General features: G+C 70.3%; 50 protein-coding genes (2 of these 50 only partly in view). 27 read left to right on the top strand and 23 right to left on the bottom strand.

All coding sequences use genetic code 11. The features are described 5' to 3' along the window. The 3 genes in view from O7621_RS22420 to O7621_RS22410 are tightly spaced (each overlapping or abutting the next) and all read left to right on the top strand, a layout consistent with a single transcriptional unit that may run on beyond the window. Positions 1-312: the 3' portion of an oligosaccharide flippase family protein gene (locus O7621_RS22420; protein WP_348775256.1), read on the top strand. Its footprint begins 1,194 nt before the window's first position; only the last 312 of its 1,506 coding nucleotides appear in the window; its start codon lies beyond the left edge, outside the window; it ends in the stop codon at positions 310-312. Then, entirely contained in the window at positions 293-1,600 is a 1,308-nt protein-coding gene (locus tag O7621_RS22415) for a glycosyltransferase (protein WP_282231085.1), read from the top strand. Before O7621_RS22420 ends, O7621_RS22415 begins: the two co-directional genes overlap by 20 nt. Beyond that, positions 1,554-2,810: a glycosyltransferase family 4 protein gene (locus O7621_RS22410; RefSeq protein ID WP_282231084.1), complete on the top strand. Its 1,257-nt coding sequence runs from the start codon at positions 1,554-1,556 to the stop codon at positions 2,808-2,810. The genes O7621_RS22415 and O7621_RS22410 overlap by 47 nt, the downstream gene beginning before the upstream one ends. A 3-nt stretch (positions 2,811-2,813) precedes the next feature. Here the strand turns inward: O7621_RS22410 and O7621_RS22405 are convergent, their stop codons facing one another. From O7621_RS22405 to O7621_RS22395, 3 genes are all read right to left on the bottom strand, one after another. Then, positions 2,814-4,274 carry an O-antigen ligase family protein gene (locus O7621_RS22405; protein ID WP_282231083.1) on the bottom strand — a complete coding sequence of 487 codons (1,461 nt, stop codon included), beginning with the start codon at positions 4,272-4,274 and terminating at the stop codon, positions 2,814-2,816. A 77-nt stretch (positions 4,275-4,351) separates the two neighbouring features. Continuing rightward, positions 4,352-5,338: an SDR family oxidoreductase gene (locus tag O7621_RS22400; RefSeq protein WP_282231082.1), complete on the bottom strand. Its 987-nt coding sequence runs from the start codon at positions 5,336-5,338 to the stop codon at positions 4,352-4,354. Then, positions 5,335-6,378 carry a polysaccharide biosynthesis protein gene (locus O7621_RS22395; RefSeq protein ID WP_282231081.1) on the bottom strand — a complete coding sequence of 348 codons (1,044 nt, stop codon included), beginning with the start codon at positions 6,376-6,378 and terminating at the stop codon, positions 5,335-5,337. Before O7621_RS22395 ends, O7621_RS22400 begins: the two co-directional genes overlap by 4 nt. Before the next feature lie 210 nt (positions 6,379-6,588). Here O7621_RS22395 and O7621_RS22390 point away from each other — a divergent pair, with 210 nt between their 5' ends. Then, positions 6,589-7,851, top strand: a complete 1,263-nt coding sequence (locus O7621_RS22390) for a glycosyltransferase family 4 protein (RefSeq protein WP_282231080.1) — start codon at positions 6,589-6,591, stop codon at positions 7,849-7,851. Between the two features lie 310 nt (positions 7,852-8,161). Here O7621_RS22390 and O7621_RS22385 read toward each other — a convergent pair whose 3' ends face one another. The 3 genes from O7621_RS22385 to O7621_RS22375 form a co-directional block, all read right to left on the bottom strand. Then, positions 8,162-9,769: a peptide chain release factor 3 gene (locus O7621_RS22385; protein WP_282231079.1), complete on the bottom strand. Its 1,608-nt coding sequence runs from the start codon at positions 9,767-9,769 to the stop codon at positions 8,162-8,164. Positions 9,770-9,992: 223 nt separating this feature from the next. Continuing rightward, entirely contained in the window at positions 9,993-10,847 is an 855-nt protein-coding gene (locus O7621_RS22380) for a transglycosylase SLT domain-containing protein (protein WP_282231078.1), read from the bottom strand. Between the two features lie 73 nt (positions 10,848-10,920). After that, the gene (locus O7621_RS22375) at positions 10,921-11,676 is read right to left on the bottom strand and encodes a hypothetical protein (protein WP_282231077.1); all 756 of its coding nucleotides are present in this window, start codon (positions 11,674-11,676) and stop codon (positions 10,921-10,923) included. A 325-nt stretch (positions 11,677-12,001) separates the two neighbouring features. On the opposite strand from O7621_RS22375, the gene O7621_RS22370 reads away from it, so the two are divergent. Next, on the top strand, positions 12,002-12,940 hold the full coding sequence (locus tag O7621_RS22370) for a DUF2690 domain-containing protein (protein ID WP_282231076.1): 939 nt from the start codon (positions 12,002-12,004) through the stop codon (positions 12,938-12,940). On the opposite strand, the gene O7621_RS22365 is transcribed toward O7621_RS22370, so the two are convergent. Next, positions 12,922-13,674, bottom strand: coding sequence for a spermidine synthase (locus O7621_RS22365; protein WP_282231075.1), 753 nt, complete (start codon positions 13,672-13,674; stop codon positions 12,922-12,924). The two genes, O7621_RS22370 and O7621_RS22365, sit on opposite strands and share 19 nt — an antisense overlap. Positions 13,675-13,983: 309 nt before the next feature. Between O7621_RS22365 and O7621_RS22360 the strand changes: the two genes are divergently transcribed. The 6 genes from O7621_RS22360 to O7621_RS22335 all read left to right on the top strand — a co-directional run bounded on the left by O7621_RS22360 (position 13,984) and on the right by O7621_RS22335 (position 21,618). Beyond that, positions 13,984-16,974 (top strand): family 16 glycoside hydrolase, encoded by a 2,991-nt coding sequence (locus tag O7621_RS22360; RefSeq protein WP_282231074.1) that lies wholly within the window; start codon positions 13,984-13,986, stop codon positions 16,972-16,974. 246 nt (positions 16,975-17,220) lie between these two features. Next, a complete protein-coding gene (locus O7621_RS22355) occupies positions 17,221-18,195 on the top strand; it encodes an ABC transporter substrate-binding protein (RefSeq protein ID WP_282231073.1) in 975 nt (324 codons plus the stop codon). 80 nt (positions 18,196-18,275) lie between these two features. Beyond that, positions 18,276-19,061 (top strand): ABC transporter permease subunit, encoded by a 786-nt coding sequence (locus tag O7621_RS22350; RefSeq protein ID WP_282231072.1) that lies wholly within the window; start codon positions 18,276-18,278, stop codon positions 19,059-19,061. Further along, entirely contained in the window at positions 19,058-19,906 is an 849-nt protein-coding gene (locus O7621_RS22345; protein ID WP_282231071.1) for an ABC transporter permease, read from the top strand. The genes O7621_RS22350 and O7621_RS22345 overlap by 4 nt, the downstream gene beginning before the upstream one ends. Beyond that, a complete protein-coding gene (locus O7621_RS22340) occupies positions 19,899-20,699 on the top strand; it encodes an ABC transporter ATP-binding protein (RefSeq protein ID WP_282231070.1) in 801 nt (266 codons plus the stop codon). The genes O7621_RS22345 and O7621_RS22340 overlap by 8 nt, the downstream gene beginning before the upstream one ends. A gap of 28 nt (positions 20,700-20,727) precedes the next feature. Continuing rightward, positions 20,728-21,618 carry a PaaX family transcriptional regulator C-terminal domain-containing protein gene (locus O7621_RS22335; RefSeq protein ID WP_282231069.1) on the top strand — a complete coding sequence of 297 codons (891 nt, stop codon included), beginning with the start codon at positions 20,728-20,730 and terminating at the stop codon, positions 21,616-21,618. Here the strand turns inward: O7621_RS22335 and O7621_RS22330 are convergent. From O7621_RS22330 to O7621_RS22315, 4 genes are all read right to left on the bottom strand, one after another. Next, on the bottom strand, positions 21,542-23,062 hold the full coding sequence (locus tag O7621_RS22330; protein WP_282231068.1) for a long-chain fatty acid--CoA ligase: 1,521 nt from the start codon (positions 23,060-23,062) through the stop codon (positions 21,542-21,544). The genes O7621_RS22335 and O7621_RS22330 overlap by 77 nt on opposite strands. A 71-nt stretch (positions 23,063-23,133) precedes the next feature. Next, positions 23,134-23,586, bottom strand: coding sequence for a MaoC family dehydratase (locus tag O7621_RS22325; protein WP_282231067.1), 453 nt, complete (start codon positions 23,584-23,586; stop codon positions 23,134-23,136). Positions 23,587-23,605: 19 nt separating this feature from the next. Beyond that, the gene (locus tag O7621_RS22320) at positions 23,606-24,487 is read right to left on the bottom strand and encodes an amidohydrolase family protein (protein ID WP_282231066.1); all 882 of its coding nucleotides are present in this window, start codon (positions 24,485-24,487) and stop codon (positions 23,606-23,608) included. Positions 24,488-24,514: 27 nt separating this feature from the next. Continuing rightward, positions 24,515-25,441 carry an SDR family NAD(P)-dependent oxidoreductase gene (locus O7621_RS22315; RefSeq protein ID WP_282231065.1) on the bottom strand — a complete coding sequence of 309 codons (927 nt, stop codon included), beginning with the start codon at positions 25,439-25,441 and terminating at the stop codon, positions 24,515-24,517. Between the two features lie 84 nt (positions 25,442-25,525). Here O7621_RS22315 and O7621_RS22310 point away from each other — a divergent pair, with 84 nt between their 5' ends. After that, on the top strand, positions 25,526-25,993 hold the full coding sequence (locus O7621_RS22310) for a MarR family winged helix-turn-helix transcriptional regulator (RefSeq protein ID WP_282231064.1): 468 nt from the start codon (positions 25,526-25,528) through the stop codon (positions 25,991-25,993). 22 nt (positions 25,994-26,015) lie between these two features. Here the strand turns inward: O7621_RS22310 and O7621_RS22305 are convergent, their stop codons facing one another. The 8 genes from O7621_RS22305 to O7621_RS22270 form a co-directional block, all read right to left on the bottom strand. Further along, the gene (locus tag O7621_RS22305; RefSeq protein WP_282231063.1) at positions 26,016-26,771 is read right to left on the bottom strand and encodes an IclR family transcriptional regulator; all 756 of its coding nucleotides are present in this window, start codon (positions 26,769-26,771) and stop codon (positions 26,016-26,018) included. A 24-nt stretch (positions 26,772-26,795) separates the two neighbouring features. Then, the gene (locus tag O7621_RS22300; RefSeq protein WP_282231062.1) at positions 26,796-27,812 is read right to left on the bottom strand and encodes a PDR/VanB family oxidoreductase; all 1,017 of its coding nucleotides are present in this window, start codon (positions 27,810-27,812) and stop codon (positions 26,796-26,798) included. After that, the gene (locus O7621_RS22295) at positions 27,809-28,045 is read right to left on the bottom strand and encodes a hypothetical protein (protein WP_282231061.1); all 237 of its coding nucleotides are present in this window, start codon (positions 28,043-28,045) and stop codon (positions 27,809-27,811) included. The genes O7621_RS22300 and O7621_RS22295 overlap by 4 nt, the downstream gene beginning before the upstream one ends. Next, positions 28,042-29,082, bottom strand: coding sequence for an aromatic ring-hydroxylating dioxygenase subunit alpha (locus tag O7621_RS22290; RefSeq protein ID WP_282231060.1), 1,041 nt, complete (start codon positions 29,080-29,082; stop codon positions 28,042-28,044). The genes O7621_RS22295 and O7621_RS22290 overlap by 4 nt, the downstream gene beginning before the upstream one ends. 116 nt (positions 29,083-29,198) lie before the next feature. Then, positions 29,199-31,541 carry a glycoside hydrolase family 3 N-terminal domain-containing protein gene (locus O7621_RS22285; protein ID WP_282231059.1) on the bottom strand — a complete coding sequence of 781 codons (2,343 nt, stop codon included), beginning with the start codon at positions 31,539-31,541 and terminating at the stop codon, positions 29,199-29,201. 69 nt (positions 31,542-31,610) lie between these two features. Continuing rightward, positions 31,611-32,468 carry a carbohydrate ABC transporter permease gene (locus O7621_RS22280; protein ID WP_282231058.1) on the bottom strand — a complete coding sequence of 286 codons (858 nt, stop codon included), beginning with the start codon at positions 32,466-32,468 and terminating at the stop codon, positions 31,611-31,613. Positions 32,469-32,470: 2 nt separating this feature from the next. Further along, the gene (locus O7621_RS22275) at positions 32,471-33,469 is read right to left on the bottom strand and encodes a sugar ABC transporter permease (RefSeq protein ID WP_278169518.1); all 999 of its coding nucleotides are present in this window, start codon (positions 33,467-33,469) and stop codon (positions 32,471-32,473) included. Next, positions 33,466-34,773, bottom strand: a complete 1,308-nt coding sequence (locus tag O7621_RS22270; protein ID WP_282231057.1) for an extracellular solute-binding protein — start codon at positions 34,771-34,773, stop codon at positions 33,466-33,468. Before O7621_RS22270 ends, O7621_RS22275 begins: the two co-directional genes overlap by 4 nt. 138 nt (positions 34,774-34,911) lie before the next feature. On the opposite strand from O7621_RS22270, the gene O7621_RS22265 reads away from it, so the two are divergent. The 3 genes from O7621_RS22265 (at position 34,912) to O7621_RS22255 (ending at position 42,401) form a co-directional block, all read left to right on the top strand. Continuing rightward, positions 34,912-36,057 (top strand): LacI family DNA-binding transcriptional regulator, encoded by a 1,146-nt coding sequence (locus O7621_RS22265; RefSeq protein WP_282231056.1) that lies wholly within the window; start codon positions 34,912-34,914, stop codon positions 36,055-36,057. A 169-nt stretch (positions 36,058-36,226) separates the two neighbouring features. Then, positions 36,227-41,698 carry a carboxyl transferase domain-containing protein gene (locus O7621_RS22260; RefSeq protein ID WP_282231055.1) on the top strand — a complete coding sequence of 1,824 codons (5,472 nt, stop codon included), beginning with the start codon at positions 36,227-36,229 and terminating at the stop codon, positions 41,696-41,698. Positions 41,699-41,765: 67 nt separating this feature from the next. Next, positions 41,766-42,401 (top strand): TetR/AcrR family transcriptional regulator, encoded by a 636-nt coding sequence (locus tag O7621_RS22255; RefSeq protein ID WP_282231054.1) that lies wholly within the window; start codon positions 41,766-41,768, stop codon positions 42,399-42,401. 15 nt (positions 42,402-42,416) lie between these two features. Here O7621_RS22255 and O7621_RS22250 read toward each other — a convergent pair whose 3' ends face one another. Beyond that, positions 42,417-43,565 (bottom strand): acyl-CoA dehydrogenase family protein, encoded by a 1,149-nt coding sequence (locus tag O7621_RS22250; RefSeq protein ID WP_282234686.1) that lies wholly within the window; start codon positions 43,563-43,565, stop codon positions 42,417-42,419. Between the two features lie 96 nt (positions 43,566-43,661). Here O7621_RS22250 and O7621_RS22245 point away from each other — a divergent pair, with 96 nt between their 5' ends. Further along, positions 43,662-44,147, top strand: a complete 486-nt coding sequence (locus O7621_RS22245) for a MaoC family dehydratase (protein WP_282231053.1) — start codon at positions 43,662-43,664, stop codon at positions 44,145-44,147. A gap of 65 nt (positions 44,148-44,212) precedes the next feature. Here O7621_RS22245 and O7621_RS22240 read toward each other — a convergent pair whose 3' ends face one another. The 3 genes from O7621_RS22240 to O7621_RS22230 are packed head-to-tail and all read right to left on the bottom strand — an operon-like array spanning position 44,213 to position 46,279. Then, positions 44,213-44,728 (bottom strand): flavin reductase family protein, encoded by a 516-nt coding sequence (locus tag O7621_RS22240; protein WP_282231052.1) that lies wholly within the window; start codon positions 44,726-44,728, stop codon positions 44,213-44,215. Positions 44,729-44,735: 7 nt separating this feature from the next. Beyond that, positions 44,736-45,545, bottom strand: a complete 810-nt coding sequence (locus O7621_RS22235; protein WP_282231051.1) for a VOC family protein — start codon at positions 45,543-45,545, stop codon at positions 44,736-44,738. Further along, positions 45,542-46,279 (bottom strand): enoyl-CoA hydratase/isomerase family protein, encoded by a 738-nt coding sequence (locus tag O7621_RS22230; protein WP_282231050.1) that lies wholly within the window; start codon positions 46,277-46,279, stop codon positions 45,542-45,544. Before O7621_RS22230 ends, O7621_RS22235 begins: the two co-directional genes overlap by 4 nt. A gap of 192 nt (positions 46,280-46,471) precedes the next feature. Between O7621_RS22230 and O7621_RS22225 the strand changes: the two genes are divergently transcribed. The 11 genes in view from O7621_RS22225 to O7621_RS22175 are tightly spaced (at most 22 nt apart) and all read left to right on the top strand, a layout consistent with a single transcriptional unit that may run on beyond the window. Next, a complete protein-coding gene (locus O7621_RS22225; RefSeq protein ID WP_282231049.1) occupies positions 46,472-47,995 on the top strand; it encodes an ABC transporter substrate-binding protein in 1,524 nt (507 codons plus the stop codon). A gap of 2 nt (positions 47,996-47,997) precedes the next feature. Continuing rightward, complete coding sequence (locus O7621_RS22220; protein ID WP_282231048.1) at positions 47,998-48,843, top strand: ABC transporter ATP-binding protein; 846 nt, start codon at positions 47,998-48,000, stop codon at positions 48,841-48,843. After that, positions 48,840-49,763, top strand: coding sequence for an ABC transporter permease (locus O7621_RS22215; RefSeq protein ID WP_282231047.1), 924 nt, complete (start codon positions 48,840-48,842; stop codon positions 49,761-49,763). The genes O7621_RS22220 and O7621_RS22215 overlap by 4 nt, the downstream gene beginning before the upstream one ends. Before the next feature lie 5 nt (positions 49,764-49,768). Next, the gene (locus O7621_RS22210; protein ID WP_282231046.1) at positions 49,769-50,659 is read left to right on the top strand and encodes an ABC transporter permease; all 891 of its coding nucleotides are present in this window, start codon (positions 49,769-49,771) and stop codon (positions 50,657-50,659) included. Then, the gene (locus O7621_RS22205) at positions 50,656-51,447 is read left to right on the top strand and encodes an ABC transporter ATP-binding protein (protein ID WP_282231045.1); all 792 of its coding nucleotides are present in this window, start codon (positions 50,656-50,658) and stop codon (positions 51,445-51,447) included. The genes O7621_RS22210 and O7621_RS22205 overlap by 4 nt, the downstream gene beginning before the upstream one ends. A gap of 16 nt (positions 51,448-51,463) precedes the next feature. Beyond that, entirely contained in the window at positions 51,464-52,864 is a 1,401-nt protein-coding gene (locus tag O7621_RS22200; protein WP_282231044.1) for a hypothetical protein, read from the top strand. Then, on the top strand, positions 52,854-54,038 hold the full coding sequence (locus O7621_RS22195) for an acetyl-CoA acetyltransferase (RefSeq protein ID WP_282231043.1): 1,185 nt from the start codon (positions 52,854-52,856) through the stop codon (positions 54,036-54,038). The genes O7621_RS22200 and O7621_RS22195 overlap by 11 nt, the downstream gene beginning before the upstream one ends. Beyond that, positions 54,035-54,955 (top strand): SDR family NAD(P)-dependent oxidoreductase, encoded by a 921-nt coding sequence (locus tag O7621_RS22190; RefSeq protein WP_282231042.1) that lies wholly within the window; start codon positions 54,035-54,037, stop codon positions 54,953-54,955. The genes O7621_RS22195 and O7621_RS22190 overlap by 4 nt, the downstream gene beginning before the upstream one ends. 22 nt (positions 54,956-54,977) lie before the next feature. After that, a complete protein-coding gene (locus O7621_RS22185; RefSeq protein ID WP_278169501.1) occupies positions 54,978-55,472 on the top strand; it encodes a VOC family protein in 495 nt (164 codons plus the stop codon). Beyond that, positions 55,472-56,995: an AMP-binding protein gene (locus O7621_RS22180; RefSeq protein WP_282231041.1), complete on the top strand. Its 1,524-nt coding sequence runs from the start codon at positions 55,472-55,474 to the stop codon at positions 56,993-56,995. The genes O7621_RS22185 and O7621_RS22180 overlap by 1 nt, the downstream gene beginning before the upstream one ends. After that, a protein-coding gene (locus tag O7621_RS22175) for an AMP-binding protein (protein WP_282231040.1) crosses the window boundary here: on the top strand, positions 56,992-57,671 show its beginning. Its footprint extends 892 nt past the window's final position; the window shows 680 of its 1,572 coding nt (coding positions 1-680); its start codon is at positions 56,992-56,994; its stop codon lies beyond the right edge, outside the window. The genes O7621_RS22180 and O7621_RS22175 overlap by 4 nt, the downstream gene beginning before the upstream one ends.

Raw genomic sequence — 57,671 nt, 5'->3', positions numbered from 1 at the left:
AGCGCCGGTCTGCTCCGGCCGCAGGCGGTCGGCTGGGCCGCGTTCCTGGTCCTGGCGACCGGCCTGAAGATCTGGGGGCTGCATCAGCTCGGTCTGGTGGCCGTGCCGCTGGCGGCCTGCATGGCGTACCTGCTCACCATCTGGCCCGCTGCGGTGATCGGCTACCGGCGGGCAGTGGACCGGGCCGGCCGACGCGCCGGCCCGTCGCCTGCAGCGCCCGACCTTGCAGCGCCCGACCCGCGCACTGGCGGTGGCACGGCGCTCCGGCCGACAGCCGACGAAAGGGGGACCGGTGTCCGAGTTGGTGGTTGACCAGGGCGACGTCCGTGACCATCCGGACCCGCCCGGCAATAGGGCGGCGGCCCCGCCGATGGCCGCCCCACCGCCGGGCGTGGCCCGCCGCCGCGTCCTGCGGGTGGTGGGCGAACTGAACTTCGGCGGCACCGAAACGCGTACCGCGGAACTACTGCCACGGCTCGTCCGTGGCGGAACCGAGATGCACCTGGTCACGCTCAGCCACCGCGTCGGGCCGGGGCCGTTGGCCGGGACGGTCGAGCGGTACGGCGGCTCGGTGACCGCCGTACCGCTCGGTACGTGGTTCCCGGTCCGGTTCCACCGTCTGCTACGCCAGCTACGGCCCGACGTGGTGCACGCCGACTGCGCCAACTTCTCCGGCGTGCTGCTCGCCCTCGCTGCGGTCGCCGGGGTGCCCGGACGGGTCGCGCACTTTCGAGGGGACGACAACGCGCCGAGGAGCCTGCGCCGCCGGATCCTCCGGTGGCTCGGTGGGCGGCTGCTGCGGACCTTCGCTACCGACGTCCTGGGCGTGTCGCCCGGCTCGCTCACCTTCGGCTTCCATCGGGCCTGGCCGGACGATCCACGCTGCCAGGTGGTGCTCAACGGGCTCGACCTGGACCGCCTGCGTCAACCGTCGATCGACGACCTGCGGGCGATGATCGGAGCGGGCGTCGCCGATGTCGTCTGCGTCAGCGTGGGACGGGCCTCGGCGGAGAAGCGCCGCTGGCTGCTGCCGCCGATCCTGGCCGCGTTGCGTGACCGGGGGGTCTCCGCGCACGCCGTACTCGTCGGGCCGGGTGATCCTGCCGACGACGCCCGGGTGCGGGCCGCGGCGGACGCCGCCGGGGTGACCGACCGGGTGCATCTGCTCGGGCCTCGGGACGACGTGGGCGGCCTGCTGACACAGGCCGACCTGGTCATCCATCCGTCCAGCCTGGAAGGGTTGCCCGGCGGGGTGCTGGAGCCGGTCGCGCTGGGTATCGGCACGGTGGCCTGTGACCTGCCCGGCGTGCGGTTCATCGACGAGCGGCTACCCGGCGTCGTGATCGTCGATCCCGGGGCGTCGGCGGCGGACTGGGCGGAGGCGGCACTCGTCGCGGTCGCGTACACCGCCGCGACCACGCCTGCGGCCGCTGGCGAGCGCTTCGCCCACAGCGCGTTCGCGATCGACGCTGCGGCTGAAACCCATCTGGCGATCTACCGACGGCGTCCGGCCCGCGTCCGGCCCGCGTCCGGCCCTGCACGGAAGGAGTCCGATGACCGAGCAGACCACGACGGTCGAGCACGGACCACGACCCGGTGACCGGCCGGCAGGTCGGCGACGTCGGCCACGACCGCTGCTGATCGGCGCGTACGCGTTCCCGTACGGCGACGCCACCTCGAACCGGCTGCTGCAACTTGCCCGCTGCGCCGCCGGCGCCGCCGGGCCGACACTGGTGGTCAACGACTGGCCTTGCGAACTGCCGTTCCCCCCGGACGGGCCGCGGGCCAGCGGCGTCGAACTGATCACCTTGTGGACCAGGGGAGCCAACCACTTCAGCCGGATGTGGGCCCGGCTGGCCCGTCCGGTCCGCGTGCTGCGGGCGTTGCGCCGCCGTGGCGTCGGCCGTGGCGACGTCTCCGTGGTCCTGCTGCCGATGGCCATGATGACGCTCGGCAACTGGGCGGTGCTGCGTCTCGGGCTGCGCTGCCCGATCGTGGTCGACGCCAGCGAACGCCACGACCGGCGACAGTTTCGGCGCGGCTGGTCTGATCCCTACTTCGTGCGCCACCGGTGGTCGACGTTCCTGGCAGCCAGGCTCGTCGACCGGTTCACCGCGGTCTCCACCACCTTGGCCCGGCACTTCGAGCGGCGGGGCGGGGCCGTGCTGGTGGTGCCACCGCAGGTGGACTGCGACGAGTTCGCGCCACCACGGCCGCCGTCGCTCGACGCCGGCCTGCGTCTGCTGTACGCGGGTACGCCGGGCCGCAAGGACATGCTCCACGTGATCGTCGCGGGGATCGGCCGACTGGCACCGCAGGACCAGCGGCGGGTCCGGCTGACAATTGCCGGGATCACCCGCGACGACGCGGCGAACCTGTCCGACCTGGACCCGGCGGTGCTTGATGCGGTCCACGCCGAGGTGGTGTTCCTCGGCCGGGTACCCCGGGCGACAGTGTTGAACCTGCTGGCCGAGTCGCACTTCGCCATGCTGGTGCGGCCCACCGGCGGCTACGCGGCGAACGGCTTCCCGTCCAAGGTGCCGGAGAGTCTCGCTGCGGGGTGCCCGGTGTTGCTCAACCACACCAGTGACCTGGCCGACTACGTGCGTGACGGCGCCGAAGGGCTGGTGCTCGACGGCAACGGTCCGGACGACGTCCGGCTGGCGGTGCAGCGCGCGTTGCGGCTGCGTGACGAGCAGTGGGCGGCGATGAGCCAGGCGGCCCGGTCGCGGGCCCGCAGTTCGTTCGACCATCGGGCCTGGTCGGAGCGGGTCAGTGAGTTCGTCGTCCCGATCGAGGGCCGGGACTGACCACTACCGCAGGACCGGGGTCCGCCCCCGGTGGGGAGACCTGTCCGGTTCAGCCGACGGTGCTGGCCGCGGCGACGGGCCAGGCCGGTGCCACGGCGGTGGGGCGTCCGCCGCCGCCCGGTGGTTTCCGGCCCGTCGCCGGGCCGGCAGGTGCAGCAGGACGGCGACCACGGCGAGCCAGAACACGTACGGGTACGTCTGACCGGTACCGAACATCGCCGATTCGGTGACCTGGATCAGCAGGCCGGTGACGATGAGCCAGACCAGACCCGAGTTCGCCCGGTTCACCGGAGCCCGGACGGCGGCCCACCCGGCGGCGAGCACGGTGAGCAGTAGCGGCACTGCGGCCACCAGCCCGAGCTCCAGCATCATCTGCAGGTAGCTGTTGTGCACCAGCCCGACGTTGAAGCCGCGCAGTTCGTCGTAGCTGGCCAGCTCGTAGAGATGGTTGCGCGACGCGTACCCGAAACCGAGCGCCGGATGGTTCTCCCACCACAGGTCGACCGTCATGTGCCACAGCCGGATCCGGCCGTTGGACAGGTCGCTCTGAGTGAACCGGCTGACGAACTGCTGCATCCAGGACGCGGCGAAGACGGACGGCAACAGTCCGGACAGGTACCCGGCCAGCAGGGCCGCTGTCGCGCCGACGGCGACCCGGGCCAGGGTACCGATCCCATGCCGTAGCACCACCCAGAGCGCGCCGACGAGTACGGCGACCAGTCCGGTGCGGGACTGGGACAACACGAGAGCGCCGGCCGCGGGCAGGATGCCGAGCAGTTCGGCACGTCGCCCGGTTTCCCGGTAGACCGCCCAGCCGAGCGGCACGGCCAACGCGCAGACCATGCCGAGCATGTTGGGATTGCTGAACAGCCCCTGGAACCGGGAACTGCCGGACAACGCGGTGGCCAGTGTGCCGTCGGTCGCTCCATAGCCGATGCTGACCACGACGGACACGGCCAGTACCAGGTAGACCACCCGCAGGTCGGCCATCATGACCGTCCGGTCCGGCCACCGCCGCTGAGCCAGCAGGTGGACCAGCCCGGCCAGCAGCAGCAGGGCCAGGCCACGCTGGAAGGACTCGAACGGTGCGATCGACCAGACCGCACTGAGCGTGGCGAGACCGGCGAGTACCCACAGCGATCCGACAAGGACAGCGGTCCACGGCTTCGTCGGTCCGGCAGCGGCGGATCGGCGGAGGCACAGCGTCCAGACGACCAGGCCGCCGACGGCCACGTACCGCGGATAGAAGCTGGCGTCAGCCAATGCCTCTACATTCGATGACGCACCGACCAGCAGCGCCAACGTCAGTGTCAGCAGCCACCGCCAGCCATCCATCCGGAACGCGCAGATGAGCAAGACGAGCAGCGCGACGGCGGCCGAGGCGACCAGCGGATTCCGTACCGCGAGGATGGTCGTGCCCCCCAGCAGGACTGCCGCGCCGACCAGCACGGTCAGTCGGCTCATTCGGTCTACCACGTGTCGTCCTTCGGCTTGCGGTCGGCCGGGGTCACCCCTAGCGGTCTGGCTGTCGGCCCGGCGCGTCAGACCACGAGGCGCTGCCGGTCCGCCTCGGTCAGGGCAGCTGCCCAGCGGGCGCGGGCGGCGTGCATCGACCGGACCATGTCCGGCCAGGCGGGCGGGCGGTATCCGGTGACGTCGGCCAGCCGGTCGGCGCGCATCGACCGGTCACAGGCGAACCCGTCGTCCGGCACGATGTCACCCGGCCACCGGTACACCTCCGCGATCAACCGGAGCAGGTCGTACTTTGTAACCGGCTCGGCGGCCAGGTGGTACAGCCCGGTGAGATCGGTCCGGGGCAGCACCACGGTCCGCAGCAGCCGGGCGAACTCGACGGTCGTCACGCCGGTGTAGATCGCCCCGGTCCAGCCTCGGACGCCACCGGGGCGCGACAGAAACCAGTCCACCAACGACCGGTTGCTGGTCAGCTCGTGACCGATGATCGAGGTACGCAGCGTGAGCGCTCCCTCGCCGGTGACCTCGCCCAGCAGCTTGGACCGTCCGTAGAGGTCCGGAGGGTCGGGCAGGTCGTCCTCGACGTAGCCGCCCTGGCGTCCGGAAAAGACACAGTCGGTACTGACGTGGATGAACCGGCTGCCGAACTGGCCGCAGGTCTGCGCCAACAGATGCGGGAAGAGAGCGTTCAGGGTGACGGTGTGCGTGGCGTCCCGTACGTCGGGGCGTTGCTTGATCACCCCGACGCAGTTCACGACCACGTCCGGCCGGAGCTCGTCGATGATCCGGCGGACCTGGTCAAACCGGGTGGCGTCGATGTCGCTGGCGATCCGCTCGAGCAGTGGTGCCGGGAAGTGGGGTGCGCGGTCGGCCAGGTCGCGCGCGGTGCCGTGAACGTCGAGCTCCGGATCGGCGCCGAGCTCCCGCAACAGGGCGTGGCCGAGCATCCCGGTGGCGCCAACGATGAGGACCCGCCGTCGAGCGGGGACCGGCCCGTCGGTCCGCCGCCGTGGCACCCGCTCCAGGCGCCCGCCATCGCCGGCATGGGCGCTCATGCCGCGCCGACCGGAGTAGCGGCGGCATCGAGGTGCGCCCGCACCTCCGGCAGGGTGAGCAGCAGCGACTCGACCTCCGGCACGGTCAGCCGTCGGGCGTTGTGCGAATTGAAGTCGGTGAGCCCGCCGCTGGCGATGTCGCCCTCGTCGACGTAGAGGGCGTAGTTGAGATCGCGGCTGTCCACCGGGACCCGGAGGAACTCACCCAGGTCTTCGGCGTGGGACAGCTCCTCGCGGCTGGCCAACGTCTCGTACATCTTCTCGCCGTGCCGGATGCCGAGCACGTCGAACTTGGCAGGTACGCCGAACAGGTTGCACAATGCGGTGGCCAGGTCGCCGATGGTGCAGGCGTCGGCCTTGCGGATGTAGACATCGCCCTGCCGGCCGCTGCGGAACGCGTGTTCCACCAGGTCGACCGACTGGGCCAGGGACATCAGGAACCGGGTCATCGACGGCTCGGTGACGGTCGGCAGGCCACCGTGGCGGATCTGGTCGATGAACAGCGGGATGACCGAGCCGCGCGAGTACATGACGTTGCCGTACCGCACACAGCAGACTCGGGTCCGGGCCGTCAGGTTGTCCCGGGCGTGTGCCTGTGCCACCTTCTCCATCAGCGCCTTGGTCATGCCCATCGCGTTGACCGGATAGACGGCCTTGTCGGTGCTGAGCAGCACCAGTGCCTCGACCCCGACCCGTTCGCACGCGTCCACCAGGTGCGCGCTGCCAAGGACGTTGGTCCGGACCGCTTCGAGTGGGAAGAACTCACACGACGGCACCTGCTTGAGCGCGGCGGCGTGGAAGACGAACTCCATGCCCCGTACGGCTTTGAGCACACTGTCGTAGTCTCGGATGTCACCCACGTAGTAGCGGACGCGTTCGTCGGCGAGTCGGTGCCGCATGGCGTCCTGTTTGGATTCGTCGCGGCTGAAGACCCGGACCTCCTCGGCGCCGGCGTCCAGCAACCGGGCAACCATCGTCTGACCGAAGGACCCGGTGCCACCGGTGACCAGGAAGCGTCGGTCCGATAGCGAGGAAACCACATCTGCCCCTGTCTTGCTTCTCCCGTCGGGCCACCCTGAGGGACGGTGGAGGTCGTCGCACGTGACGATATAGCTACATAACTGGCGTAGAGGTTATTTCCGGCAAGGTGAGGAAGGCTCGGATGCTCCTGGCGACCCGCGATCGGGGGCCGGGTCATCATAAACTGCAAAAAGAGCAAAACACTCCTCAATGGCTGGTAGTTGTATTGCATGCTGATCGGTCTGCTCACCCAGTGGTTCGATCCCGAGCCGGGGCCGGCCGCGCTGCCTGGCCGGCTCGCTCACGCCCTCGCTCGACGGGGACACGAGGTACGGGTGGTCACCGGCTTTCCGAACTATCCGACCGGCCGGCTCACACCCGGCTACCGGATGGCGCGTCGGGTCGACGAGATGGATGGCGACGTGCGGATCCGTCGGGTGGCGCTCTATCCCAGCCATGACCGGTCCGCCGCACGGCGACTGGTCAACTACGGCTCGTTCGCTGGCTCGGCGCTGATCTCCGGCGCCGACGCGCTGCGCGGACTCGACGCACTCTGGGTCGGCAACTCGCCGATCTCGGTGGCGATGCCGATGTGGTACGCCCGGTACATGCACCGGGTACCGGTCCTGCTGCACGTTCTGGACATCTGGCCGGACAGCGCGGTGGCCAGCGGATTCCTCGGTGGCGGACCGTTGTCACGGAGCCTCGCACGGGGGATGGCCGGTTGGTGCGAAGCGATGTACCGCAGCGCGGATCGGGTGGCCTACGTCTCGCCCGGCGCGGGCGGGCTGCTCGCCGGGCGGGGCGTACCGCCGGAGAAGCTGGTCTACATCCCGATGTGGGCCGACGAGGCGACGCCGGTTCGCCATCGGGATCTGCGCGCCGAGCTCGGGATCCGTCCCGACCAGGTGGTGCTGTCGTACGCCGGGGCGCTCGGTGAAGCACAGGGTCTCGACCCGCTGATCGACGCGTGTGCCCGGGTCGAGGATCCGAGGCTGGTCTGTCTCATCGCCGGGTCGGGCACCACCGAGGACCGGCTGCGTGCCCGGGCGGCGCGGGCAGGTGCCTCCAACGTCCGGTTTCTCGGCCGGCTGCCCCGCGACCGGATGCCCGCACTGATGGCCGCCGGCGACGTGCACTACGTGAGCCTGCGACCCGGTGGGATGTCGGCGTACACGATGCCGAGCAAGGTGCAGGCGATCCTTGCGGCAGGCCGGGCACTGCTCGTCGCGGCCGAGGGCGACGCCGCGACGGCCGCCCAGGACAGTGGCGCCGGCTTCGTCGCCCGGGCGGGGGATCCGGACTCGATCGGAACCGCCCTGCGCGAAGTGTGCGACCTGGGCCGTGAGAAGCTCGAGCTGCTCGGGCAGGCCGGTCGGTCCTACTACGACAAAGTCTTCTCGGTCACGGTCGGCGCTGAGCGGGTCGAGCAGACGCTGCGAGCGATGGTGGACGGTTGTCGGACGCGGCCGCGCCGAGGAGGAGCCCGATGACAATCGGCCGGTGCAATGCCCGACCTGCTGCCGGTCGTGGCGGACTTCGTCGGCCGCCACGTGGAGCCGGAGCGGCTGCGCGGTCTGCTGGACTGTCAGGCGGGAGCTACCGTCATCATGTCGGAGACCGCCGGCGTCGGCAAGACCACCCTTGTGGTGCACAGGGGACGAACCGCCGAGGGCCGAATCTCTCACCTTCAGCAGGGGGAGATGTCGACCCCGCGCCCCTCGTCTACCCCGAGGTTCGCACCTATCTGATCACCGCGCGGCGGTCGCCGGCCCGGCCTGCCGCATGACGTGGTGCGCAAGGTCAGCTCCCGGCGTCGGCGAGCAACGGTTCCAGCACCAGGTCGGGGTCGCGGTTGCGGACAGTGGACAGCCGCCACTTGTCGGGGAACAGGGCGAGTAGTTCGCCGTCACGCACCCGGGTCATCACCTCGACCCCGGGGGCGGCGTTCAACCCGGCCACGCTCGCCGCTTCGGTGCGCCGGGCGAGGGTGTACGGCAGATGGTCGACTGCGGTTGGTACCCCGAACTCGGTCGCCAGCCGGTGGGTGGCGACCTCGAACTGCATCGGCCCGACCGCGGCGAGCACCGGGGACTGCTCGCCCCGACGGTCCGATCGCAGCACCTGGACCACTCCTTCACCGTCGAGTTGTTCGATGCCGCGGCGGAACCGTTTGAACTTCGACGCGTCGGTGGCCCGGATGGCGACGAAGTGTTCGGGGGCGAACGACGGCAGCGGTGGAAATGTCACCGCCGGCCCAGGCGCGTAGAGGCTGTCGCCGATGCTCAGCGCGGTGGCGTTGACCAGTCCGACCACGTCGCCCGGGTACGCCTCGTCGATGGTGTCCCGGTCGCGGCCGAAGACCTGTTGGGCGTACTTGGTGGCGAACGGGCGGCCGGTGCCGGCGTGGGTGACGACCATGCCGCGTTCGAACCGGCCGGAGCAGACCCGGACGAACGCTACCTGGTCACGGTGGGCGGGGTTCATGTTGGCTTGGGTCTTGAAGACGAATCCGGCGAACGGCGCGTCCAGTGCGCGGGGAGTGCCGGTGGTGTCCGGTCGGGCCGTCGGCGCGGGGGCGGTGTCCACCAGCACGTCGAGGAGCTGGCGTACGCCGGCGTTGGTGACCGCGGCGCCGAACAGCACGGGCGTGGTGGTCGCGGCGACGAACGCGGCCCGGTCGTGTTCGGCGCCGGTGGCGGCGAGCAGGTCCAGTTCTTCGACCGCCTGGGTCCAGTCGGCGCCGTACCGTCGGCTGGCCTCGTCGGCGGTGAAGGTTTCCTCGATGACGGCGCTCGCCCCGCCCGGGGTGCGGGTGAACGCGACCATCCGGCCGGTGCGCCGGTCGGCCACCCCGTGGAACTGCCCCGCGACACCGACCGGCCAGGTCAGCGGGGTGCAGCGCAACCCGATCCGTTGCTCGATCTCGTCGAGCAGCTCGAGTGGCTCCAGCCCGGGTCGGTCCCACTTGTTGATGAAGGTGATCACCGGTACCCGGCGGTGGCGGCACACCTCGAACAGCTTCAGTGTCTGCGGCTCCAGTCCCTTGGCGGCGTCGAGCAGCATCACCGCGCAGTCGACTGCGGTCAGCACCCGGTAGGTGTCCTCGGAGAAGTCCGCGTGCCCGGGCGTGTCGAGCAGGTTCACCACCGTGTCGCGGTAGGTGAACTGCAGCGCCGCAGAGGTGATCGAGATGCCGCGCTGCTGCTCCAGGGCCATCCAGTCGGAAACCACGCCACGGCGGTCGCCCTTGCCGTGTACGGCGCCGGCGGAGTTGATCGCCCGAGCGTGCAACGCGAGGGCCTCGGTGATGGTGGACTTGCCGGCGTCCGGGTGGGAGATCACCGCGAAGGTACGCCGCCGCGCCGCCTCTGCCGTGACCGGTCGTAGGGCTTCCGCTGTTCCCGACACCTGACGTCCTTCTCCTTTCGTCGCCCGTGTGTGGTGGCAGGTCGACGACCGGACTCTAACGTAAGGGGCCGAAAAGTCGGTCGGCGCGGGTTCAGTCCGCTGCCGCGCGGCGACCTGCTCCGGCCGGCTGCCTTCGGTCTCACGGCAGCCGGCCGTGTTGTCCCGTGCCGCTGGCGGCAGGGGACAACACGGCCGGCTCACCGGTGCCGTCCGACGTGACGGATCAGCAGGACGGCACCATGCTCTTGACGTCGTGGGTGGTGTTGATCCAGGTGTCCGCTGCGAACCCGGTGGCACCGGTGGCCGGATCGGTGATCCGGTCCCACGTCGATGACGGCCAGTACCCGCCGCCGACGTACTCACCGAAGGTGTAGCAGGAGATGGTCACCGTACTGCCGTAGTAGGTGTATCCGACGACGGCGGACGTGGTGCTGGGACCGGCCCGGACGTTGAGCCACGGGCTGGCCAGGATCGTCCCGGTCACGCCGCCCGGCGTGCCGCCGCCGAGCCGGTTCACCGCTGCCTGCGCGGCGGACAGGTGGTTGGCGTACACGCCGCTGTTGTAGGTCGACCACGGCTGCCAGTTGCTGCCGCCGCTGGAGATGTTGTACGCGGCGTTCGCGTTGCACTGGGCGTCGTAGGCGCAGGTGTCGGTCACGGTGGGGTGGTAGCAGTTGTTGATCTGCCAGAGTCCGCGGTCCAATGATCCGTTGGGACATCCGGCGGTGGGGCCGTTGCTGCCGACCGCCGACGGGTTGCACGAGGACTCCGCCATGGCCACCGCGACCGCAGTGACCAGTGGGCTGCCCCGGAACCCGGCGGCGTACCCCACCTGGGCGCACAGGTCGATACCGACGGCGTTGACGCTGACGGTGTCCGGTGCCGGCGTGGCGGCCGGCTCGCCGACGCTGGCCGGGACGGTTCCGTCGACGGCACCGCTGACCGGTGTGGCGCTGGCCGTGCCGGGCACCGCGAGAGCGACCGCGCCGACGACGGAGAGCAGGGCGAGGCCCAGCGCCGGCCGAGGACGGCGCCGCCGGCCGCCGGCGGAGGCGGGCGGGAGACGATCGGGATCCATCATGTTCCTTTCCTGCAACGACGAGCAGTGACTGAGTTCCGACGGGTGACGCGGTGGTCGGGTGACGCGGTGGTCAACGTCCCGGCCACTCCGGGTCCGCGTACGACCAGCCGAGGTACGGCGCGCCGGGCCAGCTGAGCGAGACCTGCCGGATGGTGGGGGCGGTGGTGATGTAACTGCCGTTGCCCTCGGAGAGCATCACGTGACCGGCGTAGCCGTTGATCTGCGCTCCGGCAAAGAAGACCAGGGCGCCGGGCGGCGGTGTGCCGGTGGTGTGGATGAGGCCGCGCTGGTACAACGCGTTGTAGTGGACCAGTGCGGTGGCGTAGCCACTGGCGGCCCGTCCGTACGCGTGCCCGACGAAGTTGTCGCACCAGCCGTCCCATGGATGGTTGCTGTCGCCGAGGTCGCCGTTGGTGTGCGTGTGTCCGAGGACCGACCGGGCCCAGGCGAGGGCACGCTGCTCCCGGGTGCCGGTCGGCGGTGGGGTGCCGGAGCCGCACTCCGGCTCGCCCGGCAGGTACTGGTTGAAGCCGGGCGTGGTGGTGTAGTAGTCGCTGATCCAGCCGTTCACCGGCGCGCTGATCTGGTGCCAGACGTTGTTGCCGTAGATGTTGCGGCCGCGTACCGCGCACTCGGCGGTGAAGTACGTGCCGTCGGCGAGGACGGTGACCGCCGGTGCCGAGGCATCGTGCGGATTGGTCCGCACGATCAGCCCGGCGCCACCGGTGCCGGTGATCCGGTAGCCGGTGATCCCGGCGATCGCCGGTGCGGTGGCTCCGACCAGCACCATCACCAGCGCGGCGAGGGACGCCAGGACGCCCCGCACGAGCCGGTGGATAGTCCTGGACACCGGTCGGTGGGCGGGTTCGGATTCCTTGAGGTGGTGCACGCGGTCCTCCTGTCGTAGAGCGGACTGCCCGTCCACCCGGTACCGCGTCCATGCCGGACGACGTTGCGGGCGGCTCTCGTCGCCCGGATGCGCCGACCGGTCAGGATGCGGACGCGTACGTGGTCCAGTACGGACTGTGAGACGCTGTTCACTGGCGTCTATCCAACGGGCAGCTGCGTCGAGGCTGATACTGGCGTGGACCGGCTCGTAAAGCACTGGCTTGACCGCTGTTGACACCAGGTTTACGCGTTCAGGAGAGGCCATGACGGATCAAAATGGACACGCCGGCGCTCGTGGTTCCGCCGCCGGCCCGCTCGGTGCCTTCATCACCGATCTCGAACAGCTCCGACGCGATGCCGGGCAGCCCTCGTTGCGCAAGATGGCGGAGCGGGCCCACTACTCGCACACCGCGCTGTCCAGCGTGTTGTCCGGAACCCGGCTGCCCTCGCTGGAGCTGACCTTGGCGTTCGTCCGTGCCTGTGACGGCGACGAGGACACCTGGCGGCAGCGGTGGGGACAGGTCGACGCACTCGTCAACGGTGCCGCGCAACCGGCCGACCGGCCCGCCGTACGCGAGCCGCACGTCTCCCGCCGGGCGCTGACGGCGACCGGCGGGTTCGCTGCTGTCGTCGCCGCGGTGATCCTGGTGCCGACGTCGGTAATCGACCGGCTCGGCGGGGCGGTGCAGGAACCCGTGGCGACCTCGGCCGTCGTGTCACCGGCGGCGGACGGCGCGGACCCGCAGCAGGAACAGTGCCACCTCGACGCGGTGAGCACGCACACCGTGCAGGTCCCCGACCGGGACCCGACCCAGCCGCCCTACGGCAGCCTCACCCTGCGTTACTCCCAGCGATGCCAGGCGGCCTGGCCACTGTTCGTCTCCACCGAGCGGGTGCCGACCGGGGTCACCATCCGGCTGTCCATCAGCCGTCCGTCCGACGGGGCCGTCAGTCGGTTCGACTATCCCTATCTGGTGCCGAGCCAGGTGTACAGCGTGTACGGCAATGTCCTGCGGACCACCGAGGGGTGCGTCGAGGTCGCGGTCGAGATCAGCAGCGCGGACGACCGCGCCGCGTTGGCCACTGCGGCGACCCCGTGCGTCCGTCCCGACCCGGTCGGCACACCGACCGCGCTGCAGGTCCGCGACCTGCGCGTTGCGGTGGCGGCTCCGTCGATCGCCGCTCAGCCGGGCGTTGGCTGACCCGGTTCGTCTGGCGGCCCTGCCTGGGTCTGCGCCAGGTACACGGTGTTGGCCGAGTCGGTGCCGAGCAGCGGGTTGCGAAATGTGACCACTTCGGTGCGGACCTGCGGGAACACCCGGCCGAGCGCTGCGGTGAACCCGGCTTCCGGTGGGTCGTCGGACCACAGCGCGAACACGCCGCCGGGCCGTAGGTGGCCAGCCAGGTGCCGCAGACCGTCCGGCTGGTAGAAGGCGGCATGCGACTGGTGCAGGACATGCCCGGGGGAGTGGTCGATGTCGACGAGGACGGCGTCGAACCGTCGCCCAGGTGCGGCCGGGTCGGGGCCGGCCGCCGCAGTCAGGGCGAAGAAGTCGCCGGCCACCAACCGGCACCGGGGATCCCCGACGAGTGCTTCTCCGCCCGGCACCAGACCGCGTTGGTGCCACCCGATGACGTCGGCCAGCGCCTCGACGACGATCAACGACCGGACCCGTGGGTCCCGCAGTACGGCGTGGGCGGTGTAGCCGAGGCCGAGCCCACCGACGACGACATCGAGTTCTTCGCCGGCCAGGTCCGCCAGGGCGAGCCGGGCCAGCTCGACCTCGGCGACGGTGAACAGGCTCGACATCAGGTACTCGTCGCCCAGTTTGACCTCGTACACGTCGCGGTCGACGACGGGGTCCCGCCGCCGCCGCAGGCTGATCTCACCGATCGGGGTCTGCCGCCAGTCAAGTTCCTCGAAACGCGCGGCCATCGGCACTCCTTCTGATGGGCGCAGGTCGGCCCGCCGACTCTACCGTCTCGTGCCGGTGTGCCGGGTGGACGCATATTCCGCCGACCGCCCTGACGGCCGGTCCTTCGACGGACGTCACGGCCCCTGCGGGATCTTTTGTCTTTCAAGAGCAAAAGTTTGATCCGATTGCTCAGAAGATCTTGCCACTTCAGCGAATGTAACCCATGATGTGCCGCAGCCGTGCTTCGAGATCATCTCGTCCACCGGGCAGGCAACCCCTCGGCGATGGTTGCGATCGCGGCGCTCATCAGCACCCTTGAAGGGGGAGGAATGTCTCCACGCCCGCCAGGAACACGTGGCCCGGCAATACTCGTTGTCACCGCCCTGCTCGCTTCACTGGCCGCCGTCAGTTCGTCACCGGCCGCTGCCCAGGTCGCCGACCTGCCGCCGCAGGAGCCGGGTGTCACCCTGCGTACGTATGACATCGGCGTACCGCTGACCGAGATCTGCACCCTCAAACCCGGGCAGACCCCGAACGTCGACAAGTTGATGCCGATCGTCGACTGGTCAACGGCGGACGACTTCGGGCAGGAGGACAACTTCGTCACGCACGCCCTCGCGAACCTGCACGTCGCCGCCGCAGGCACGTACACGTTCCGGCTGGTCAGCGACGACGGCTCCCGTCTCTACATCGACGACGCGGTGGTCATCGACCACGACGGGCTGCACGGGGCGACCCCGATGGACGGCGCGGTGGCCCTGACCGAGGGTTACCACGCGTTGCGGGTCGAGTACTTCGAGGCCGGCGGTGGGCAGGAGCTCACCCTGTCCTGGCAACCGCCGGGCGCCGAGGAGTTCGCCGTCGTGCCCAACTCCGTACTGAGTACCGACGCCGGCGTGGTCCGGGTGACCGCGCCCGGCCGCAAGGCATGCCAGGGGGTCACCGACACCCCCGGCGACGGGCTTCCGCTGGACGCGGTACACCCCGACTACACCCTGACCGACCTGCGGCCGGACGGGTTCGAACCGCAGGTCTCGGGCATGGACTGGACCGAGGACGGTCGACTGGTCATCGCCACCTGGGGCGGCAGTGAGGAAGTTCTCGGCGAGGTCTACATCGTCGAGAACGTCACCGGGCCGACCAGCGCCGAGCAGGTCACGTACAAGAAGGTCGCCAGCGGCCTGCGGGAGCCGATGGGCCTGGCGGTGGTCGACGGCACCATCTACGTCTCGCAGAAGCACGAGCTCACCGAGCTGCGTGACACCGACGGTGACGAGGTCGCCGACGAGTACCGGACGGTGGCCAGGTGGCCGTACGGGGGCAACTTCCACGAGTTCGCCTTTGGCCTGCTCTACCGGGGCGGACACTTCTACCTCAACCTTTCGGTGGCGATCGACTACGGCGGCGCCACCACCGACCCGCAGCCGATCGGCAACCGGGGCACCAGCATCAAGGTGAACCGGCGCACCGGCGAGGTCAGCTACATCGCCGGTGGTCTGCGCACCCCGAACGGCATCGGTTGGGGCCGGGACCAGGAGCTCTTCGTCACCGACAACCAGGGTGGCTGGCTGCCCGCCTCCAAGCTGGTGCACATCGAGCAGGACCGGTTCTTCAACCACTACACCAACCCGGACGGGCCGTTCGACGCCAACCCGGTCAGTAAGCCGGCGCTCTGGCTGCCGCAGAACGAGATCGCCAACTCGCCGAGCACCCCGGTGCGGATCAAAAAGGGCCCGTACCGGGACCAGTTCCTGATCGGTGACGTCACCTACGGTGGGCTGCAGCGCGCGTACCTGGAGGAGGTGCACGGCGAATACCAGGGCGCGGTGTTCCGGCACACCCAGGGACTCGAGGCCGGCGTCAACGAGGTCTCCATCGGCCCGGACGGGGCGATCTACGTCGGTGGGCTCGGTGCCGACGGCAACTGGGGCCAGGCCGGCAAGCTGCGGTACGGGCTGCAGAAGCTGACCCCGAACGGCAACCGGACGTTCGACATGAAGTCGATGAGCGCCACCCCGAACGGCTTCAAGATCGAATACACCCGGCCGCTGTCCACCGAGACGATCCAGGACATCGCCGGTCGTTACCAGATCAAGCAGTGGCGCTACGCGCCGACCCCCACGTACGGCGGACCGAAGGTCGACGAGGAGACGCTGACCGTCCGCGAGGTCATCGTCTCCAACGACCGTCGGACGGTCCGGGTGATGGTCGACGGCCTGCAGCAGGGCCGGGTGGTGCACCTGCGCTCGCCGCGCTCGTTCACCGCCTCCAACGGCGAGGAGTTGTGGAGCACCGAGGCCTGGTACACGCTGAACGCCATCCCGGGTGCCCAGCCGGACCGTGTCTTCTACGAGGCCGAGGAGGGCTACCAGCAGGGCAGTGCCCGGTACGACACCGAGCACGCCGGCCACTCGGGCGTCGGCTTCGTGGCCGGGTTCGGCGAGTTGAACGCCGCCAACACCGTGCACGTCGAGGTCAAGCGCAACGGCGAGTACGAGGTGGGGCTGCGTTACAGCAACGGCCCGAACCCGTTCCAGGGCGACAAGACAGTCAGCATCTACGTGAACGGCGAGAAGGTACGGCAGACCGTCCTGCCGACCACCGTCACCTGGAAGGAGTGGGCCACCAAGACGGAACTGCTCACCCTGCGTCGGGGCATCAACGCGATCCAGTACCGGGTGGACGCGACCGACACCGGTCACGTCAACCTGGATCTGATCACCGTCCGTAAGCCGGGTGAACGGATCGTGTTGTTCGACGGCGGCAACCTGTCGGAGTGGCAGCACACCGACGGGCGCTCGGCGAGCTGGCCGCTGGTCGGTGACGGGGCGATGGAGGTCTGCTGCGGCGATCTGCGCACCCGGCAGGCGTTCGGCGACTTCCGGCTGCACGTCGAGTTCAAAGTGCCGCAACTGCCGCCGGACGTCACCGGGCAGAACCGCGGTAACAGCGGCGTCTACCTGCAGGAGCGCTACGAGATCCAGATCCTCGACTCGTACGGGGACCCGACCCTGGACAACAACGAGGCGGGTGCCATCTACCTGCAGAAGCCGCCGGACGTCAACGCCGCGAGGCCGCCGGAGACGTGGCAGACGTACGACATCACCTACCGTGCGGCCCGCTACGACAGCGCCGGTGAGAAGACCTCCGACGCCCGGGTCACCCTGGTCTGGAACGGTGTGACCGTGCACGACGACGTCGCCATCACCGGCCCGACCGGCGGCAACATCCCCGAGGGACCGGCGACCGGGTCCATCCGGCTGCAGGACCACCAGAACGCCGTGCAGTACCGCAACATCTGGATCGAGCCGATTAGCTGACCCAGGTACGACAGCCGCGCCGGACCGGGGATCCCGGTCCGGCGCGGCCGCGTGCGCGACCGGTCAGACAGCGATATTCAACTTTTCCGTGACGGTCGTCAGAATTTGTTGACATCTGACGGCCTCGTAGCCGAGCATGGCCACCACGGCAGGGTGACTCCGCTCACATCGATACGTATCTGCGCGGGGTGGGCCTACTGCCGGGATTGACGCACCCCACGACCTCCGCCCCGGAAGGCCTCGTCAGTGAAGAAGACACTTACCTTCGGGCTGATCGCCACCATGGTGTTCGCCCTTACCGCTTGTACCGACTCGGACGCGACCTCGACCGACGACCAGACGGACGGCGAGCTGCGTCAGGTCCGGGTCGCGGCGCTGCCGATCACGGAAACCGCCGCACTGTGGGGCGGCATCGAAGCCGGCATCTTCGCCGAGCGGGGGATCGAGGTGGAGGTGCTGCCCGCACAGGGTGGCGCCCAGGCCATCCCCGCCCTGATCAACGGGGACATCGACTTCGCCATCGGTCAGCCGTTCGGCCCGTTCCGCGCCGACGTGCAGGACCTCGGCGTCGTGCTCATCGGCAACTACGCCTCCTCTTACGCGGAGGGCGACGACATCAACGCCGTGGTGGCGTCCGCGGCGTCCGGCATCACCCGTCCCGCCGAACTCGCCGGGCGTCGGGTCGCGGTGAACAGCCTCGGCGCGGCCGGCGACGTGACGATCATGGCGGCGGTGGAGCAGGACGGGGGAGACCCGACGACGATCGAGTTCGTCGAGGTCGCCTTCCCCGACGTCCCGGCCCAGCTCGAAGCCGGCAACATCGAGGCGGCGTGGGTGCCGGAGCCGTTCGTCACCCAGCTGCGCGACCGCGGCGACGCCGTCGTCGTCGAGCCCTACCAGGCGGTCATCCCCGGGCTGGCGACCCTGACCACGATCACCCTCGCGGACAGCCTCGAGTCCGACGCCGAGCTGATCGGCGACTTCTCGGCGGCGATGCAGGAAACGCTCGAGTGGGCGCAGGACCCCGCTAACGAGACGGACGTCCGACAGGCGATCAAGGACAACCTCGAGCTCCCCGAGGCGGTCGCCGATTCGGTCCGGCTGCCGGAGTTCGGCTGGGAGCTGGACCGGGCGAGCCTGGAGACGCTCGCGACGCTTGCCGGCGAGTACGGCGTACTGGACGAGCAGCCGGACTTCGACCGCCTCATCCAGCAGCAGTAGCCGTACGGTCCCGCCCGCTCCGGCACCCACCGCGAGCGGGCGGGACCGCCCACCACGGGAGCGACATGCACGTGTTGTCCATGCGGCGTCCCCGTTCGCCGCGCAAGGTTCTGCTGGGCGGCGCCGGCCTGCTCGGGTTCCTCCTCATCTGGCAGCTGGTCCCGACCCTGGGACTGGTCAACTCGCAGTACCTGCCCTACGTCACCGACGTGCTCGTGCGGCTCGTCGAGGAGTTCCGTGACCTCGCCTTCTGGCGTCGGCTCGGGCTCACCATGACGTCGTGGGGGATCGGTCTGTCGGTGGCGACGGCTGCGGCGGTCGCGTTGGGCGCGGTCGTCGGTCTGGTGCCCTTTCTGCGCCGCGCCACCCACACGATGGTCGAGTTCCTGCGCCCGATTCCCTCGGTGGCACTCATCCCGCTCGCCGTCCTGATGTTCGGCATCCAGATGCGGGCCGCCCTCGTCATCATCATCTACGCGTCGTTCTGGCAGGTATTCGTTCAGATGATCTACGGCGTCGCCGACGTCGACGCGGTCGCCCGGGACACCGCCCGCAGCTTCGACCTGACCCGTTGGGAACGTCTGTGGTACCTGGTCCTGCCGACCGCGCTGCCGTACCTCATGACCGGCGTCCGGCTGGCCGCCGCGGTCGCGCTCATCCTCGCGATCACCGCTGAGATGGTGATCGGAAACCCGGGCCTGGGCCAGATGATCGAACTGTCCCGGTCCGCCGGCGACGCCACCGGGCTGTACGCCTTCGTCGTGGTCACCGGGCTGCTCGGGCTCGGCGTCAACCTGGTTTTCCGGTACATCGAGCGCCGATCGTTGTCGTGGCACCAGTCGGTGCGAGGGGAGCAGGTCCAGTGAGCACCCGGACCGTCGCCGTGACCGCCCGGACCATCCCGGGGACCGGACGACCGCACCGACGACGCGGCGTCGGGCGCCGCGTCGTCGGCGGGTTCCTCTACTCCCTCGGTCTGCCGTTCCTGCTGCTGGTGCTCTGGGGTGTGCTGTCCACCTCGTCGACGAACAGGTTCTTCCCCGGACCGGTCGCGATCGCCGAGTCCTTCATCGACACCTGGGTCGGCGCGGCGTTCGTCGAGGACGTACTGCCGAGCCTGTACCGGCTGGCCCTGGGGATCCTCGCCTCGATCGTGCTCGGTGTCGCCGCCGGCACCCTCATCGGTCTGTTCGGCTGGCTGCGTGAGCTGCTCGAACCACTGCTGGAGTTCTTCCGGTCCATCCCGCCGCCGGTGCTGATCCCCGTCGTGATGCTGCTGCTCGGGATCACCGACACCATGAAGGTGGTGGTGATCGTCTCCGGCGCGCTGTGGCCCGTCCTGCTGAACACGATCGACGGGGTCCGGGCGATTGACAGTGTCATGTCGGAAACCGCGGAATCGTTCCAGGTCACCTGGTGGGAGCGGCTCTGGTTCCTGGTACTGCCCGCGGCGAGCCCGCGCATCATGGCCGGCGTGCGGCAGAGCCTGTCGGTGGCGCTCATCCTGATGGTCATCTCGGAGATGTTCGCCTCGTCCGCTGGTCTCGGTTACCGGATCGCCTACTTCCAACGGAACTACCTCATCGCCGAGATGTGGAGCGGCATCCTGCTGCTCGGTCTCGTCGGTGTCCTGCTCGCCGTGACGTTCGGTGTCGTTGAGCGGCGGGTGTTGCGCTGGTACCACGGAATCAGGGAGGTCAACCGTGCCTGACCGCGATGTCCTGTTGCAGGTGGAGCACCTGTGCAAGGTCTACGAATCGGCCACCGGCGATGTCGAGGCGATCGGCGACGTCAGTTTCACCATGGACGCCGGTGAGCTGCTCTGCGTCGTGGGGCCGTCGGGTTGTGGCAAGACGACCCTGCTGAAGTGTCTCGCCGGTCTGCTACGGCCGACGAGCGGCCGGGTCGAGATGCACGGGGCCCCGGTGACCGGCCCGAGCCCGGCGATGGCCGTCGTCTTTCAGGAGTACGGCCGCAGCCTCTACCCGTGGCTGACGGTCCGCGGCAACGTCGAGCTGCCGCTGCGCCACAAGCGGTTGTCCAGCGCGGCACGGGGAAAGCTGGTGGCCGACGCCCTCGACGCGGTGGGTCTGGGCCACGCCGCCCGTAGCCACCCGTGGCAGCTGTCCGGTGGGATGCAGCAGCGGGTGGCGATCGCCCGCGCCGTCGCGTACCAACCGGAGGTGCTGATCATGGACGAGCCGTTCGCCGCAGTCGACGCCCAGACCCGGGCTGACCTGGAGGATCTCGTACGTGAGCTGCACACCTCGCGCAACATGTCGATCGTCTTCGTCACCCACGACATCGACGAGTCGATCTACCTCGGCGAACGGGTCCTCGTACTGTCCAGCTCACCAACCTGGGTGCAGGAGGATCTGACCGTCGACCTGCCACCCGGCCGTGACCAGATCAACACCCGGGCACTGCCCCGCTTCACGCAACTGCGCACGCACGTGTACGACCAGATCCAACGGGCCAAACGGGGGCAGGCCGTGGCGCCATGATCGTACCGTCGATCGATCCGTCCGGGGGATGACCGTGCGCAGCCGTCAACCGAAGCAGTTGCTGCTCGCCTTCTTCGGTGAGTACGTCGTCGACGACGATCCGGGTCCGATCCGGGCCAGCGCGTTGATCGGGGTGCTCGAAGGAGCCGGCGTCGCCGCCCCAGCGACCCGGGCCACCCTGGACCGGCTCGTACACAGCGGCATCCTCGCGCGGAGCAGAAGCGGTCGGGAGATCTCCTTCGCCCTGACCGGACACGGGTCAGCGGTCCTGCGCGAGGCGACGGACCGGGTCCGCGGCCCGCACCCGTTCGATCCGCAGGGCACCGGATGGACGCTGGTCACCTTCACCATCCCGGAGGGCCAGCGTACGTTCCGTCACCGGCTGCGGTCGACCCTCACCTGGGAGGGCTTCGCGCCGCTTCGCGACGGGTTGTGGCTGGCGCCCGGCGAGGTCGACCTCGCCGGCTCCCTGGAACCGCTGCGCCAGGATCTGCCGCCGAACACGGTGATCGCCTTCCACGCGCGGGAGTTCGCGGATTTCCCGATCGCCGACAGTGTCCGCTCGGCGTGGGACATCGAGGCGATCCGGCGCGAACACCTGGCGTTCATCGAGGTCTGGGACGACCCGGGTGCGGTGACACAGGCGCCGAGCGCCTTGACGGTGCGGATGATGCTCGTCGCGGACTGGCTCGCGTTGCTGCGTGTCGACCCGAGACTGCCCCGCGAGTTCATGGACGAGGACTGGCCGGCGACGAGATCGACGCAGGTGTACCGGCAGGTACACGAGCGGCTGGCCGCCGCGTCCGACGCGGAGTTCGCCGCGCTCGCCACCCGCCCCGGGCCTAGCCGCCGAACCGGGCCCGCAGGTCGGCCTTCCGCACCTTCCCCGACGCGGTCCGGGGCAGCTCGGTCACGATGACGACGTTCTTGGGCAGCTTGTAGCGGGCGATCTTGCCGTCCAAGTGGGCGCGTACCACGTCGAGGTCGACGACGGTGCCTTCCCGGACTGTCATGATCGCCCACGGCACCTCGCCCCACTGTGGGTCGGGCACCCCGATGACCGCGACCCCGGTCACCCCGTCCACTTCACCGAGCAGGAGTTCGATCTCGGGCGGGTAGATGTTCTCGCCCCCGGAGATGATCATGTCCTTGAGCCGGCCGACTATGTAGAGGTATCCGTCGGCGTCCAGGTAGCCGAGGTCGCCGCTGCGGAACCAGCCGTCCGCAGTGAACGACCGGGCCGTCTCCTCGGGCAGCCGGTGATAGCCGGCGAAGACGTTCGGGCCGGTGATCTCGATCTCGCCGACGGTTCCCGCCGCAGCCAACTCGCCGCGTTCGTCGGTGACCCGGACATCGGTGAAGAAGTGGGGCAGGCCGACGCTGCCCTGCTTCGCCCGGGTCATCGCCGCTGACAGCGCGGTGGCGCCCGGTGACGTCTCGGTCATCCCGTACCCCTGTGAGAAGGACAGGCCGCGTTCCTCGTAGGCGTTGAGAATGCGGGTCGGGACGGCCGACCCGCCACAGGTGAGCTTGGTCAGGGTCGACAGGTCGGTCGACGGCCACTGCGGGTGGTCGGCCATCATCTGGTAGGTGGTCGGCACCCCACTGAGCATGGTCACCCGGTGCCGCTCGATCTGGGCGAGCGCCCGCCCCGGATCGAACCGTTTCTCCAGCACCAGCGTGGCGCCCTTGAGCACGACCGGTAGCGCGCCCATGCCCAGCGACGCGACGTGGAACAGCGGCGAGATCATCAGCGCGACGTCGGTGGAGACGACGTCGTAGTCGACGATGGTATTGATCGCAACCCAGGTCAGGTTGCCGTGGGTCAGCACCGCGCCCTTGGCCCGGCCGGTCGTGCCCGAGGTGTAGATGATCGCGGCGGGGTCGTCCGGGGTGACGTCTGCGGTGTCTCCGGGCGCGGCATCACCCGGCAGCGAGTCGAGGCCGGGACGCTGCGCGGTGCCGGCCCCGGTGACGACGACATGCCGGGTCGGTACGGTGCCGACTACCGGGGCGAGCCGGGGCGCGAACTCGGGATCGTGCAGGAGAACCGCGGCACCGCTGTCGGTGAGGACGTGAGCGATCTCGGGCGGCGCGAGCCGGGTGTTGACGGGTACGAACACGGCGCCCAGTTGGGCGGTGCCGAACATCGTCTGCAGGAACTCGGGACTGTTCTCGCCGAGGTAGGCGACGGAGTCTCCCTTGCCGACGCCGAGGTTCCGCAGCACTGCCGCGATCCGGTCCGCTCCGTCAGCGAACTGCCGGTAGGTGATGGTCGACTGTTCGCCGTGCACGAGGGCGATCCGGTCCGGGGCGGTCCGGCGGCGCCTGGACAGCCAGGCGCCGATTCCGTGCTGATGCATCGGCGACCTCCTGATGAGGGAGCGGACTCCTGGTAGAGGAACGGATTCCTGGTGGGAGCCGACGGCAGGGCTCAGGCATAGAAGCGGTACAGGCCCCGGGCGACGACCGCGGGTTTGGCTCCGCCCTCGATCTCAATCGTCTGGTCGACGGTGAGCTGGTACCCGCCGGGAACCTCGGTGACCTCGGCGATGACGGCCCGCATCCGTACCCGCGACCCGACCACCACCGGCGCGGGAAACCGCACCTTGTCGAGACCGTAGTTCACCTTCGTCGACACGCCCGTCACATCGAGCAGTTCCGTCCAGAACGGAACGGCGAGGGAGAGGGTCAGAAAGCCGTGGGCGATCGGCGCTCCGAACGGCCCCGCCTTCGCCCGCTCGGGTTCGACGTGGATCCACTGGTGGTCGTCGGTGGCGTCGGCGAACAGGTTCACCTGCTCCTGGTGGACCGTCCGGTAGGCGGTGTATCCGAGGTCGGTGCCGGTGAGCTCACCGAGCTGCTGGAACTCGACAGTCGTCGTCACAGGATTCCTCTCGTCCTGGTCACCCGGTCAGGCGCAGCAGCCGGGCGGCGTTGTCCTTCAGGATGCCGGGGAGCACGTCGGGTTTGAGGTCGATGTTCGCCACGTCCCGAAGCCATCGGTCGGGGGTGAGCAGCGGATAGTCGGTGCCGAACAGCACCCGGCGCTTCAGGATCGAGTTGGCGTGGCGCACCAGCTCCGCCGGAAAGTACTTCGGGCTCCACCCGGACAGGTCGATCCAGGTGTTGGGTTTGTGTGTCGCCACCGACAGCGCCTCGTCCTGCCAGGGTACCGACGGGTGCGCCATGATGATCTGCAGATTCGGGAACTCGGCGGCCACCGCGTCGAGCAGGATCGGATTGGACAGCCCGAGCCGCAGGCCGTAGCCACCGGGCAGGCCGGCACCGATGCCGGTCTGCCCGGTGTGGAACAACGCCGGCACGCCCGCCTTCTCAATGAGGCTCCACAGCGGCGCGTACTCGTCGTGGCTCGGATCGAAGCCCTGCACTGTCGGGTGGAACTTGAAACCGCGTACTCCCTCGTCCTCGACGAGACGGGCGGCGAGTTCGAGTGCGGCGTCGCCGGTGCGCGGATCGACCGAGCCGAACGGGATGAGCACGTCCGCGTGGTCGGCGGCGGCTCGGGCGATCTCGCTGCTGGACAGCGGTTGGTGGGCCAGCTGGGTGCCGGCGTCGACGGTGAACACCACCGCGGCCATCTGGCGCTCCCGGTAGTGCTGCGCCACGGCCTCGACGGCCGGGCGTGGGCCGTCGGTCCGGAAGTACTTCGAGGCGGCCACGACGAGCGGCTCGGGCAGCGAGGCGTGGCCGTGGCCGTCCACCTCGATGTGCACGTGCACGTCGATCGCGGTGATCGCGGCCAGGTCGATCGCGGGTTGGTACATGCTCGGCACCCTCCGTCCGGCCGCAGGTCAGGAGACGTCGGTCCGGAACTCCTCGGGGAGTTCCGGGAAGCGTTCGCCGACGCTCTGCAGCGCGTCGGCGAACTGCGTCGGCCACGCGGCGGTCAACGCGTCGAAGGACCAGCCACCTTCGCGGTACGCGGTCAGCGCGGCCTCCGGGTGGGTCCAGATCTGGATGCGGTCGCCGCCCACCCCGATGACCTGGCCGGTCACGCCGGCGGCGGCGTCGGAGCCGAGGAAGGCGATGAGCCCGGCCACGTCGTCGGCGGTACCGAACCCGAGATCGTGCCGGAAGAAGTCGGGCATCGGCTCGCCCTGGTCGGCGGCCCGCACCGCGGCGGCGAAGTAGGGGACGGTGGCGGTCATCGCGGTCGCGGCCACCGGCACGACCGCGTTGACGGTGATGCCGGCCCGCTTGAGCTCCAGCGCCCAGGTCCGCACCATCCCGACGATGCCGGCCTTGGCGGCGGCGTAGTTGGTCTGTCCGAAGTTGCCGCGCTGGCCGGTCGGGGAGCCGATGCAGATGATGCGCCCGCCCTCGCCGGCCTGCCGCAGGTGCCGGACGGTTTCCCGGACGGTGGTGAAGGTGCCCCGCAGGTGCACGTTGACGACGGTGTCGAAGTCCTCGTCGCTCATCTTCCACAGCACCGTGTCCCGCAGGATTCCCGCGTTGGTGACCAGGATGTCGAGTCGACCGAAGCGCTCGACCGCGGTGGCGACGAGGGCCTCGGCGGTCTCGGTTGGACCGACCGGTGCGACCAGCGCGGCGGCGCGTCCGCCGGCCGCCTCGACCGCCGAAACGGCCTGGTTCGCGGCCTCGGCGTCGACGTCGTTGACCACGACGGCGGCACCCTGCCTGGCCAACTGCTGGGCGTAGGCCAAGCCGAGACCCTTGCCGGAACCGGTGACGATGGCGACTTTGCCGTCCAGGGACATCGGGAACTCCTTCGCGTCGCAGCCGATCGAATCATGAACCGTTGAGGAAGTCAATTATTGCCGAAGCTTGCTACCATGGCCGGCATGACCGCGAGCGAGAAGCCCCAGCCAGCGGGAACCGCCCGTCTACGGCACGGTCTTCTCGGCGAAGACCTCAGCTTCCTGCTCGCCCGAGCCAACGCCCTCAGTCTGACGGCGGCGAACTCGGCCCTGGCCGAACACGGTCTGAAGGCCCGGTCCTTCTCCGTCCTCGCGCTGGCCGTCCACGACACCCGCCCGACCCAACGGGAGCTGGCCGAGTTTCTCCGCCTCGACCCGAGCCAGGTGGTCGCCCTCATCGACGACCTGGAAAAACGTCACCTGGTCGAGCGGCGGACCGACCCCGCCGACCGGCGCGCCAACGTCCTCGTCGCCACCGATGCCGGCCGGGCGCTGTTCGCCCGGGCCCATGAGTCCGCGCGGGCGGCCGAGGCCGGCCTGCTGTCCGGCGTCACGCCCGAGGACCGGCAGCGGCTGGCGCGGATCCTGCGGCTGCTGGCGTTTCCCGACTGACCGCGGCCGAGGTCGTCACGGGCTATCGGACCCCGGGCCGGGCGACCGCCCGGGAGATCGCCCGCCCGGCCGCCTGCACCAGCGGTGCCAGGGCCACCGGGTCGGCCCGGTCGTGGGCCACCACCAGCGAGATCGCCGCCATCACCCCTTCCGGCCCGGTGATCGGCGCGGCGACCGACAGGGCGTCCATCGTCACCTGCCGGTCGCTCACCGCGTAACCGGCCCGCCGCACCCCGGCGAGTTGCCGGCGCAACGCCGCCGGATCGGTGACGGTCCGCTCGGTGTACCGCTCCAGCGCAGCGCCCAGCACCTGCTCCTGCACCGGCACCGGCGCATGCGCGAGCAGCACCAGCCCGACCCCGGTGGCGTGCAGGGCGAATCGGCCGCCGACGCGGGTCAGCACCGGCACCGCGTGTCGACCGGCGATCCGTTCGACGAAGACGAGCTCCAGGTCCTGCCGTACGGCGAGCTGGACGTTCTCGTGGGTCACCTCGTACAGGTCCTCCATCACCGGCAGCGCGAGCTCCCGCAGACCCAGTCCGCGGGGCGCCAGCGAGCCCACCTCCCACAACCGCAGCCCGATCCGGTAACGGCCGTCCGCGCCGCGCTCCAGCGCGCCCCAGCCAACCAGCTCCGCGACCCGCCGGTGCGCGGTGGGTACCGGCAGTCCGGCCCGTCTGGCCAGCTCGCTCAGCGTCAGCGCCGGATCGGCCGGGCTGAACGCGGCGAGCAGCGCCAGCACCTTGCTGGTGACCGACCGACCGGGCTGCGTACCCATTCCGCCATCATCGCCGTCGGCCGGTCACAGCTCCAGTACGAGTCGGGGGGTACGTGACCGGGAGACACAGATCAGCATCGTGTCACCGGCAACCCGTTCCTCCTCGGTGAGCAGACTGTCGCGGTGTTCGGGCACCCCGGCCAGTACCGTGGCCTCGCAGGTGCCGCAGGTGCCCTCGCGGCACGAGGAGAGCACTGCGACGCCGGCCTGCTCCACCGCGGCCAGGATCGACGTCCCGGGCGGCACGGACACCGTCCGGCCGGACAGCGCCAACTCCACCTCGACCACGCCGTCGGTGCCCGCCCGGTCGCGGTCGCCCGCCCGGCCGCCGTCACCCTGGTCGCCGCCGTCACGCTGGTCGACACCGCCGCCGCCCGACGGCGTGAACCGCTCCACCCGCAGGCTGCCCGCCGGCCACGCCCGGCACCGCTGCCCCACCGCTGCGATCAGTGCCTCCGGCCCGCAGCAGTAGACCAGCTCGTCACCCGGAGCATCGAGCAGTCCGGCCAGGTCGAGCAGGCCCGCCTCGTCCTGCGGGTACAGGCGTACCCGGTCGCCGTAGCGCTGCCGTAACTCGTCGGCGAACGCCATCGTGGCGCGGCTGCGTCCGCCGTACACCAGTCGCCAGTCGGCTCCGGCGGCGTCGGCGGCGGCGACCATCGGCCGGATCGGGGTGATGCCGATGCCGCCGGCGATGAACAGGTACCGCTCCGCCGTGACCAGCGGGAAGTTGTTCCGCGGCCCGCGGACCAGCACCTGCGTGCCGGGAAGGAGCCCTTCGTGGACGTGCCGGGAGCCGCCCCGTCCGCCGGGTTCGAGCTGCACCGCGAGCTGCAGCGCGGCGCGGTCGTCCGGCTCACCGCAGAGCGAGTACGGGCGGACCAGACCCGGGCCCAGCAGCAGGTCCACGTGCGCGCCGGGGGACCAGCCGGGCAGCTCACCGCCGGTCGGGTGGGCCAGGGTCAGCACGACGACGCCGGTCGCCACCTGCTCCCGGCCGACGACCACCAGCTGCATCGTGGTCGGACTGTCAGCGCTCATGCCGGCACCGAGGCGCGACGGGCGGCATCCGCAGGCGTCCGCCGCGCCGCCGGCACCGCCCGCGGCGCGAGGTGGTCACGCGGGTGGTCGAGCAGCCACTGCCACAACTCGACCGGATCGTCGGCGGTCCGTTCGGCGCCGCAGTGGCAGGTGCCCTGCAGGGTGTCGGTGCCGGGCAACCAGTGGATCCGGTACAGCCGGTCGCCGGTGGGCAGCCAGTCGGGGACGGTCACCGGGACGCCCCTACCGTCGGTGCTCCGAGCATCCGTTCGATCAGGCGTCGAGCGGCGAGGCCACCGGTGTCGATGTTGATGCTGAGCTCCTGGTACCGCTCCGGTTCGGCGGCGATCACCTGCTCCAGGGTGTTCAGCGCGGTGACGTCCTGCATGACCACCGTGTGGTTGCTCTGGTAGAGGTACTCGCTGACCGACTCGTCGTCGACGGCGAAGTCCCGAGCCACCGCCCAGAAGTCGTAGGTGGTGTGCTCGGTCGACGGGGTGATCGCGTAGACGATCTCGGCGTGGAACGCGGCACTGTCCGGGCCCTCGGCCGGTGGGTACACCCCCTGCGGGGCGATCCGGCTGTGCAGCAGATAGAGACACGGCGGGTGGTACTCGATGTCCTGCCACCGGGTGATCCGGCCCTGGATGCCGGTCGACCGGGCGTAGAAGGGCGGGCACTCCGCGTCGTCCATGTGCCGACTGACGTGGACGACGCCCTTCTCCTCGTCCACCGTCGTGGTGATCGGCGTGTTCGCCACCTCGGGTGTGCCGATGTAGCCGCCGTGCAGGTAGGTCTCGTGGGACAGGTCCATCAGGTTGTCGACCAGCAGGCCGTACCGTGCGTTCAGCGGTGCCATGCCGCGCACCACCGTGTATCCGGGGTCGTCCAGCCAGGGCGCGCGGGGAATCGTCCCCGGGTCGGGTTCGGCGTCGCCGATCCACACCCACACCAGCGTGTCCTGTTCGACCACCGGGTACCCGGCGACCCGCGCGGTGCGCGGGATGCGCTGCTGGCCCGGCACGAAGACGCAGCTGCCGGTCTCGTCGTAGGTGAAGCCGTGGTAGCCGCAGACGATCGTGTCGCCGTCGAGGCGGCTCTGCGAGAGTGGGAAGCGTCGGTGCACACACCGGTCGGCGAGTGCCACCGCCGTGCCGGCGGTGGTGCGGTACAGCACCAACGGCTCACCCAGGACGGTTCGGGCGAGCAGCTCCCGTCCGACCTCGTTGCTGTACGCGGCCACGTACCACTGATCACGGGCGAACGGCATGTGACTGACCTCCCTGGCTCACGACGGCCGGACGGTCGTATGGTCCCGGATGGCCCAACGCACCCGGGACCCCCGCTTTCACCCAGTGGAAGCTCAGCTCGCCGACAGATGGATGGTCAGCGCACCTCGGAGGCCGTCCACCGGGGCGACGCGTTGGTGACCGGCACGGTCGGCCCGACCAGGTCGATCCGTCCCTGCGCCAACCGCTGTGCGCTGGTGCCCACCCAGATCTCGACCTCGCCGGGCTCGACCACCCGGGTCAGGGTGCGGTCGGCGAACGCCAGCCTGGCGGTGGGCACGGTCAGCTCGACCGTGACCGTCCGACCCGGCTCGAGATGGACCCTGCGGTAGCCGAGCAGCTGCGCCACCGGCCGGGTCACCGAGGCCACCACGTCGTGGCCGTAGAGCTGGACCACCTCGTCGCCGGCGACCGCCCCGGTGTTCGTCACCTGTACCGTCACCACCAGCGCCCCGTCGGTTGGCGCCGTCGCCGGCACGGTCAGCTCCGAGTAGGTGAACGTGGTGTAGGACAGCCCGTGACCGAACACCGCCGGTGGGGTCACCGACAGGTTGGTCACCTCGTTGCCCTCACCGAGCGCCGGGTGCAGGTACGAGTACGGCTGCGCCCCCGCCGATCGGGGCAGGCTGACCGGCAGCCGGCCGGACGGGTTGACCCGCCCGGAGAGCACCCCGGCGACCGCCGCCGCGCCCTCCTCCCCGGGGAAGAACGCCTGCACCACCGCGGCGCACCGGTCCAGTGCCCAACCGATCGCGTACGGCCGCCCGGTGAGCAGCACCAGGACCACCGGGGTCCCGGTGGCCAGCACGGCCTCGACCAGGTCGCGCTGCACCCCGGGCAGTTCCAGGTCGTCGGTGTCGCAGCCCTCGCCGACCGTGCCGCGGCCGAACAGCCCGGCCCGGTCTCCGACGACCAGTACGGCGACGTCGGCGGCGGTGGCGGCGGCGACGGCCGGCGCGAAGCCGGACCGGTCGGGGTCGTCGACGTCGCAGCCGGGCGCCCAGCTGACCAGTTCGGCGCCGAACTCGGCCCGTACCGCGTCGAGCACCGTCGGCACCTCGATCCCCGCCGCCACGCCAGGATGCTGCGGCAGTACGTGGTTGACGAACGAGTAGCACCCGAACAGGGCACTGGCCAGGTCGGCGTTCGGCCCGATCACCGCCAGCCGGCGACCCGCCGGCAGCGGCAGGACGTCCTGGTTGGAGACCAGAACGACGGACCGCTCCGCGAGTCGACTGGCGATCGCCCGGTGCTCGGGCGAGTCGAGGTCGATCTCCCGGGGCGGATCCTCGCTGAAGGTGGCGTCGAGCAGCCCCAGTTCCTGCTTCTGGCGCAGCACCCGCAGCACGGCCCGGTCGAGCAGCGCCTCGTCGACCTGGCCGGAGCGGACCGCCTCCGGCAGGGTCAGATAGGCGTCGCCGGTCGGCAGTTCGAGGTCGACGCCGGCGGTCAGCGCCTGGACCGCCGCCTCGGTGTGGTCGTTCGCGACGTGGTGCAGCAGCTTGAGGAACGCCACCCCGAAGTAGTCCGCAACCACCACACCGTCGAACCCCCACCGGTCCCGCAGCACACCGGTGAGCATGGCCGGGTCGGCGGCGACCGGCACCCCGTCGATCTCGGCGTACGAGTGCATGACCGAGCGGGCGCCACCGTCGAGCAGCGCCATCTCGAACGGGGGCAGCAGCACGTCGGCGACCTCCCGCGGGCCGGCGTGCACCGGAGCGAAGTTGCGTCCGGCCCGCGATGCGGAGTAGCCGACGAAATGCTTCAGGGTGGCGTGCACCCCCTGGGACTGCAGACCCCGGATGTACGCGGTGCCGATCGTGCCGACCAGGTACGGATCCTCGGCGATGCACTCCTCGACCCGGCCCCAACGGGGGTCGCGGATCACGTCGAGCACCGGTGCGAGGCCCTGGTGCACACCGAGGGTCCGCATCGACGAGCCGATCGACGCCGCCATCTCGGCGACCAGGTCGGGATCGAAGGCGGCTCCCCACGCCAGCGGTGTCGGGAAGGTCGCCGCCTGCCACGCGGAAAGGCCGGTCAGGCACTCCTCGTGGACGATTGCCGGGATGCCGAGCCGGGTCCCCGTCACCAGCTCGGACTGGAACTTCCACAGCCAGGCCGCACGCGCCGCCGGGTCAACGGGACGGGTGCCGTACGCCCGGGTGACGTGGCCGAGCCCGTGCCGGGAGAAGTCCTCGAGCCGGGCGGCCGCGCCGAACTCACCCTGCATCGGGGCGACCGACTCACCGTCCTCCTTCTCCCAGAAACCGACCAGCTGCGCGACCTTCTCCTGGACCGTCATCCGGTCCAGCAGGTCCCGGACGCGGGCCTCGCCGTCGGGTACGTTCCGCCGGTCGGGCCGCTCCGGCCGGTCGTGGTGCGGACCGGTCTGCACCGGCTCGCCTCCGTCCACCGTCGCGCGGACCTCAGTCATGCTGTGCCTTTCCGTGTCGTGCGCGTGCCACGTCGTCGCGGGCACGGCCGTTGTACGTGCCGGGGCCGGTCAGCCCTTGACGGCACCCTGCAGACCCCCGACGATCTGCTTCTCGGCGATCGTGAAGAACAGCAGCGCCGGCAGCATCGCCATCGAGGTGAAGGCGAGAATTCCGGCGGTGTCCGAAGTGTACTGACTCGAGAAGTTCTGCACACCCAGTGGCAGGGTGTGCTGGTCGGCGTCACCGAGGACGAGCAGCGGCAGCAGGAACGCGTTCCAGCTCGTCACGAACGCGAGGATCCCGACGGTGACCAGCGCGGGACGCGACAGCGGCAGCATGATGCGCCAGAGGAAGCCGAGCCGCCCCGTGCCGTCGATGGCCGCCGCGTCCTCCAACTCGCGTGGCACGGCGGTCAGGAACGGACGCAGGATCACGATCGTGAGCGGCAGCGCGAAGGCGATCTGCGGCAGGATCACCGCGAAGTAGGAGTTGATCAGGTTCATGTCGCGCAGCATCAGGTAGAGCGGCAGGATCGCCGCCCCGGCCGGGAAGAGCAGACCGAGGGTGAAGAAGGTGTAGAGGACCTCCCGCCCGCGGAAGGTGTAGCGCGCCAGCACGAACGCGGCGCAGAGTCCCAGCGTCACGACGCCGAGCGTGGTACCGAAGGCGACGATCGCACTGTTGACGGTCTGCAGCCAGAAGTCGCTCTCGGTCATTACCCGGACGTAGTTGTCGACCACCCATGGATCGGGTAGCGCGGCCGGGTCGGCGATGATCTGCGGAGTGGTACGGAAGCCACCGATGATCACGTAGATCACCGGAACGATCGACACCCCGGCCACCGCGAGAGCCAGCGTGTAGGTGAGCGGACTGCCCCACGATGAATCCCGGCGGCGCTTGGTGCGGGGAGCGGCGACTGCGGTCACGGTCAGTTCCTCCTTCCGGTCACTGCGCCCTCGATGTCCCGGCGGAGGAGGAAACGCTGGAACAACAGCGCCGCGACGAACGAAATCGCGAACAGGATCACGGCGATCGCGTTGCCGTAGCCCCAGAGCCGGGCAAAAAAGCCATTGTCCACCATGTAGGTCGCCATCGTGGCCGAGGCGCCCAACGACCGGACCGCAGGCACCGAGGTCACCCAGATCACGTCGAAGACCTGCAGCGAGCCGATCATCGACAGGAACATCCAGATTCGGATCGTGGGCCCCAGCAACGGCAGGGTGATGTGGCGTTGAATCTGCCACCAGCCGGCCCCGTCGATCTCGGCCGCCTCCGTCAACTCGGTCGGCACGTTGGACAGACCGGCGAGCAGCAGGATGATCGCGAAGCCGACGTACTTCCAGGTGAGGACGAACAGCAGGGTCCAGATCACCAGGTCGAGGTCGGCGAGCCAGGGCCGCACCAGGGCGCCCAGCCCCACCGACCGCAGCAGCGCGTCCGCGGTGCCGCCGTCGGTCAGCAGCAGCTTCCACATGATGCCGGCGGTGACCTCGGCCAGCACGTAGGGCACGAAGACCAGCAGGCGGAACACCGTACGGCCGCGGAACGGCCGGTTCAGCAGCAGGGCGATGCCCAGCGCGATGGGACCCTGCACCACCAGCGATCCGATCACGATGAACGCGTTGTTGCGCAGCGCGTCGCGGAAGATCGGGTCCTGGAAGGCGAGAACGTAGTTGTTCAGGCCCACGAAGTCGGTGGGCGGCCCAACCCCACGCCACCGGAACAGGCTGTAGTAGAACGCGAAGCCCATCGGGACCAGCACGAAAATCACGTAGACGATCACCGCCGGGGTGGTCAGTCCGATGATCTCGTACCACTTGCGTCGGGTCTCGGCCGCGCGGGACGAACGGCGCCCGGCACGCCGGACCCCCGCCGGGGGCGCGGTGGCGCCGCCGGCGGGGCTCGGGTTTCGGCTGATCGTGGTCACTTGCTTGCGGCCGACTTCATTGCCGTGACGACGTCCTCGGGCGAGCCGTTACCGGCGAAGATCGCGACGATCGCGTCGTTCATCGCGCTGCCGACGGTGCTGCCGAAGGCCGTGTCCAACCAGAGCTGGACGTAGCTGGCGTCGGTCGTGGCCTGCAGGATCGACTGGAGCGCGGGGTCGGTCACGGCCGCCGCCGCCTCCGGGGCCACGGGCAGACCGGTGCCGGTCTCGGCGTAACCCGTCTGCACCTCGGGGCTGACGATGTACTTGAGGAACTCGACGCACTCCGCCGGAGCGTTCTTGGCGCAGGCGAAGCCGTCACCGCCACCGAGGGCCGCGGCCGGGTCACCGGCGGAGCCGGCGATCGCCGGAACGGGGAACCAGCCGATGAACTCGGCGAGCGCCTCCGGGTCGGAGGCGACCGTGTCCAGCGTGCCGCGGTTCCAGTCGCCCATCAGCTCCATGGCGGCCTGTCCGTTGGCGAGCAGCCCGTTGGCGCTGGTCGGGTCGTTCTGACCCGGGGTGGCGATGAAGTTGTCCTGGAACGGCTCGGTGGCGATGAAGGCCTGCAGGTCCTCGCCGGCCTTCACCCAGCACGGGTCGTCGAAGTTCAGCTCGGTCGTGGCCGACCGGAGGGTCTCCACCGAGCAGGCGCGCAGGGCGAAGTTGTACCACCAGTGCGCGGCCGGCCACTTGTCGCCGGCGCCGAGCGCGATCGGGATGACGTCGATCGCCTTGAGCTTGGTGACCGCGTCGTTGAGCTCGTCGAAGGTGGCCGGGGGAGCGTCGATGCCGGCCTGGTCGAACAGGTCCTTGTTGTACCAGATGCCTTCGATGCCCATCCGGTACGGCAGGCCGTACTGTCGGCCGTCGGCCTGCCAGATCTCCACCGAGGAGCCGATGTTCTCGACCTCGGCCTGCACCTGGTCGGTGATGTCCTTGAGGTAGTCGGCCTCGGCCTGCTCGCGCAGCTCGCCGCCGCCCCAGGCCTGGAAGATGTCCGGCGGGTCGTTGCTCAGCAGGGCGGCGGGCAGCCGGGTGCGCTGCAGCTGGTTGGTCTCGATCGCCTCGATCTCGATCGTGACGGTCGGGTGGAGCGCGGAGAAGTCGTTGGCGACCTTCTCCCAGTACTCCTTGCCGGGCCCGTCCTGGGAGGCGTTGTGCCACCAGGTCAGGGTCACCGGGTTCTCGTACAGCTCGCCAGCGGGCTCGGTGCCGTCGTCACCGTTGCTGCATCCGGCGGCTAGCAGGGAGCTGGTCAGAAAGAGCGCTAGGACGGCGCCTGCGCGGCGCGGTATTGCCATCTTGATCTCCTCGACTGGTCAGTCGGGTGCTTGGCCTGTCGGGGAGTTTTACAGCCGCGTAACGCGGTGTCAATCGGTATCGATAACGTTTTCGACTCGGCGGTGACGCGCCGCCGTCGGACCCCTATCATCGTCGACGTGGAGTTCTCGCAGCGTGTGAAGATGTCGGACGTGGCCCGGGCGGCCGGCGTCTCCGTGGCGACGGTATCGAAGGTCGTCAACGGTCGTTACGGCGTTGCGCAGGCGACGGTCGAGCGGGTGCAGCAGGTCATCCACCAGCTGGGGTACGAGGCGAGTCTGGGCGCGCAGAGCCTGCGCAGCCATCGCACCAACGTGCTGGGGATCCTGGTGGCCGAGTTCGAACCCTTCTCCACCGAGCTGCTCAAGGGCGCCTCCAAGCAGGTCGCCGGCACTGGCTACCAACTGCTGGCCTACTCCGGCGGGGACGGGGCGGGCACGGCCGTCGGCTGGGAGCGTCGGTCGCTGGCCCGGCTCTCCGGCACGCTCATCGACGGTGCCGTGATCGTCACGCCGACCGTGGTGGAGACCAAGCAGGGTTTCCACGTGGTGGCGGTCGACCCGCACACGGGCCCGTCCGGCCTGCCGACCGTCGACTCCGACAACTTCGCCGGCGCCATCCTGGCGACCAACTACCTGCTCTCCCTCGGCCACCGCCGGATCGGGCACATCACCGGCCGGACCGACCTGGAGTCGGCACGGCTGCGCGAAGCGGGCTTCCGTCAGGCGATGGTCGACGCGGGCGTCCCGGTGGACGAGACTTTGGTGCGGGTCGGTGGATTCCGCATTGAGAGCGCGGCCGGTGCCGCAGCCGAACTGCTGGCCCTGCCGGATCGACCGAGCGCCATCTTCGCGGGGAACGACCTGTCGGCGATCTCCACCTTGAACGTCGCTCAGGAGATGGGTCTGGCGGTGCCCGACGACCTGTCGGTGATCGGGTTCGACAACATCCCGGAGTCGGCGTCGGTCGAGCCGCCGCTGACCACGATCATGCAGCCCCTGCAGCGGATGGGGGCGGAGGCGTTAGGTTTGCTCGTCGATCTGATCGCCGGTGTCGAGCGGGACACCCACATCCGGCTGCCGACCGAGCTGGTGGTCCGCGCGTCGTGCCGTCCCCACCTTGAGCCGCACGGCGCCGGCGTCCCGGCTGCCGCCGCGGCACCGGCGGCCGCAGCCACTCCGAACGGGGACGCCGCGGCACCGGCATCCGCCCAGGTCGGACCTACCGCGCCGGCACCTACCGCCGCGCCGAGCACGTTGGCCTGAAGGTCCCGGAGAGACGTCCGGCCGCCACCGGCGGCGCAACCGCATCGAGTGACATGGTCGTTACTTAGTCGGACGCCCTATGGTGTTTCCAGCCGGCAGGCGTAAGGGTGATCCTGTCGGAGTCGCATCAGCGACGCGTGGATCGTAGGCGTACCGGAGGGCCGATCGGGTGTTCAGCCGCATTGCCATCGTCAACCGTGGTGAAGCCGCGATGCGGCTCATCCACGCCGTCCGGGAGCTGGCTGCCGAGACCGGGGCGCGAATCGAGACCGTCGCCCTGTACACCGACGTCGACCGTACCGCGACGTTCGTCCGTGAGGCGGACATCGCCTACGACCTCGGGCCGGCGTCCGCCCGGCCGTACCTCAATCTGACGGTCCTGGAACGCGCCCTGGTGGCCACCGGCGCCGACGCGGCGTGGGTCGGCTGGGGTTTCGTCGCCGAGTCCCCGGCGTTCGCGGAGCTGTGCGAGAAGACGGGCGTCACCTTCGTCGGACCGAGCGCGCACGCGATGCGTCAGCTCGGCGACAAGATCGGCGCGAAGCTGATCGCCGAGGAGGTCGGCGTGCCGGTCGCGCCGTGGAGCCGGGGCGCGGTCGAGACTCTGGAGGCCGCCGTGGCGGCGGCGGGTGGCATCGGCTACCCGCTGATGTTGAAGGCGACCGCCGGTGGCGGCGGGCGTGGCATCCGGGTGATCACCAACGAGGCCGAGCTCGTCGACGCGTACGAGCGCACCAGTCAGGAAGCCGCCCGCGCGTTCGGTAGCGGCGTCGTGTTCCTGGAACGGCTGGTCACCGGTGCCCGGCACGTGGAGGTCCAGGTGATCGCCGACGGTCAGGGCACCGCCTGGGCACTCGGCGTACGGGACTGTTCGGTGCAGCGGCGTAACCAGAAGGTGATCGAGGAGTCGGCGTCGCCGGTGCTCAGCCCGGCGCAGGCCGCCGACCTCAAGGCGTCGGCCGAACGACTCGCCGTCGCGGTCGGCTACCGGGGCGCGGCGACCGTCGAGTTCCTCTACCACCCCGGTGACCGCATGTTCGCGTTCCTCGAGGTCAACACCCGGCTGCAGGTGGAGCACCCGATCACCGAGTCCACCACTGGATTCGACCTGGTCAAGGCGCAGCTGCACGTGGCGTCGGGCGGGCGGCTGGAGGGCGACCCGCCGGTGGAGCGTGGGCATGCCGTCGAGGCCCGGCTCAACGCCGAGGACCCGGACCGCGACTTCGCGCCTTCGCCGGGTCGGATCGCCCGGCTGGACCTGCCCGCCGGGCCCGGGATCCGGGTGGACACCGGGGTCAGCGAGGGCGACACCATTCCCGCCGCCTTCGACTCCATGATCGCCAAGATCATCGCGTACGGACGGGACCGTGACGAGGCGCTCGGCCGGCTGCGCCGGGCGATGGCGAACACCACCGTGATCATCGAGGGCGGTGCGACGAACAAGAGCTTCGTGATCGACCTGCTCGATCAGCCCGAGGTGATCGACGCCAGCGCGGACACCGGGTGGATCGACCGGGTCCGCGGTGAAGGCCGGCTTGTCGCGCACCGGCACGTCGCCGTCGCCCTCGCCGCTGCCGCGATCGAGGGCTACGAGGCCGACGAGCGCGTCGAACGGCAGCGACTGCTGGCCACCGCGTCCGGCGGACGTCCACAGGTGCAGCACGCCAGCGGCCGACCGGTGGACCTCAAGCTGCGCAGCGTCGGCTACCGGGTACGGGTGGCGCGTACCGGCGCGTACCGGTTCCGCGTCGGCATCGAGGTGGCAGACGTCGTGCACAGCGCCGACGTCGAGCTGGACCGTTTCGACCGGCACACCGGGCAGATCGTCGTCAACGGCAGCCGGCACCGCCTGGTCACCGCAACGCACGGGCCGGTGCACCTGATTGAGGTCGACGGGGTGACTCACCGGGTCAGCCGCGACGAGGGCGGCGTGCTCCGCGCACCGATGCCCGCCCTGGTCGTCGCGACCCCGGTGCCGGTCGGTGCCGAGGTCGAAGCGGGCACACCGGTGCTGGTACTCGAGGCCATGAAGATGGAGACGGTGCTGCGGGCACCGTTCAAGGCCCGGCTGAAGGAATCCGCCGTGTCGGTCGGAAACCAGGTCGAGGCGGGTGCACCGCTGCTGAGGTTGGAGCCGGTCGTGGACGACGCGGCAGCCGGTACGCACACCGGGTCGGCCGCGCCCGTCGAGCTGGACATGCCCGCCGCGTCCGGGGCACTCCCGCCGGCCGAACGGTGCCGTCGGGGTCAGGAAGGTCTGCGCGGACTGCTCCTCGGCTTCGACGTCGACCCGCACGACGACCGCCGCGTCCTCGACGACTATCTCGTCGCGCGCCAGGCCGCCACCGAGGACGGCGACCGGCCGTTGGCCGCTGAGATCGATCTCATCGAGGTCTTCGCCGACCTCGCCGAACTCAGCCGCAACCGGCCGACTGACGTCGACGGCGGTGACGGGCACGTCCACAGCGACCGCGAGTACTTCCACACCTACCTGCAGAGCCTCGACGTCGAACGGGCCGGCCTGTCGGACGCCTTCCAGGCCAAGCTCGCCAAGGCGCTCAGCCACTACGGCGTCACCGATCTGGAGCGCTCCGCCGATCTCGAAGCCGCTGTATTCCGGATCTTCCTCGCACTGCAGCGTGGCGTCGCCGACGCCACCGTCGTCGCCACACTGCTGCGCGCGTGGCTGCGGGAGCCGCCGCCCGGCAAGTCGTTGCACGAGCCCGCCGGTCTCGCCCTGGAGCGGCTGGTCGCGGCCACGCAGGTCCGCTTCCCGGTGATCGCCGACCTTGCCCGAGGCGTGGTGTTCGCCTGGTTTGCCCAGCCGTTGCTGCGCCGCAACCGGGCCACCGTCTACGCCCGGGTCCGGGCGCACCTGCGTCACCTGGACGCCCATCCGGACACGCCGGATCGCGCCGAACGCATCGCCGACATGGTCCGCAGCACCGAACCGCTGGTCCGGCTACTCGGCCAGCGGATCGTGCGTGACCACCTCGACAACGCGGTCATGCTGGAGGTGCTGACCCGCCGGTACTACGGCAACAAAGGGCTCACCGCGGTCCACGCCCACCAGGTCGCCGGCTGCACCTTCGTGGTCGCCGAGCGGGCCGACTCGAGCGTGGTCACCGCCGCCGTGGCCATCGATGCCCTGGGCACCGCCCTCGACGGGCTCGCCGAGCTTGCCAGTGGCCGGGAGTCCATCGATGCCGATGTCTATCTCGCCTGGGAGAACCAGCCGGAGGATTTCGACGCGATGGCAGCAGCGCTGCTCGACGTCGTCGCCGCGCACCCGCTACCGCCCCAGGTCCGCCGGGTGACCACCACCATCGCGGGGCGCGCCGGCGCGGTCATGCACCACCACTTCACGTTCCGCCCATCGAGCCGGGGAATGGTCGAGGAACGGCTGATCCGCGGCCTGCACCCGTACATCGCACAGCGCATGCAGCTGGAGCGGCTGCGTAAGTTCGACCTGACCCGGCTGCCCTCGCTGGACGAGGAGGTCTACCTTTTCCAGTGCGTCGCGCGGGAGAACCCGTCGGACCAGCGTCTCGTCGCGTTCGCGCAGGTACGCGACCTGACTCAGCTGCGTGACCACGATGGACGCCTGGTGTCGCTGCCGACCACCGAGGACACTGTCGCGGCTTGCCTCGACTCGATCCGCCGGGCCCAGTCGCGCAGACCGTCGAAGACCCGCTTCACCACCAACCGGATCGTGATCTACGTCTGGCCGCCGAACGACCTCACCCGCCAGGAGATGGAGATGATCGCCGGGCGGATGCGCCCGACGACCGCAGGCGCCGGACTGGAGGAGATCCTGTTCATCGGGCGCCAACGAGACCGGGCAACCGGCGAGCTGACGAAGATGGCGGTACGAATCGCCTTCGACGCCACCGGCGGCGCCGAACTGGTCGTCGGCGAGCCGCCGGTCGAGCCGGTCGAGCCGTTGGACGACTACCGGCTGAAGGTGCTGCGGGCAAGCAGCCGCAACACGGTGTACCCGTACGAACTGACCGGCCGGCTCGGCGACTTCGTCGAGCACGACCTTGACGCCGACAACGCGTTGGTGCCGGTCGACCGGCCGAAGGGGGGCAACAGCGCGGCGATCATCGCCGGTGTGGTCAGCACGGCCACCACCCGCCACCCCGAGGGTGTGACCCGGGTCGTGCTGTTCGGCGATCCCACGAAGTCGCTCGGCGCCCTGTCCGAGCCGGAGTGCCGCCGGATCATCGCGGCCCTGGACCTGGCCGAGCGGATGCGGGTGCCGGTGGAGTGGTACGCGTTGTCCGCCGGTGCCCGGATCTCCATGGAGTCGGGTACCGAGAACATGGACTGGGTGGCCGCCGCGCTCAAGCGGATCGTCGAGTTCACCCAGGCCGGTGGTGAGATCAACATTGTGGTCGCGGGCATCAACGTCGGCGCCCAGCCGTACTGGAACGCTGAGGCGACGATGCTCATGCACACCAAGGGCATCCTGGTGATGACGCCGGACTCGGCGATGGTGCTTACCGGCAAGCAGTCGTTGGACTTCTCCGGCGGGGTGTCCGCCGAGGACAACTTCGGCATCGGCGGCTACGACCGGGTGATGGGTCCGAACGGGCAGGCGCAGTACTGGGCGCCGAGCCTGACCGCCGCGCGGGACGTGCTGCTGGCCCACTACGACCACACGTACGTCGTACCGGGCGAAGCCGGGCCCCGGCGGGCGACCACCACCGACCCCACCGACCGCGACGTCTCCACCTTCCCGCACACGGTGGCCGGCAGCGACTTCACCACTGTCGGTGAGATCTTCTCGGCCGAGGCCAACCCGGACCGCAAGAAGCCGTTCGACATCCGGACCGTGATGCGGGCGCTGGCCGACCAGGACCACCCGGTGCTGGAACGCTGGGCGGGCATGGCCGACGCGGACACCGCCGTTGTGCAGGATGTGCATCTCGGCGGCATCCCCGTCTGCCTGCTCGGCATCGAGTCGCGGACGGTGCCGCGGCGTGGCTTTCCGCCCACCGACGGTCCGGACACCTACACCGCCGGCACGCTGTTCCCGCAGTCGTCGAAGAAGGCGGCGCGGGCGATCAACGCGGCCAGCGGTAACCGGCCGCTGGTGGTGCTGGCCAACCTGTCGGGCTTCGACGGCTCGCCCGAGTCGATGCGCAAGCTGCAGTTGGAGTACGGCGCCGAGATCGGCCGGGCGATCGTGAACTTCCGGGGGCCGATCGTGTTCTGTGTGATCTCGCGGTACCACGGTGGCGCGTTCGTGGTCTTCTCGAAGGCGTTGAACCCCGCCATGACGGTGCTCGCGCTGGAAGGTTCGTTCGCCTCTGTGCTCGGTGGTGCTCCCGCCGCCGCAGTGGTGTTCTCCGGCGACGTGGATGCCCGTACCGCGCGCGACCCGCGAATCCGGGACCTGGAGGCGCGGGTGGCCGCGGCGGCCGGGACCGATCGCGCCGCGTTGGCCGCCGAACTCGACGAGTTGCGCTCGTCGGTGCGGGCGGAAAAGCTGGGCGAGGTAGCCACCGAGTTCGACCGGATCCACGACATCCAGCGCGCCGTCGAGGTCGGCTCGGTGGATGCCGTCATCGGCGCCGCCGAGCTGCGCCCGCGGATCATCGCCACCATCGAATCCCGGCTACGGGAGGGGCGGTGACAGCGAACCTTCCGACCGGGCGGTAGGATTGTCGGGCTCCGAGTGGAGCGGGAAGCGGAGGCCACCGATGGCTCGTGCGACGTCCAACCGCCCGGCGGCGACCCGGCGCAGGCAACGCTGGGCCGACGGCTACGACCCGGAGAACACCCGCAAGTCGTTGATCGCCAGCGCGCTGGAACTGTTCGGGCGTCGGGGTTTCGACCGGACGTCGGTACAGGAGATCGCCGACCAGGCCGGGCTGACCAAGGGTGCCTTCTACCACCACTTCGAGAGCAAGGACGACCTGCTGCGGCACATCCAGGAGGAGTACCTGGAGGCGCAACTGGCCGCGATCCAGCAGATCGAGGCCGGCAGCGACGACCCAGTGGTACGGGTGGCGGAGCTGATCCGGTTCAGCCTGACCAGCGTGGCCGAGTACCGGGCACACGTGACGATCTTCTACCAGGAGCGGCGGTACCTCGCCGGAGACATGTTCGCCGAGGTGACGCGCAAGCGGGACGCGGTGGAGGCGGCCTTCGCCGGCATGATCTCCGACGGTATCGCCCGTGGTGTCCTCCGCGCGGACATGGACCCGCGGATCGTCACCTTCGGGCTGGTGGGCATGTGCGCCTGGGCGTACCAGTGGCTCAACGTCGACGGTCCGCTCAGCATCGACGAGGTGGCGCGCCAGTTCAGCGCGATGGTGCTCGATGGTCTTCGCTGAACCGGGTGGGGCCGGTCAGCCGGCGAGCAGCTGGCGGGCCATGACGACCCGTTGCACCTGATTGGTGCCCTCGTAGATCTGGGTGATCTTGGCGTCGCGCATCATCCGTTCCACCGGGAAGTCACGGGTGTACCCGTAGCCGCCGAGCAGTTGGACGGCGTCGGTGGTGATCTTCATCGCCGCGTCGGAAGCGAAGCACTTGGCCGCCGCGCCGAAGTAGGTCAGGTCCGGCTCGCCCCGCTCGGACCTGCCAGCGGCCGCGTAGGTGAGCTGCCGTGCCGCCTCCAGGGTCATGCCCATGTCCGAGAGGAGAAACTGGACCCCCTGGAAGTCGGCGATGGCCCGGCCGAACTGCTGTCGTTGCCGTACGTAACCCAGGGCGTAGTCCAGCGCGCCCTGGGCGATGCCCAGGGCCTGAGCGGCGATGGTGACCCGGGTGTGGTCCAGCGTCCGCATCGCCGTCGCGAAGCCGGTTCCCGGCGCGCCGATGATCCGGTCCGCCGGGAGGCGGACGTTGTCGAGGTACACCTCGCGGGTCGGGGATCCTTTGATGCCGAGTTTGCGCTCCGGTGCGCCGAAGCTGACGCCGGGGTCGGACCTCTCCACCACGAAGGCGGAGATGCCGCGCGAGCGTGCCGCCGGGTCGGTGACGGCGAAGACCGTGTAGTACTCGCTCAGTCCGGCGTTGGTGATCCAGCGTTTGACCCCGTTGAGCACCCAGGAGTCGCCGTCGCGTTCGGCGCGGGTCCGCATGCCGGCCGCGTCGCTGCCGGCGTCGGGTTCGGACAGGCAGTACGAGAACATCGCCTCGCCTCGGGCGACCGGTGGAAGATAGCGCTGCTTGAGGTGCTCGCCGGCGGCGAGCAGCAGCGGCATTGTCCCGAGCTTGTTGCCGGCCGGGATCAGTGACGAGGTGGCACACGCCCGCGCCACTTCCTCGATGACGATCGCGGTGGCGAGTGCGTCCGCACCGGCGCCGCCGTACTCGACAGGGATGTGCGGGGCGTGGAAGTCGGCGGCGCGCAGCGCGTCGTAGGAGGCCTGCGGAAACTCGGCGTTCTCGTCGGCGGCCGCCGCGTGCGGTGCGACCTTGTCGTCGCACACCTGTCGTACGGCCTCCCGTACGGCGGCGTGCTCATCCGGCAGCTGGTACGCCTCGAACACCACGGAACCTCCCTGCTCAGTGATCCGGAGTTTGATGATACCATCCGGTCGGAATGAAGAGGGCCGCCGATGGCCCGTTCGCCAACTGGAGTGACCATGCGAACCGCATCACGGACGATCGTGCGTAGCCCGGGTGACCTGCTCGACCTGGTCGGCACGGAGCTGGGGGCCAGTGCGCCGCAGGTGGTGACCCAGCGGCAGATCGACCAGTTCGCCGACGTCACCGGGGACCACCAGTGGATCCACGTCGACGTCGAGCGGGCGCGGTCCGGCCCGTTCGGCACCACCGTCGTGCACGGATTCCTGACCCTGGCGCTCGTCCCGCGCCTGCTCGCGGACATCCTCGAGGTGCAGACCTTCGCAATGGGCGTCAACTACGGGCTGGACCGGGTCCGGTTCGTCCGGCCGTTGCCGCCCGGTGTGCCGATCCAGGGCACCGCGACGCTGGTGTCGGCCCAGCCGATCGCCGCCGTCCCCGGTACCGGGGACGGCGTGCAGACCAAGGCCTCGGTGACAGTGGAGTTCGCCGACCAGTCGACTCCCTGCTGCGTGGCCGAGATCCTGTTCCGGTACTACAGCTGATCCACGTCGGCCGCTGCTACCGGCACGCGTCGGCGTTCGGCGACGGCGCGGCGTCCCCACCCCGCTCACTCGGTCGCGGTGGCCGACGGACTGACGAACCGCCCCCGGTAGAACGACAACGCCGGCACGCTCGTCGGCTTCAGATGCACGTGGTCGATGTCGAGCAGGAAGATGACGTGGTCACCGCTGGTGATCACCTCGTCGCGTCGTCCGGCGAGCACCGCCGGTGTGCCGGGCAGCAGCGGAACCCCGTCCGGACCGGGCAGCCAGGACACTCCGGCGAGTTTCTCCGCGCCGGTCAGACCGGACGTGGCGAACCGGCGTGCCACGTCCTCCTGGTCCCGGCTGAGGATGTGGATGGCGATCCGGCTGGATCCGACCAAAGTCGAGAAGCTGGACGAGGAGCTGGTCACACAGAACAGCACCTTCGCCGGCTGCAGCGAGACCGAGGTGAACGAGTTCACGGTCAGCGCGGCGACGCCGCCTTGGGCGGTGATCGCGGTGATCGCGGTGACGCCGGTGGGGAAGTGACCACACACCTGACGGAACTCCGTCGAGTCGAACAGTGGCTCGGCCGTCATCGGGAGGTCACCGCCTGGGGGAGGAGTCGTGCCCGGGGCGCAGGCCGCCATCGAGCTGGATGAGGCAAAGTGAATGGCCGCCGGGATCCTTCACCAGGTGAAGACGTCCGTACGGGCTCCGGACCGGGCCGACGGTCGGCGTCCCGCCGAGCGCGCAGACCCGCCGCAGCGCGTCGTCCAGGGAATCCACGGCGAAGTAGGTGATCCACTTCGCCGGGATCAGGTTCGGCCATTCGTTGTCGAGTGCCAGCACGCCGGCGACCGCGACGTCGCCGAGCATCAGCAGGGTGTACGGGCGGGCGGTGGGCGTGTCTGTCGTCCGCCGGGTGACGTAGCCGAACAGGGACCGGTAGTAGCTCACCGAGGTGGCGGGCTCCCCGGTGTTCAATTCGTTCCAGCACAGTGCGCCGACCGAGTTGAGCAGTTGCACACCGGTGCGTGACTCGCCCTGGTAGAGGCCGAACGCGGCGCCGAACGGGTCGATGACGACGGCGCCGGTGCCGGCGGCCGGCAGATATCGCGGCGGGGTGACCAGCTCGCCGCCGAGCTGGACCGCCCGGGAGGCGCTCCGGCTGACGTCGTCGACCGCGAAGTAGACGATCCAGCCCCTTGGTCGGCCGGCGTGCAGCGCGGTGGCGTCGGAGATGCCGGCCACGTCGCGTCCGTCGATGCCACACATCCGGTAGGTGGTGGCACCGAGCCGTTCGGCACGCACCGTCCAGCCGAGTAACGCGCGGTAGAACGGTTCGACCTTGTCCGGATCGGGGGTGGCCAGCTCCACCCAGACGGCCTCGCCAGCCCGGAACCGACCGCTCATCGGTCCGCCCCGCGCGCGGCGACACCGGCGACGATGGTGCGCGCCGAGACGTCGTAGGCGTGATCGGGCCGGCCGGTGGCCCGGCTCGACTCGACGACCTCGACCACCGCTCGCAGCGTGTGGCCGGGTACGGCGAGCAGCGTCTCGACAAGAGCTTCGGTCGCGCGGTCGAGATGGTCGTCGGCGACGACCTCGGCGACCAGCCCCCAGGCGAGCATCTGGTCGGCGGACGCGGTCGTGGCCCCGGTCAGCAGGTGGTAGGCCTGTGGCCGGGGTAGCGCCCGGGCGATCGCGTAGCCGACGCCGGCGGGGGCGAAGCCGAACCGGGCCTCGGGTAGCGACAGGCGGGCGCTGGTCGCGGCGATCGGCAGGTGTACGGCGTCGAGCAGGCCGGCGCCGAAGCCGATCACCCGGCCCCGGACCGCGGTGACCACCGGCACCGGGAGTCGCCGGATCCGCCGCAGTGCGGCGTCGCTTGCGCGCAGGCCGTCCGCCACCGTCTCCGGCGAACTGCCGGCCAGCTCGGTGAACGCCGTGGTGTCCCAGCCGCCGCAGAAGTTCCGGCCGGCCATCGCGAGCTCGACGACCGCGCAGCTGTCAACGGCCGCGGCGGTCTCCAGCGCGTGGACGAGCTCATGCAGCGCGGTGTCGTCGAAGCAATTGCCGCGGGCCGCGTTGTCGTAGCGCACCCGGATGAGGCGTCCGTCGTGCCGAGGGGTGAGGGTAGGGGCCACCGGTGCATCATACATACCGGTCGGTATGTTCACAACGTCGCTGGCTGGCTGGCCTTTGTCACGCGAATGTCATAGTCGAGATACCTGCGCGAACCGTTGACTTGATACCGGCTGGTCGGTACTTTGTGGCGAGCGTCACCGGCGCGCAACGCGGCGACGTGAACGGGTCCATCGCTGTGAAGGACACCCCTGATGATCATGAAAATCCTGCGTTCCCGGCGGCCCCTCGTGGCCGCCGCCGCCATCACTGTCGCCAGCGTCGGCCTGACCGCCTGCGGTGGCACCGAACCCGATGACACCGGGTCGTCCGGCCCGACCATCATCCGTGCGCTGCTCGCGGCCCAGCCCGCCACCCTCGATCCGATCGTCGGTGCGCGCTCCGCCCAGGTGGTCTGGGCGACAATGCTCGAACCACTGATCGACATCGACGAAGACCTCGCGCCCACCGACACCGGTCTGATCACCAACTGGACCCGTACCGACGCCACGACCTGGACGTTCACCGTCCGCCCCGACATCACCTTCAGCAACGGGGAATCGGCCGACGCCGCCGCCGTCGCGAACACCATCACGCTCACCCGCGACACCGAGGGGTCGCCGCTGAAGTCCTACTTCGGCAACGTCACCTCGATCGAGGCAACCGACGACGCCACCGTCGTGGTCACCACCGGCACGCCGCAGTACAACATTCCCGACCTGCTCACCACGGTCTACCTGGTCCCACCGGCCTACTACCAGGAGCAGGGGTCCGAAGGCTTCGCCGCGGCACCAGTCGGCACCGGCCCGTACGTGTGGGCCGGCGCCAACGCCGGCCGCGACATCTCGGTCACCAAGAACCCCGACTACTGGGGCGACGAACCGACGAACGACGGCGTCACCTTCACCTGGGCAAACGAGGCCGCGCAGCGGCTCGCGTTGATCCAGAGCGGGACCGTGGACGTCTCCTTCGACCTACCGCCGGCCCAGGCGCAGGCGGCCGAGGCGGCCGGGGTCGACGTGGTCCGCACCGAGACCGCCATCAAGATCATCGCCTTCCTCGACTCGACCAAGGCTCCGTTCGACGACCCGCAGTTGCGCGAGGCCGCTGCCCTGGCCATCGACCGGGACGCGATCGTCAGCGGCATCTTCGACGGCCAGGCCGCCGCCGACGCCGGACTGCTCAACGTCCGGCCCGGCCAGCAACCGCAGGACAGCGTCACCGCAGACCCGGCGGAAGCCGCGCGACTCGTCGGTGACGCGGCCCCGGCCGTGCAGATCACCTATCCGGCGGCGCAGTACACCAACATCGAGGAGGTTGCCCAGGCCGTGGGCGGCAGCCTCGAACAGGTCGGCTTCACGGTCAGCTACGAGCCGCTCGACTACGGCACCCTGGTGCAGCGGATCATCGGCCGCCAGGTCCCCGGCGTCGCCATCTTCGCCGGAGTACCCAACGTCGCCGTGCCGGACTACTTCGTCAGCGGCTTCATGAAGACCGCGTCGTTGACCGGCAACTGCCCCGACCCGCAGATCGACCAGCTCGCCCAGCAGGCGCTCGAACAGGACAGCGCCGAGCAGGCTGCCCCGATCTACGAGCAGCTCAACACCATCGGAGTGGTCGAGAAGCACTGCTACGTCCCGCTCTACCGGCAGATCTTCAACTACGCGACCGGCCCCGGTGTCACCGGCGTCGACTTCGGTCCGCTGAACACCGTGGACTTCACGAAGACGACCCGCTGACGATGACCGGAGCAGCGCAGACGGGGGAGTCGGGCGAACCCGCCCGGCACCCCCGCACCTCGGACACCGACACCGCCGTGCTGGTGGTCGACGATCTGGTAGTCGAGCACCGCGACCGGAGCACGGGGACGGTGCTGCGCGCGGTCGATCACGTGTCGCTGCGCATCGGCGCTGGCGAGAGCGTCGCCGTCGTCGGCGAGTCCGGATCCGGCAAGACGACGCTCGCCATGGCGGCCACCGGGCTGGGCACCCGTGGCGACGGGGCCATCCGGCTGCTCGGGCACCAGCTCTCCTCGATCAGTCGGGCGCGGCTGCGGCGGCTGCGCCCCGAGGTGCAGGTGGTCTTCCAAGATCCGCACGGGTCGCTCGACCCGCGGCAGTCGGTCCGCTCCGGGCTGCGGGAACTGCGCCGGCTGCAACCCGAGCGCACCTCCTGGATCAGCGACACCGAACTGCTCGACCGGGTCCGGCTCGCGCCGCAGATCCTCTACCGCTACCCGCACCAGCTCTCCGGCGGCCAGGCCCAGCGGGTCTGCATCGCCCGGGCACTGCTGATGCGGCCGCGGCTGATCGTGGCGGACGAACCGACCTCCGGCCTCGACGTCTCGGTGCAGGCCGACGTGCTGGCGCTGCTGGCCCAGATCCGGCAGAGCACCGGCGCGGCCCTGCTGATGATCAGCCACGACCTCGCCGTCGTCCGCTCGATCTGCGATGTCGTACACGTCATGTACCAGGGCCGGGTCGTCGAGTCGGGTCCGTGCGAGTCGGTCTTCGTCACTCCCCGCAACGACTACACGCGCGAGCTGCTCGCCGCGATGCCCGGTGCCCGCTGGAGGTCCCGCCGATGAAGGCCAGCACCGTCCGACGGGTCGGCAGCCGCCTGGCGTCGCTGCTGGCGTCCCTACTCATCGCGCTGAGCCTGGCGTTCGCTCTCGGGCGACTCTCCGGCGATCCGACCGTGGCGATCCTCGGACCGTTGGCCACTCCGGAGCAGCGGGACGCCCTGCGGCATGAACTCGGTCTCGACCTGCCGCTGGTCGTCCAGTATCTCGACTACCTCAAGGGCATCCTCACCGGTGACCTCGGCCAGTCGCTGCAGTTCTACCAGGCCAACACGACCCTGATCGCCGACCGGCTGCCGTTCACCCTGCAACTGGTCGCCGCCGGCATGGCACTCGCCGTACTGGTCGGGGTGCCGCTCGGGGTGCTGGCCGCGACCCGGGAGGGCACCTGGTGGGACCGCGCCGCCTCCACCGTCGCCCTGCTCGGCCAGTCGGTGCCCGTCTTCTGGTTCGGCATGATGCTGGTGGCGCTGTTCGCCGTGAACCTCGGCTGGCTGCCCGCCGGGCAGTCCGGCACCCCGCAGCATCTGGTCCTTCCCGCGGTCACCATGTCGGTGTACCCGATGGCCCAGATCGCCCGGCTCACCAGGGCGTCGATGAGCGAGACGTTGGCCGAGCCGTACATCGACTCCGCCCGGGCCCGCGGGCTGCGTGGCCGGCGGGTCGTGTGGCGGCACGCTTTCAAGAACTCGATGATGCCGATCCTGACCATCGTCGTGCTGCAGACCGGGATCCTGCTCTCCGGTGCGGTCGCGATCGAGTACGTCTATTCCTGGCCCGGCCTCGGTCAGCTGGCGCTGCAGGCCATCCAGTTCCGTGACTTTCCGCTCGTCCAGGCGATCGTCGTCTTCGGTGCGTTGACCTTCGTCCTGCTGAACCTGCTCGTCGACGTGATCCATTCGGTCGTCGACCCGAGGGTGAGGTGACGGCCGTGAGCCGATCCGATCTGCACCCGGTGCCGCCGACGGCGCGAACGCCACGACGCCCGGGACGGCGGTCCCGTACCTCGGTGTTCTGGCTGTCCCTGCCGCTGGTGGTCGTCGCCGGCCTGGTGCTGGTGCTGCCGCTGACCGGGCTGCTGCCCGACACCGGGCAGGACCTGGCGGCGACCCGGCGACCGCCCACCTTCCTCGACGGCGGAACCTGGGCGCACCCACTCGGCACCGACAAGCTCGGCCAGGACGTCCTCACCCAGTTCGTCTCCGCCGGCCGGCTGACCATTCTGATCGGCCTGGTCGGCGCGCTGGTCGCGATCGGCCCCGGCACTCTGCTCGGCGTGCTGGCCGGCTACTTCCGCGGCTGGGTCGACCGGGTCATCTCGGTGCTCATCGACGCTCAGCTGGCCCTGCCGTTCATTTTGGTCGCCCTCGCGATCATCTCGAACCGGGGCAGTTCGCTGCCGGTGCTGTTCCTGGTGCTGGCGCTGACCGGGTGGGCGGTCTGCGCCCGGGTCACCCGGTCGGCGACCCTGGCGATCCGCGAGCGGCAGTTCGTCACCGGCCTGCGGGCGGCCGGCGCGTCGGAGGCGCGGATCGTCTTCCGACACGTCCTGCCCAACCTCGCCGGTACGGTCGTCGCGCTCGGCACCCTCCAGGTCGGCACGGCGATCCTGATCGAGAGCGCGTTGAGCTTCCTCGGCCTCGGCGTACCGCCACCGAGCGTCAGCTGGGGGTCGATGCTCGCCTCCGGCCAGGACGAACTGAGCCAGGCCTGGTGGATCGCCCTCTTCCCCGGGCTCGCCATCACCTTGCTGGTGCTGCTGGTCAACCTGTTGGGCGACGCGCTGCTCACCCATCACGACCCACGAAAGAGGCGCCGATGACCGAGCTGCTGAGCGTCTGCGGCCTGTCCGTCGTCGCCCGACTCGCCGACGGCGACCTGCGACTGCTCGACGACGTCGACCTCGACGTCGACCGAGGCCGGATCGTCGGCGTCGTCGGCGAGTCCGGCAGCGGCAAGACCACCCTGGCCCGCACCGTCGTCGGGCTGCTCGAACGCAACGTCGATGTCGAACAGGGCCGGGTCACCCTCGCCGGCGACGAGGTGGTGGCCCCCGGCGTGGACCGCACCGACCGGGTCCGGGGCAGCGCCGTGGGCATGGTCTTCCAGGACGCCTCCCGGTCGTTGAACCCGCTGATGAAGGTCGGCACACAGCTCGCCGAGGTGCTGCGCCGCCACGTCCGGGGCATCACCCGGGCCGAGGTCGAGCGCCGCTCGGTGGAGGTGCTGTCGCAGATGCGCATCACCGACCCGGCCCGGGTGCTGGGCAGCTACCCGCACCAGCTCTCCGGCGGGCTGCGCCAGCGGGTCGCCATCGGGCTGGCCGTCGTCACCCGTCCGGCACTGGTGATCGCCGACGAGTGCACCACCGCCCTCGACGTCACCACCCAGACCAAGGTCGTTGGGCTGTTCCGCACCCTGGTCAACGAACTCGGCATCGGCCTGCTCTTCGTCACCCACGACCTGATGCTCGCCAGCGACCTCTGCGACCGGATCGCGGTGATGAGCGGCGGCCGGGTCGTCGAGCAGGGTGCGGCCGAACAGGTGCTGGACGAGCCGCAACAGGAGTACACCCGGCGACTGCTCGCCGCCATCCCCTCGTGGAGTTGAAGGAGAACCGCGACACATGCCTGACCAGCCCGGCATCGACGGCTACGCGGTACACCTGCCGGCGTACGCCCTGCACGACAACAGGCTCGACGCGCCCGGACCACCCAGGCCGGGCGGACCGGTACGCAGCGTCGCCGCCTTCGACGAGGACACCGTCACCATGGCGGTCGAGGCGATGCGGCAGATCACCGCCACCGGCCACGTCGGTCGGCAGCTGCTGCTCGCCACCACCAGCGCACCGTACGAGGCGAAGACCTCGGCCGGGGTCGTGCACGCCGCGCTCGGGCTCGATCCGGCCGTCAGCGCGGTCGATCTGCGCGGACACCGCTGCGGCGCGACCGCCCTCGACCTCGTCGCGGGCTCCGGCGCCGCGGCGATGATGGCCGACCTACGGACCACCCGGCCGGGGGCACCGGACGAACTCGCCCAGGGCGACGGCGCCGCAGCGTTCGTCGGCGGCGGTACCCGTGCCGCGACCCTGCTGGCCCGCGCCGGACACACCACCGAGATCCTGGAACGGTGGCGGCTGCCCGGGGAACGGCACGACCGCGTCTGGGACGAACGGTTCACCGCCGACGTCCTCGTCACCGCCGGCCTCGCCGCGGCCCGCCGCGCGTTCACCCTCGCCGGCCTGGATACCGTCGACGAGGTCGTCGTGTCGTCGTCGAACGCCCGTGCCGCCGCGGCGCTGCGCCGCACGCTGGGCGGATCGGGGGCCGACGCGAAGGTCGAACGGGCCACCGGTTTCACCGGTGCCGCCCACCCAGCGCTGCTGCTCGCCGCCGCGCTCGACGAGGCGCAGCCCGGCCGGACGATCCTGTTGCTGTCGGCGACCGAGGGCGCCGACGCCTTCGTCTGGCGGGTCGGCGACGAGGTGCGGGCGGCGCGTGGCGGGGCGTCCGTACGGGACCAGCTCGCCGCCCGGCGACCCGTCGGCTACGGCTGCTACCTGCGCTGGCGCGGACTGCTGGACGTGCAAGGTCCGGCCCGGCCGGCATCGCCGGCACCGGCGTCACCGCCGATGGTCCGCCGGTCCGGTTGGAAGTTCCAGCTGGAGGGCAGCCGGTGCGCCGCCTGCGCGAAGGTCACCACGCCGCCGGCCAAGGTCTGCGCCTCCTGCGGCACCGCCGCGACGGGGCAGCCGCCAGCGACGGTCCCGCTGCGGGACAAGACGGCCCGGGTGGTCTCCGTGACCACGGACCATCTGACCACCATGCCGGAGCCGGAGGTCGCGGTCGTCGTCGCCGACGTCGACGGCGGTGGCCGGCTCAGCATGTACGCGACCGACGTCGCGCCGGGCGACGTGGCCGTGGGCATGGCGATGACGCCGACGTTCCGGCGGCTGTGGACCACCGATTCGATCCACAACTACTTCTGGAAACTCCGGCCACGGAAGGAGGCCACCGATGGCCAGTAGACGGATGGCCCACGACGTCGCGATCGTCGCGATGGGCTGTACCCCGTTTCGTGACCACTGGCACCGTTCCGCCGACGATCTGCTGGTCGACGCGGTGCACGAGTGCGTCGGGTCGCTGCCCGGTGCCACCCTCGACGACGTCGACGCGTTCTGGGTGGGCACCCAGGGCTCCGGGATGTCCGGGCAGACGCTGGCCCGGCCGTTGCGCCTGGTCGGCAAGCCGGTCACCCGGGTGGAGAACTACTGCGCCACCGGCTCGGAGTCGTTGCGCAACGCGGCGTTCGCGGTCGCGTCCGGGGCGTACGACATGGTCATGGCGACCGGTGTGGAGAAGCTGAAGGATTCGGCGTACTCCGGTCTGGCCGCCGTCTACCCACCCGCCGACGGCACCGACGTCGACTGGACCGCACCCGCCGGATTCTCCCTGCTCGCCCCCGCCTACCAGCAGGCGTACGGCGTCGGGGCGCGGGACATGCGCGCCGCGCTCACCAAGGTCGCGATGAAGAACCACGAGAACGGCGCGTTGAACGAGCGCGCCCAGTTCCGTAAGGCCGTCTCCGCCGAGGCCGTCGAGAACGCGCCGCGCGTCGCCGGGCAGCTCGGCGTGCTGGACTGCTCGGGCGTGTCCGACGGCGCCGCCGCGGCCATCCTGGTCCGCGCCGAGGACGCCTACCGCTACACCGACAAGCCGGTGTTCCTGCGGGGGATGGGGTTCGTCGCGGGGTCGGGCGCGGGCCTGGCCACCGACGGCTACGACTTCACCACCTTCCCGGAGGTGGTGCAGGCGGCACGACAGGCCTACGACCAGGCGGGCGTCACCGACCCGGCGACACAAATCTCGCTGGCCGAGGTGCACGACTGTTTCACTCCGACGGAGGTGGTGCTGATGGAGGACCTGGGATTCTCCGAGCGGGGCAAGGCCTGGCGGGACATTCTCGACGGCCGGTACGACCTCGGCGGAGCGTTGCCGGTGAACACCGACGGCGGTCTCAAGTCGTTCGGCCACCCGATCGGCGCCACCGGGCTGCGGATGGTGTTCGAGTGCTTCACCCAGCTGCGGGGTGCGGCCGGCGCCCGTCAGGTGCCCGACGCCCGGTTGGCCCTCGCCCAGAACCTCGGCGGGCAGCCCGGTTCCTGCGTGGCGTTCGTCGCGGTGCTGGGGAGCCAGCGGTGAGCGCCGAGGTGCGCCTCGACGGGCAGGTCGTCATCGTCACCGGCGCCGGCAACGGGATCGGCCGGGCGCACGCGGTGTTGCTGGCCGAACGCGGTGCCCGCGTCGTCGTCAACGACCTCGGCGGGGCGGTGGACGGTTCGGGCTCCTCCGGCGCGGCGCAGCGGGTGGTCGACGAGATCCGCGCCGCCGGCGGTGTCGCGGTCGCGTCGACGGACTCGATCGCCACCGCCGCCGGCGGCGCCGACCTCGTCGCCCGGGCCGTGCACGAGTACGGCCGGATCGACGCGGTCATCCACAACGCCGGCATCCTGCGCGACAGCACGCTGGCCAAGATGCGCGAGGAGGACGTCACCGCGGTCCTCGACGTGCACCTGGCCGGGGCGTTCCACGTGCTGCGGCCCGCGTGGGGGCAGATGGCCGAGCGGGGGTACGGGCGGATCGTGCTGACCAGCTCGTCGTCCGGGCTGTTCGGCAACTTCGGCCAGGCCAACTACGGGGCGGCGAAGGCCGGCCTGATCGGGCTGATGAACGTACTCGCCCTGGAAGGAGCCCGCCGGGGCATCCTGGTGAACGCGATCGCGCCGACCGCCGCGACCCGGATGACCGAGAACCTCCTCGGTGAACTGACCGACCGGTTCGATCCCCGGCACGTCGCCGCGGTGGCGACCTACCTCGCCTCCGGGCAGTGCCAGCTCAACCGGCACATCCTCACCGTCGGCGGCGGCCGGGTCGGGCGAATCTTCGTCGGCGTCACCCCTGGCTGGTACGGCGGGGTCGAGCCGGTCTCGCCCGACGACATCAGGGCGTCGATCGACGACATCTGCCGGCTCGACGACTTCATCATTCCCGACAGCGGCGCCGACGAGGTCACGCTGATCCAGCGGGCCCTGTCCGGACCCGCCGGTCCAACCGTCTGAGCCGTCAAGGAAGGGAGCCACCATGCCGGTGAGCGAAGTGCACCATGTGGCCGTGACCGTCTCCGATGTCGACCGGGCCGCGGATTTCTACGAAAAGGCGCTGGGCTACCGTCGGACGCTGCGGGCCGACGTCGCCGGCCCCGGCATCGAGGTGTCGCTGGGCCTGCCCGCCGGCACCGCCGGCCGGGTCCAGTACCTGCAGGGACCGAGCCAGATCGGCCAGTTGGAACTGATCGAGTGGAACGGCACCGCGACCCGGACGGCGACCGGTGGACATCTGGAACTGGGTACCTTCCTGCTCAGCTTCGCGGTGCCGCTGGCGGAGATGGACGAGCTGTACGCCCGGCTGGTCGAGCTCGGCGCGCAGTGTCTGAGCCCGCCGAACCAGGTTCTGCTGGACAACTACGGGCCGATCACCGCGTTCGCGGCCCGTGACCTCGACGGCAACCTGCTGGAGTTCGTGGCGCTGCCGTCCCGGGAGGAGATCCTGGCCCGGCGGCGGGAAGGCGGCAGCTGATGGCGACCAGCAACTTCACCGAAAGGCTGCGCCGGCAGGCGCTGCGCCGCGCCGACCGGGAAGCGCTGGTCGACGGAGAGTCCCGCTGGACCTACGCCGAACTGGACGCCGACGTCGACCGGCACGCGGCGGCGCTTCGCGCCGTCGGCATCGGCGTCGGCGACCTGGTCGGGGTGCTCGGGCGCAACACCGCCACGTACGTCATCGAACTGCTGGCGCTGAGCCGCCTCGGTGCCATCTCCGTTCCGCTCAACTGGCGGCTGCACCCCAACGAGCAGGCGTACGTCATCGACCAGGCCGGCGTCACCGCCCTGATCTACGACGACGACTTCGCTGCGGACGCCGCCACCCTGGCGGCCACGACCGGCCTGCGGATCACGGTGGCCAACGGCACCCGGGTCGTCGCCGACGCCCGTCGACTGGCCGATCTGCTCGCCGCGCAGCCGTCGGGGGTGCGGGTGCCGGACGCGGAGAAGACCTCGGCCGACATACACCGGCTGCTCTACACCTCCGGCACCACCGCACGGCCCAAGGGCGTCATCCACACCTGCGGCAACCTCACCGCCAACCACCTGGCGCAGGTGCTCGAACTGGAGCTCACCGCAGCCGACCGGATCCTCGTCTCGGCTCCGTTGTTCCACGTCAGCGGGCTGGAGGCGCCGGGCCTGGCGACGTTCGTGGCGGGCGCGACGATGGTGCTGACTCCGACGTTCAAGGCCGCGGACATCGCCCGGACCGTGGCCCGGGAGCGGATCACCGGCATGGTCCTGGCCGCGCAGATCCTCTTCGGGCTGCTCGACCGCGACGACCAGTCGGACCTCGGGTCGCTGCGCTACCTGCTCTTCGCCGGGGTCGCGCCCAGCGTGCGGCGCGAGGTGAAACGCCGGCTGCCGCACGTCCGGCTGGTGGACACCTTTGGCATGACCGAGCTGTGCAACGGCGTCTGCTACCTGGATGCCGCCCACGAACAGAGCAAGGTCGGCGCGCTCGGCGCGCCGTTCCCCGGGGTGCACATCCGGATCGTCGACGAACACTTCCAGCCGGTGCCGCCCGGCGTGGAGGGGGAGATCATCATCCGGGGCGAGAAGATTTCACCCGGCTACTGGAACGACGACGAGGCCAACCGGCGCACCCGTCGGGACGGTTGGTTCCTGACCGGCGACGTCGGGCGGATCGACGCCGACGGCTACCTGTGGTTCGTCGACCGCCGCGCCGACCTGATCAAGTCCGGTGGGGAGAACATCGCCAGCGCCGAGATCGAACGGGTCGTCGCGAAGCATCCCGACGTCAGCGAGGTCGCCGTCATCGGGGTGCCGGACCCGACCTGGGACGAGGTTCCGAAGGCGTACGTGATCCTGCGCGCCGGCGCGACCGCCACCGCAGAGGGCATCCGCGCGCACTGCCGGGCCGAACTGGCCCGGTACAAGGTACCGAAGTACGTGCAGATTGTGACGTCGCTGCCGCGCAACGACTCCGGCAAGGTGCTCAAGAAGCAGCTGCGCGAGACGGCGGTGGCCGGATGAGTACGGCGAACGTCGCCGCGATGCTGGCCGGTAACGCCCGGAGGTTCGCCGACGCCGACGCGTTGGTCTTCGAGGGCCGGCGGTGGACTCACCGCCAGCTCGCCGCCGACGTCGAGGCCCTGGCCGCTGGTCTGGCCGCCGAGGGAGTTCGCCGCGATGCCCGGGTGGCGATCATCGCCAACAACGTGCCCGAGTTCCTGCTGCTGTCGCTGGCGTTGTCGAAGCTCGGCGCGGTCTTCGTGCCACTGAACTACCGGCTCACCGCCGGCGAACTGGCCAAGCTGCTGCGGCACGCGCGGGTCCAGGCGGTCGCCACGGTCCCGGAGTTCGCCGCGCTGACCGAGGCCGCGCTGACCGAGGCCGGCGCCGGCCCGACGGCCGACGTACGCCGGTTCGCGCTGGAACCGATCGACGACGACGGCTGGGTCGACGTGCGCGCGCTGATCGGGAGCCACCGGGGTGCCCAAGTCGCCGACGTCGATCTCGACGAGGCGGCCCTGCACCGGATCGTCTACACCTCCGGCACGACCGGGCTGCCCAAGGGCGTGCTGCTCACCCACGGCAACGTGAACATGAACATGCACGCCCAGATCGTCGAGCTCGGGCTGCGGTCCAGTGACCGGATCCTGAACTTCGCACCGCTGTACCACGTCGGCGGCACCGATTTGCCAGGCTT

Origin of the sequence: Solwaraspora sp. WMMD937 (assembly GCF_029581175.1) — a bacterium.
Lineage (GTDB): Bacteria > Actinomycetota > Actinomycetes > Mycobacteriales > Micromonosporaceae > Micromonospora_E.
Note: the sequence above shows the minus strand (reverse complement) of the source record. Positions and strands in the feature narration are given on the sequence as shown.

What these genes read in the sequence shown, in the direction of transcription:
- O7621_RS22410 (WP_282231084.1), top strand. Translation starts at nt 1,554, where the DNA reads ATGACCGAGCAGACCACGACGGTCGAGCACGGACCACGACCCGGTGAC.
- O7621_RS22405 (WP_282231083.1), bottom strand. Translation starts at nt 4,274, where the DNA reads ATGAGCCGACTGACCGTGCTGGTCGGCGCGGCAGTCCTGCTGGGGGGC.
- O7621_RS22400 (WP_282231082.1), bottom strand. Translation starts at nt 5,338, where the DNA reads ATGAGCGCCCATGCCGGCGATGGCGGGCGCCTGGAGCGGGTGCCACGG.
- O7621_RS22390 (WP_282231080.1), top strand. Translation starts at nt 6,589, where the DNA reads ATGCTGATCGGTCTGCTCACCCAGTGGTTCGATCCCGAGCCGGGGCCG.
- O7621_RS22380 (WP_282231078.1), bottom strand. Translation starts at nt 10,847, where the DNA reads ATGGATCCCGATCGTCTCCCGCCCGCCTCCGCCGGCGGCCGGCGGCGC.
- O7621_RS22370 (WP_282231076.1), top strand. Translation starts at nt 12,002, where the DNA reads ATGACGGATCAAAATGGACACGCCGGCGCTCGTGGTTCCGCCGCCGGC.
- O7621_RS22365 (WP_282231075.1), bottom strand. Translation starts at nt 13,674, where the DNA reads ATGGCCGCGCGTTTCGAGGAACTTGACTGGCGGCAGACCCCGATCGGT.
- O7621_RS22360 (WP_282231074.1), top strand. Translation starts at nt 13,984, where the DNA reads ATGTCTCCACGCCCGCCAGGAACACGTGGCCCGGCAATACTCGTTGTC.
- O7621_RS22350 (WP_282231072.1), top strand. Translation starts at nt 18,276, where the DNA reads ATGCGGCGTCCCCGTTCGCCGCGCAAGGTTCTGCTGGGCGGCGCCGGC.
- O7621_RS22335 (WP_282231069.1), top strand. Translation starts at nt 20,728, where the DNA reads ATGACCGTGCGCAGCCGTCAACCGAAGCAGTTGCTGCTCGCCTTCTTC.
- O7621_RS22330 (WP_282231068.1), bottom strand. Translation starts at nt 23,062, where the DNA reads ATGCATCAGCACGGAATCGGCGCCTGGCTGTCCAGGCGCCGCCGGACC.
- O7621_RS22320 (WP_282231066.1), bottom strand. Translation starts at nt 24,487, where the DNA reads ATGTACCAACCCGCGATCGACCTGGCCGCGATCACCGCGATCGACGTG.
- O7621_RS22315 (WP_282231065.1), bottom strand. Translation starts at nt 25,441, where the DNA reads ATGTCCCTGGACGGCAAAGTCGCCATCGTCACCGGTTCCGGCAAGGGT.
- O7621_RS22310 (WP_282231064.1), top strand. Translation starts at nt 25,526, where the DNA reads ATGACCGCGAGCGAGAAGCCCCAGCCAGCGGGAACCGCCCGTCTACGG.
- O7621_RS22305 (WP_282231063.1), bottom strand. Translation starts at nt 26,771, where the DNA reads ATGGGTACGCAGCCCGGTCGGTCGGTCACCAGCAAGGTGCTGGCGCTG.
- O7621_RS22300 (WP_282231062.1), bottom strand. Translation starts at nt 27,812, where the DNA reads ATGAGCGCTGACAGTCCGACCACGATGCAGCTGGTGGTCGTCGGCCGG.
- O7621_RS22290 (WP_282231060.1), bottom strand. Translation starts at nt 29,082, where the DNA reads ATGCCGTTCGCCCGTGATCAGTGGTACGTGGCCGCGTACAGCAACGAG.
- O7621_RS22285 (WP_282231059.1), bottom strand. Translation starts at nt 31,541, where the DNA reads ATGACTGAGGTCCGCGCGACGGTGGACGGAGGCGAGCCGGTGCAGACC.
- O7621_RS22270 (WP_282231057.1), bottom strand. Translation starts at nt 34,773, where the DNA reads ATGGCAATACCGCGCCGCGCAGGCGCCGTCCTAGCGCTCTTTCTGACC.
- O7621_RS22255 (WP_282231054.1), top strand. Translation starts at nt 41,766, where the DNA reads ATGGCTCGTGCGACGTCCAACCGCCCGGCGGCGACCCGGCGCAGGCAA.
- O7621_RS22245 (WP_282231053.1), top strand. Translation starts at nt 43,662, where the DNA reads ATGCGAACCGCATCACGGACGATCGTGCGTAGCCCGGGTGACCTGCTC.
- O7621_RS22240 (WP_282231052.1), bottom strand. Translation starts at nt 44,728, where the DNA reads ATGACGGCCGAGCCACTGTTCGACTCGACGGAGTTCCGTCAGGTGTGT.
- O7621_RS22235 (WP_282231051.1), bottom strand. Translation starts at nt 45,545, where the DNA reads ATGAGCGGTCGGTTCCGGGCTGGCGAGGCCGTCTGGGTGGAGCTGGCC.
- O7621_RS22225 (WP_282231049.1), top strand. Translation starts at nt 46,472, where the DNA reads ATGATCATGAAAATCCTGCGTTCCCGGCGGCCCCTCGTGGCCGCCGCC.
- O7621_RS22220 (WP_282231048.1), top strand. Translation starts at nt 47,998, where the DNA reads ATGACCGGAGCAGCGCAGACGGGGGAGTCGGGCGAACCCGCCCGGCAC.
- O7621_RS22215 (WP_282231047.1), top strand. Translation starts at nt 48,840, where the DNA reads ATGAAGGCCAGCACCGTCCGACGGGTCGGCAGCCGCCTGGCGTCGCTG.
- O7621_RS22205 (WP_282231045.1), top strand. Translation starts at nt 50,656, where the DNA reads ATGACCGAGCTGCTGAGCGTCTGCGGCCTGTCCGTCGTCGCCCGACTC.
- O7621_RS22200 (WP_282231044.1), top strand. Translation starts at nt 51,464, where the DNA reads ATGCCTGACCAGCCCGGCATCGACGGCTACGCGGTACACCTGCCGGCG.
- O7621_RS22195 (WP_282231043.1), top strand. Translation starts at nt 52,854, where the DNA reads ATGGCCAGTAGACGGATGGCCCACGACGTCGCGATCGTCGCGATGGGC.
- O7621_RS22185 (WP_278169501.1), top strand. Translation starts at nt 54,978, where the DNA reads ATGCCGGTGAGCGAAGTGCACCATGTGGCCGTGACCGTCTCCGATGTC.
- O7621_RS22180 (WP_282231041.1), top strand. Translation starts at nt 55,472, where the DNA reads ATGGCGACCAGCAACTTCACCGAAAGGCTGCGCCGGCAGGCGCTGCGC.